This window comes from Polynucleobacter wuianus (assembly GCF_001659725.1).
GTDB lineage: Bacteria > Pseudomonadota > Gammaproteobacteria > Burkholderiales > Burkholderiaceae > Polynucleobacter > Polynucleobacter wuianus.
Window position 1 is genome coordinate 967,441 of record NZ_CP015922.1, and the last position, 55,922, is coordinate 1,023,362.

General features: G+C 45.0%; 59 protein-coding genes and 4 tRNA genes (1 of these 63 running past the window's edge). 27 read left to right on the forward strand and 36 right to left on the reverse strand.

The window, feature by feature from the left end:
• The 7 genes in view from A8O14_RS05065 to A8O14_RS05095 are tightly spaced (at most 32 nt apart) and all read left to right on the forward strand, a layout consistent with a single transcriptional unit that may run on beyond the window.
• Positions 1–674, forward strand: the 3' portion of a protein-coding gene (locus tag A8O14_RS05065) for an amino acid ABC transporter permease (protein ID WP_068948527.1). The gene continues 109 nt to the left of window position 1, outside the view; 674 of the gene's 783 nt are visible here — the last part of the coding sequence; its start codon lies beyond the left edge, outside the window; it ends in the stop codon at positions 672–674.
• A gap of 29 nt (positions 675–703) precedes the next feature.
• Positions 704–1,375 carry an amino acid ABC transporter permease gene (locus A8O14_RS05070; protein ID WP_068948528.1) on the forward strand — a complete coding sequence of 224 codons (672 nt, stop codon included), beginning with the start codon at positions 704–706 and terminating at the stop codon, positions 1,373–1,375.
• A 32-nt stretch (positions 1,376–1,407) separates the two neighbouring features.
• Positions 1,408–2,142 (forward strand): amino acid ABC transporter ATP-binding protein, encoded by a 735-nt coding sequence (locus A8O14_RS05075; RefSeq protein WP_068948529.1) that lies wholly within the window; start codon positions 1,408–1,410, stop codon positions 2,140–2,142.
• A 5-nt stretch (positions 2,143–2,147) separates the two neighbouring features.
• Positions 2,148–2,534 (forward strand): hypothetical protein, encoded by a 387-nt coding sequence (locus tag A8O14_RS05080; protein ID WP_068948530.1) that lies wholly within the window; start codon positions 2,148–2,150, stop codon positions 2,532–2,534.
• A 24-nt stretch (positions 2,535–2,558) separates the two neighbouring features.
• Positions 2,559–3,242 carry a DUF3313 family protein gene (locus tag A8O14_RS05085; protein ID WP_068948531.1) on the forward strand — a complete coding sequence of 228 codons (684 nt, stop codon included), beginning with the start codon at positions 2,559–2,561 and terminating at the stop codon, positions 3,240–3,242.
• A 9-nt stretch (positions 3,243–3,251) separates the two neighbouring features.
• Positions 3,252–3,509 carry an EF-hand domain-containing protein gene (locus tag A8O14_RS05090; RefSeq protein WP_068948532.1) on the forward strand — a complete coding sequence of 86 codons (258 nt, stop codon included), beginning with the start codon at positions 3,252–3,254 and terminating at the stop codon, positions 3,507–3,509.
• A gap of 11 nt (positions 3,510–3,520) precedes the next feature.
• On the forward strand, positions 3,521–4,414 hold the full coding sequence (locus A8O14_RS05095) for an alpha/beta fold hydrolase (protein ID WP_068948533.1): 894 nt from the start codon (positions 3,521–3,523) through the stop codon (positions 4,412–4,414).
• A gap of 6 nt (positions 4,415–4,420) precedes the next feature.
• Here the strand turns inward: A8O14_RS05095 and ppk2 are convergent, their stop codons facing one another.
• Positions 4,421–5,203: a polyphosphate kinase 2 gene (ppk2, locus tag A8O14_RS05100; protein ID WP_068948534.1), complete on the reverse strand. Its 783-nt coding sequence runs from the start codon at positions 5,201–5,203 to the stop codon at positions 4,421–4,423.
• A gap of 2 nt (positions 5,204–5,205) precedes the next feature.
• The gene (locus tag A8O14_RS05105) at positions 5,206–5,466 is read right to left on the reverse strand and encodes a serine/threonine protein kinase (RefSeq protein WP_068948535.1); all 261 of its coding nucleotides are present in this window, start codon (positions 5,464–5,466) and stop codon (positions 5,206–5,208) included.
• Positions 5,467–5,597: 131 nt separating this feature from the next.
• On the opposite strand from A8O14_RS05105, the gene A8O14_RS05110 reads away from it, so the two are divergent.
• The gene (locus A8O14_RS05110; RefSeq protein WP_068948536.1) at positions 5,598–6,779 is read left to right on the forward strand and encodes an MFS transporter; all 1,182 of its coding nucleotides are present in this window, start codon (positions 5,598–5,600) and stop codon (positions 6,777–6,779) included.
• Between the two features lie 39 nt (positions 6,780–6,818).
• Here the strand turns inward: A8O14_RS05110 and A8O14_RS05115 are convergent, their stop codons facing one another.
• The 4 genes from A8O14_RS05115 to wrbA form a co-directional block, all read right to left on the reverse strand.
• Positions 6,819–7,004: a hypothetical protein gene (locus A8O14_RS05115; RefSeq protein WP_015420997.1), complete on the reverse strand. Its 186-nt coding sequence runs from the start codon at positions 7,002–7,004 to the stop codon at positions 6,819–6,821.
• A 97-nt stretch (positions 7,005–7,101) separates the two neighbouring features.
• Entirely contained in the window at positions 7,102–8,517 is a 1,416-nt protein-coding gene (locus A8O14_RS05120) for an FAD-binding oxidoreductase (protein WP_068948537.1), read from the reverse strand.
• A 2-nt stretch (positions 8,518–8,519) separates the two neighbouring features.
• Positions 8,520–8,909, reverse strand: a complete 390-nt coding sequence (locus A8O14_RS05125) for a DUF2069 domain-containing protein (protein ID WP_068948538.1) — start codon at positions 8,907–8,909, stop codon at positions 8,520–8,522.
• A 5-nt stretch (positions 8,910–8,914) separates the two neighbouring features.
• Complete coding sequence (gene wrbA / locus A8O14_RS05130; RefSeq protein WP_068948539.1) at positions 8,915–9,517, reverse strand: NAD(P)H:quinone oxidoreductase; 603 nt, start codon at positions 9,515–9,517, stop codon at positions 8,915–8,917.
• A gap of 22 nt (positions 9,518–9,539) precedes the next feature.
• Between wrbA and A8O14_RS05135 the strand changes: the two genes are divergently transcribed.
• The 4 genes from A8O14_RS05135 (at position 9,540) to A8O14_RS05150 (ending at position 13,257) form a co-directional block, all read left to right on the forward strand.
• The gene (locus A8O14_RS05135) at positions 9,540–10,388 is read left to right on the forward strand and encodes a YhjD/YihY/BrkB family envelope integrity protein (protein WP_068948540.1); all 849 of its coding nucleotides are present in this window, start codon (positions 9,540–9,542) and stop codon (positions 10,386–10,388) included.
• A gap of 77 nt (positions 10,389–10,465) precedes the next feature.
• Positions 10,466–10,921, forward strand: coding sequence for a CBS domain-containing protein (locus A8O14_RS05140; RefSeq protein ID WP_068948541.1), 456 nt, complete (start codon positions 10,466–10,468; stop codon positions 10,919–10,921).
• 43 nt (positions 10,922–10,964) lie between these two features.
• Positions 10,965–12,080 carry a chorismate synthase gene (aroC, locus tag A8O14_RS05145; protein WP_068948542.1) on the forward strand — a complete coding sequence of 372 codons (1,116 nt, stop codon included), beginning with the start codon at positions 10,965–10,967 and terminating at the stop codon, positions 12,078–12,080.
• Between the two features lie 13 nt (positions 12,081–12,093).
• Complete coding sequence (locus A8O14_RS05150; protein ID WP_068948543.1) at positions 12,094–13,257, forward strand: MFS transporter; 1,164 nt, start codon at positions 12,094–12,096, stop codon at positions 13,255–13,257.
• 10 nt (positions 13,258–13,267) lie between these two features.
• Here A8O14_RS05150 and A8O14_RS05155 read toward each other — a convergent pair whose 3' ends face one another.
• The 5 genes from A8O14_RS05155 to A8O14_RS05175 are packed head-to-tail and all read right to left on the reverse strand — an operon-like array spanning position 13,268 to position 16,890.
• Positions 13,268–14,059: a peptidylprolyl isomerase gene (locus tag A8O14_RS05155; RefSeq protein ID WP_068948544.1), complete on the reverse strand. Its 792-nt coding sequence runs from the start codon at positions 14,057–14,059 to the stop codon at positions 13,268–13,270.
• Between the two features lie 46 nt (positions 14,060–14,105).
• On the reverse strand, positions 14,106–14,390 hold the full coding sequence (locus tag A8O14_RS05160; protein ID WP_068948545.1) for a BolA family protein: 285 nt from the start codon (positions 14,388–14,390) through the stop codon (positions 14,106–14,108).
• A complete protein-coding gene (locus tag A8O14_RS05165; protein ID WP_068948546.1) occupies positions 14,387–14,935 on the reverse strand; it encodes a septation protein A in 549 nt (182 codons plus the stop codon). The genes A8O14_RS05160 and A8O14_RS05165 overlap by 4 nt, the downstream gene beginning before the upstream one ends.
• A gap of 44 nt (positions 14,936–14,979) precedes the next feature.
• A complete protein-coding gene (msrB, locus tag A8O14_RS05170) occupies positions 14,980–15,390 on the reverse strand; it encodes a peptide-methionine (R)-S-oxide reductase MsrB (protein WP_068948547.1) in 411 nt (136 codons plus the stop codon).
• A gap of 33 nt (positions 15,391–15,423) precedes the next feature.
• On the reverse strand, positions 15,424–16,890 hold the full coding sequence (locus A8O14_RS05175) for a protein adenylyltransferase SelO (protein ID WP_068948548.1): 1,467 nt from the start codon (positions 16,888–16,890) through the stop codon (positions 15,424–15,426).
• Between the two features lie 54 nt (positions 16,891–16,944).
• Here A8O14_RS05175 and A8O14_RS05180 point away from each other — a divergent pair, with 54 nt between their 5' ends.
• Positions 16,945–17,427 carry a PaaI family thioesterase gene (locus A8O14_RS05180; protein ID WP_068948549.1) on the forward strand — a complete coding sequence of 161 codons (483 nt, stop codon included), beginning with the start codon at positions 16,945–16,947 and terminating at the stop codon, positions 17,425–17,427.
• A 15-nt stretch (positions 17,428–17,442) separates the two neighbouring features.
• On the opposite strand, the gene A8O14_RS05185 is transcribed toward A8O14_RS05180, so the two are convergent.
• Complete coding sequence (locus tag A8O14_RS05185) at positions 17,443–18,300, reverse strand: NRDE family protein (protein ID WP_068948550.1); 858 nt, start codon at positions 18,298–18,300, stop codon at positions 17,443–17,445.
• A gap of 23 nt (positions 18,301–18,323) precedes the next feature.
• Positions 18,324–19,319 (reverse strand): CAF17-like 4Fe-4S cluster assembly/insertion protein YgfZ, encoded by a 996-nt coding sequence (gene ygfZ / locus A8O14_RS05190; RefSeq protein ID WP_082913105.1) that lies wholly within the window; start codon positions 19,317–19,319, stop codon positions 18,324–18,326.
• Between the two features lie 110 nt (positions 19,320–19,429).
• Between ygfZ and mltG the strand changes: the two genes are divergently transcribed.
• The 6 genes from mltG to A8O14_RS05220 all read left to right on the forward strand — a co-directional run bounded on the left by mltG (position 19,430) and on the right by A8O14_RS05220 (position 24,326).
• Positions 19,430–20,407: an endolytic transglycosylase MltG gene (gene mltG, locus A8O14_RS05195; protein ID WP_228385113.1), complete on the forward strand. Its 978-nt coding sequence runs from the start codon at positions 19,430–19,432 to the stop codon at positions 20,405–20,407.
• A gap of 1 nt (position 20,408) precedes the next feature.
• Positions 20,409–21,047, forward strand: coding sequence for a dTMP kinase (gene tmk / locus A8O14_RS05200; protein WP_068948552.1), 639 nt, complete (start codon positions 20,409–20,411; stop codon positions 21,045–21,047).
• The gene (locus tag A8O14_RS05205) at positions 21,048–22,190 is read left to right on the forward strand and encodes a DNA polymerase III subunit delta' (protein WP_068948553.1); all 1,143 of its coding nucleotides are present in this window, start codon (positions 21,048–21,050) and stop codon (positions 22,188–22,190) included.
• Positions 22,191–22,229: 39 nt separating this feature from the next.
• Positions 22,230–23,021: a TatD family hydrolase gene (locus A8O14_RS05210; RefSeq protein WP_068948554.1), complete on the forward strand. Its 792-nt coding sequence runs from the start codon at positions 22,230–22,232 to the stop codon at positions 23,019–23,021.
• A complete protein-coding gene (locus A8O14_RS05215) occupies positions 23,021–23,728 on the forward strand; it encodes an ankyrin repeat domain-containing protein (protein ID WP_082913106.1) in 708 nt (235 codons plus the stop codon). The genes A8O14_RS05210 and A8O14_RS05215 overlap by 1 nt, the downstream gene beginning before the upstream one ends.
• Before the next feature lie 70 nt (positions 23,729–23,798).
• A complete protein-coding gene (locus A8O14_RS05220; protein WP_068948555.1) occupies positions 23,799–24,326 on the forward strand; it encodes an ion channel in 528 nt (175 codons plus the stop codon).
• 5 nt (positions 24,327–24,331) lie between these two features.
• Here A8O14_RS05220 and A8O14_RS05225 read toward each other — a convergent pair whose 3' ends face one another.
• The 5 genes from A8O14_RS05225 to hyi form a co-directional block, all read right to left on the reverse strand.
• Positions 24,332–25,300: a DUF3108 domain-containing protein gene (locus A8O14_RS05225; protein WP_216861535.1), complete on the reverse strand. Its 969-nt coding sequence runs from the start codon at positions 25,298–25,300 to the stop codon at positions 24,332–24,334.
• A 26-nt stretch (positions 25,301–25,326) separates the two neighbouring features.
• Positions 25,327–25,896, reverse strand: coding sequence for an HNH endonuclease (locus A8O14_RS05230; RefSeq protein WP_370623008.1), 570 nt, complete (start codon positions 25,894–25,896; stop codon positions 25,327–25,329).
• Positions 25,897–25,982: 86 nt separating this feature from the next.
• Entirely contained in the window at positions 25,983–26,573 is a 591-nt protein-coding gene (locus tag A8O14_RS05235; protein ID WP_071608674.1) for a YqiA/YcfP family alpha/beta fold hydrolase, read from the reverse strand.
• A gap of 12 nt (positions 26,574–26,585) precedes the next feature.
• The gene (glxR, locus tag A8O14_RS05240; RefSeq protein WP_068948558.1) at positions 26,586–27,485 is read right to left on the reverse strand and encodes a 2-hydroxy-3-oxopropionate reductase; all 900 of its coding nucleotides are present in this window, start codon (positions 27,483–27,485) and stop codon (positions 26,586–26,588) included.
• Positions 27,486–27,524: 39 nt separating this feature from the next.
• On the reverse strand, positions 27,525–28,304 hold the full coding sequence (hyi, locus tag A8O14_RS05245; protein WP_068948559.1) for a hydroxypyruvate isomerase: 780 nt from the start codon (positions 28,302–28,304) through the stop codon (positions 27,525–27,527).
• 150 nt (positions 28,305–28,454) lie between these two features.
• On the opposite strand from hyi, the gene A8O14_RS05250 reads away from it, so the two are divergent.
• Both A8O14_RS05250 and A8O14_RS05255 read left to right on the forward strand, forming a co-directional pair.
• Positions 28,455–29,054 carry a hypothetical protein gene (locus A8O14_RS05250; protein ID WP_068948560.1) on the forward strand — a complete coding sequence of 200 codons (600 nt, stop codon included), beginning with the start codon at positions 28,455–28,457 and terminating at the stop codon, positions 29,052–29,054.
• A gap of 9 nt (positions 29,055–29,063) precedes the next feature.
• The gene (locus A8O14_RS05255; protein WP_068948561.1) at positions 29,064–29,894 is read left to right on the forward strand and encodes a M48 family metallopeptidase; all 831 of its coding nucleotides are present in this window, start codon (positions 29,064–29,066) and stop codon (positions 29,892–29,894) included.
• Positions 29,895–29,912: 18 nt separating this feature from the next.
• Here A8O14_RS05255 and A8O14_RS05260 read toward each other — a convergent pair whose 3' ends face one another.
• Entirely contained in the window at positions 29,913–30,380 is a 468-nt protein-coding gene (locus tag A8O14_RS05260; protein ID WP_068948562.1) for a DUF4118 domain-containing protein, read from the reverse strand.
• Positions 30,381–30,449: 69 nt separating this feature from the next.
• Here A8O14_RS05260 and A8O14_RS05265 point away from each other — a divergent pair, with 69 nt between their 5' ends.
• Positions 30,450–31,298: an alpha/beta hydrolase gene (locus A8O14_RS05265; RefSeq protein ID WP_068948563.1), complete on the forward strand. Its 849-nt coding sequence runs from the start codon at positions 30,450–30,452 to the stop codon at positions 31,296–31,298.
• Between the two features lie 49 nt (positions 31,299–31,347).
• Here the strand turns inward: A8O14_RS05265 and A8O14_RS05270 are convergent.
• The 4 genes from A8O14_RS05270 to gltX all read right to left on the reverse strand — a co-directional run bounded on the left by A8O14_RS05270 (position 31,348) and on the right by gltX (position 33,128).
• A tRNA-Asp gene (locus A8O14_RS05270) sits at positions 31,348–31,424 on the reverse strand.
• 41 nt (positions 31,425–31,465) lie between these two features.
• Positions 31,466–31,541 (reverse strand) — tRNA-Glu (locus tag A8O14_RS05275).
• 35 nt (positions 31,542–31,576) lie between these two features.
• Positions 31,577–31,652: transfer RNA gene (locus tag A8O14_RS05280), tRNA-Ala, on the reverse strand.
• Between the two features lie 78 nt (positions 31,653–31,730).
• The gene (gene gltX / locus A8O14_RS05285; RefSeq protein WP_068948564.1) at positions 31,731–33,128 is read right to left on the reverse strand and encodes a glutamate--tRNA ligase; all 1,398 of its coding nucleotides are present in this window, start codon (positions 33,126–33,128) and stop codon (positions 31,731–31,733) included.
• Between the two features lie 64 nt (positions 33,129–33,192).
• On the opposite strand from gltX, the gene hslO reads away from it, so the two are divergent.
• On the forward strand, positions 33,193–34,158 hold the full coding sequence (gene hslO / locus A8O14_RS05290) for an Hsp33 family molecular chaperone HslO (RefSeq protein ID WP_068948565.1): 966 nt from the start codon (positions 33,193–33,195) through the stop codon (positions 34,156–34,158).
• Between the two features lie 2 nt (positions 34,159–34,160).
• On the opposite strand, the gene ftsB is transcribed toward hslO, so the two are convergent.
• From ftsB to A8O14_RS05310, 4 genes are read right to left on the reverse strand one after another with little or no spacing between them, the layout of a single operon-like run.
• Entirely contained in the window at positions 34,161–34,466 is a 306-nt protein-coding gene (gene ftsB, locus A8O14_RS05295; RefSeq protein WP_068948566.1) for a cell division protein FtsB, read from the reverse strand.
• 14 nt (positions 34,467–34,480) lie between these two features.
• Entirely contained in the window at positions 34,481–35,767 is a 1,287-nt protein-coding gene (gene eno / locus A8O14_RS05300) for a phosphopyruvate hydratase (RefSeq protein WP_068948567.1), read from the reverse strand.
• 48 nt (positions 35,768–35,815) lie between these two features.
• Complete coding sequence (kdsA, locus tag A8O14_RS05305) at positions 35,816–36,679, reverse strand: 3-deoxy-8-phosphooctulonate synthase (RefSeq protein ID WP_068948568.1); 864 nt, start codon at positions 36,677–36,679, stop codon at positions 35,816–35,818.
• Positions 36,680–36,688: 9 nt separating this feature from the next.
• Entirely contained in the window at positions 36,689–38,350 is a 1,662-nt protein-coding gene (locus A8O14_RS05310; RefSeq protein WP_068948569.1) for a CTP synthase, read from the reverse strand.
• An 85-nt stretch (positions 38,351–38,435) separates the two neighbouring features.
• Here A8O14_RS05310 and A8O14_RS05315 point away from each other — a divergent pair, with 85 nt between their 5' ends.
• The 3 genes from A8O14_RS05315 (at position 38,436) to acnB (ending at position 41,829) form a co-directional block, all read left to right on the forward strand.
• Complete coding sequence (locus tag A8O14_RS05315) at positions 38,436–38,882, forward strand: DUF2147 domain-containing protein (protein ID WP_068948570.1); 447 nt, start codon at positions 38,436–38,438, stop codon at positions 38,880–38,882.
• A 4-nt stretch (positions 38,883–38,886) separates the two neighbouring features.
• Positions 38,887–39,075 (forward strand): superinfection immunity protein, encoded by a 189-nt coding sequence (locus A8O14_RS05320; protein ID WP_068949727.1) that lies wholly within the window; start codon positions 38,887–38,889, stop codon positions 39,073–39,075.
• Between the two features lie 168 nt (positions 39,076–39,243).
• A complete protein-coding gene (acnB, locus tag A8O14_RS05325) occupies positions 39,244–41,829 on the forward strand; it encodes a bifunctional aconitate hydratase 2/2-methylisocitrate dehydratase (RefSeq protein WP_068948571.1) in 2,586 nt (861 codons plus the stop codon).
• A gap of 76 nt (positions 41,830–41,905) precedes the next feature.
• Here the strand turns inward: acnB and A8O14_RS05330 are convergent, their stop codons facing one another.
• From A8O14_RS05330 to A8O14_RS05340, 3 genes are read right to left on the reverse strand one after another with little or no spacing between them, the layout of a single operon-like run.
• Positions 41,906–42,673, reverse strand: a complete 768-nt coding sequence (locus tag A8O14_RS05330; RefSeq protein WP_228385114.1) for a spermine/spermidine synthase domain-containing protein — start codon at positions 42,671–42,673, stop codon at positions 41,906–41,908.
• Entirely contained in the window at positions 42,673–46,719 is a 4,047-nt protein-coding gene (gene purL / locus A8O14_RS05335) for a phosphoribosylformylglycinamidine synthase (RefSeq protein WP_068948572.1), read from the reverse strand. Before purL ends, A8O14_RS05330 begins: the two co-directional genes overlap by 1 nt.
• Positions 46,720–46,740: 21 nt before the next feature.
• Positions 46,741–47,415 (reverse strand): ABC transporter ATP-binding protein, encoded by a 675-nt coding sequence (locus tag A8O14_RS05340; RefSeq protein ID WP_068948573.1) that lies wholly within the window; start codon positions 47,413–47,415, stop codon positions 46,741–46,743.
• A gap of 68 nt (positions 47,416–47,483) precedes the next feature.
• Between A8O14_RS05340 and A8O14_RS05345 the strand changes: the two genes are divergently transcribed.
• Positions 47,484–48,077, forward strand: a complete 594-nt coding sequence (locus A8O14_RS05345) for an arylesterase (RefSeq protein ID WP_228385115.1) — start codon at positions 47,484–47,486, stop codon at positions 48,075–48,077.
• Between the two features lie 2 nt (positions 48,078–48,079).
• Here A8O14_RS05345 and A8O14_RS05350 read toward each other — a convergent pair whose 3' ends face one another.
• The 6 genes from A8O14_RS05350 to tig form a co-directional block, all read right to left on the reverse strand.
• Complete coding sequence (locus A8O14_RS05350) at positions 48,080–49,543, reverse strand: peptidylprolyl isomerase (RefSeq protein WP_068948575.1); 1,464 nt, start codon at positions 49,541–49,543, stop codon at positions 48,080–48,082.
• Between the two features lie 121 nt (positions 49,544–49,664).
• A tRNA-Val gene (locus A8O14_RS05355) sits at positions 49,665–49,740 on the reverse strand.
• Positions 49,741–49,856: 116 nt separating this feature from the next.
• A complete protein-coding gene (lon, locus tag A8O14_RS05360; RefSeq protein ID WP_068948576.1) occupies positions 49,857–52,289 on the reverse strand; it encodes an endopeptidase La in 2,433 nt (810 codons plus the stop codon).
• Positions 52,290–52,479: 190 nt separating this feature from the next.
• The gene (gene clpX / locus A8O14_RS05365) at positions 52,480–53,838 is read right to left on the reverse strand and encodes an ATP-dependent Clp protease ATP-binding subunit ClpX (RefSeq protein WP_068948577.1); all 1,359 of its coding nucleotides are present in this window, start codon (positions 53,836–53,838) and stop codon (positions 52,480–52,482) included.
• 31 nt (positions 53,839–53,869) lie between these two features.
• On the reverse strand, positions 53,870–54,499 hold the full coding sequence (clpP, locus tag A8O14_RS05370) for an ATP-dependent Clp endopeptidase proteolytic subunit ClpP (protein WP_068948578.1): 630 nt from the start codon (positions 54,497–54,499) through the stop codon (positions 53,870–53,872).
• Positions 54,500–54,529: 30 nt separating this feature from the next.
• Positions 54,530–55,867: a trigger factor gene (tig, locus tag A8O14_RS05375; protein ID WP_068948579.1), complete on the reverse strand. Its 1,338-nt coding sequence runs from the start codon at positions 55,865–55,867 to the stop codon at positions 54,530–54,532.
• Positions 55,868–55,922: the final 55 nt, after the last annotated feature.

Here is a 55,922-nt window from a genome sequence, read left to right on the forward strand (position 1 = left end):
GGCTTATGAAAGCCTGGGGCTGGACCCTGGCTGTGGCAGGGCTCGGTTTGCTGATTGCTTTAACGCTTGGCGCTGTCATGGGTACCTTGCGAACATTGCCTCCCGAGACTGCGCTTAATCGTTTTCTGGTGCGTTTTTCTACCGCCTGGGTTGAGCTCTTTAGAAATATTCCGATCTTGGTACAAGTTTTTCTTTGGTATCACGTCATCCCCGCATTCATTCCACCATTAAAGGCCTTTCCATCCTATTTATTGGTCAGTATTGCACTGGGCTTCTTCACCTCGGCGCGGATTGCTGAACAGGTGAGGGCAGGTATTCAATCATTACCTTCTGGTCAAAAAGCTGCAGCAACAGCATTGGGCTTAACGACTTTTCAGAGCTATCGTTACATTATCTTACCAATGGCATTGCGTATCGTCATCCCACCCCTGACATCAGAGAGCATGAACCTCATTAAGAATTCATCCGTAGCATTTGCGGTATCTGTTCCAGAGCTCACATTATTTGCGATGCAAGCACAAGAAGAAACCTCTCACGGTGTTGAGATATACCTCGCAGTGACATTACTTTATGCATTATCTGCATTTGCGATCAATCGGGTGATGGCACATATTGAAAAGCGTTCCCGCATTCCCGGATTCATTGTTGCCAATACAGAAGCGGCGGCTCACTAAATGAATCGAATTAATCATTTCATGGTGACATCATGCTGAGCCTAGACCTCAGTTTTTATAACTGGGAACTCTTCACCAACTACATCATGAAGGGCATGTTGTTTAGTGTGCAGCTGACGGTGATTGCTACCGTTGGTGGAATCCTGTTTGGTACTTTCTTGGCCTTGATGCGTTTGTCAGGCAAGCCAAGCCTGGCCTATCCAGCAACGATTTACGTCAACACCATGCGCTCCATTCCCTTGGTCATGGTAATTCTCTGGTTCTTCTTATTAATTCCGATGTTGATTGGTCGCCCGATAGGTGCAGACTTATCAGCAACGATTACCTTTATTGCATTTGAAGGCGCATTCTTCTCTGAGATTGTGCGAGCTGGTATTCAGTCAGTGCCAAAAGGTCAGGGCTATGCAGCCCAGGCATTAGGTATGACATACGGTCAGAACATGCGCTTTATTGTCTTGCCGCAAGCCTTTAGAAACATGATTCCGGTCTTTATGACGCAGACCATCATCTTGTTTCAAGATACCTCCTTGGTTTATGCAATCGGCGCCTATGACTTACTAAAGGGCTTTGAAATTGCCGGTAAGAACTATGGTCGCCCAATGGAGACCTATATCTTGGCTGCTTTTACGTATTTCATTATTTGCTTCTCGCTTTCAAAAATCGTGAGAAAAGTCCAATCCAAAGTAGCAATCATTCGCTAATTCTTTTTAATGCACACTATTTCTAAATCATCATGATTGAACTTCAAAACGTTTCGAAGTGGTACGGCGACTTTCAGGTCCTTACTGATTGCAGCACCTCTATTCAAAAAGGCGAGGTCGTTGTAATTTGTGGGCCGTCTGGTTCTGGTAAATCAACGCTGATCAAGACGATTAACGCTCTAGAACCATTTCAGGCTGGTGAGATCATTGTTGATGGCATTCGTTTGCATGACTCCAAAACTAATCTTCCTAAGTTAAGAGCAAGGGTAGGGATGGTATTCCAACACTTTGAACTCTTTCCGCATCTGAGCATTACTGAGAACCTCACTTTGGCTCAAATGAAGGTGCTTGGCCGTTCGGCTGATGAGGCCAAGACCCACGGCCTTAAATATTTAGAGCGTGTTGGTTTGATTACTCATAAGGATAAGTTTCCGGGCCAACTGTCAGGCGGTCAACAGCAGCGCGTGGCGATTGCACGAGCTTTGAGTATGGATCCGATTGTGATGCTCTTTGATGAGCCAACCTCTGCGCTCGACCCAGAAATGGTGGGTGAAGTATTGGATGTCATGGTTAAACTGGCCAATGAAGGCATGACCATGTGCTGCGTGACCCATGAAATGGGATTTGCACGCAAGGTGAGTAACCGTGTCATTTTCATGGATCAAGGTCGCATTCTCGAGGACTGCAGCAAAGATGAATTCTTCGGCAATCCAGATGCTAGATCGCATCGTGCTAAAGATTTTCTCTCAAAGATTTTGGCTCACTAAAACTTATGCGCTCAAATACCAGGCTATACATTGTTACGATACTTGGTAGCTTGATGCTCTCAGCCTGTACGGTCACTAAATTAGAGGCTAGACTTGAAGCAAATCCGCAATGTAAGGATGTAATCAATCCAAAGACTGGTGCTGTAATGCCATGTCCAGGAACGGATAAATCGTTTTATCGTTCAGTGGGTTTAGAGCCAGCCAAACCAGCTCCAGCCGCTGTCTCTACTGGTACCGCAGTCTTAGCTGTAGATGCTCCAGTCAATCCAAATTCATCCACGCCATCATCGGCAGCAAAGACATCATCAGTTACAACTTCACCTCAAACCGATTGCAAACCTCAGCTTCATAAAAAAACCGGTGGCATGTTGCCATGTCCATCACCAGACTAATGTGCATCACTTAAAGAAGGCATCATGCGTAAATTCCATTTTGTAGCAGCATCACTATCAGCAGCTGTTCTGCTGGCCGCTTGTAGTAACACACCAAAGCTTGCTTCTGAGCCAATGCCAAGATCTGGCTTTTTGCCAAATTACTCTGTGTTGGTGCCAATGGCCACCAGTCAATCCGATGTTCGCATTTGGAGATACCGTGTTTCAGGTGTTAATCCTTCCGCGTATACAGCGGTAATATTGGATCCCATTTACCTAAATCAGAGTGCGACAAAAGAGGTCAGTGCTGAGGCGATTTCTCAAGCGCAAATCACCTTGCAAGACTCAATGGTGGCAGCAGTCAATTCTCGTGGAAATATTCGTATTGTGAATGCCCCTGGACCTGGTGTTGCTCGCATTACCGTTGGTATCACCGGTGCTGAAAGTCAGGCCGATAGTCTTCAGCCCTGGAACTTCACCCCAATTGGTTTGGCAGCCAATGCTGCAGCTTATGCAGGAGGCGTAAATTCAAAAACTCCAGCTTTGTTGGTCGAAAGCAAAATTACCGATAGTCAATCTAAGGAGTTATTAGGAGAGGGTTTAGTCACTATTCAAGGTGAATCGTTTAGAACAGGTTCTGGTTCAGTGAATTCATTTATTGAAATGGCCAAAAAAGTGGTTCTCGTAGCAATGGAAACTTCTACCAACCCAACTCCTACCGGACGATAAGGATTGAACATGAAAGTAATCTTTACACTCTTAGTTTTGACAGTTGCAATATTGTTGACGCCAATCTCGGCTATCGCTGACGATGCCACCAAGAATCAAGAGATTGCTCAGCGCTTTGCTAAATGCGATGCCAATCATGACGGCAAGCTAACTAAAGCTGAGGCTAAAGGGTGCATGCCACGCATCTATGATCATTTCAGCTACATTGATTCTGGCAATAAGGGATATTTGACGGTAGCTGAAATTCAAGCAGTTGCTGATCGTTAAGCAAGACAAATATGGCAGTTCCTTTACCGGGCTTTGAGCAAATACTCATCACTGTTACATCAGATGATGGTCCGATTGAAATTGCATGCCAGGTGGGCGGCACTGGTCCAGCATTACTCCTTTTGCATGGATTTCCTCAAACTAAAGCTATATGGCATCAGGTTGCCCCAGCACTAGCCAAGCACTACACAGTGGTTACTGCAGATTTACGAGGTTACGGCGCATCATCCAAGCCTCATGGCAAGCCTGACCATACAACATACTCAAAACGCGCTATGGCAGCCGACCAAGTTGCGCTCATGAAAGCTTTAGGTCATGAACAATTTTTTCTCTTGGGGCATGATCGTGGTGGACGAGTTTCACATCGCATGGCGATGGACCACCCAGGTAGCATTCAGAAGTTGATGGTCTTAGATATTTCTCCAACACTGTGCATGTATGAAAACACAACCATGGAGTTTGCAAAAGGTTACTGGCATTGGTTCTTTTTAATTCAGCCAGAACCAGTCCCGGAAACCATGATTGGTGCCAATCCTGAATACTGGTTAAAGAATCATATGGGTCGACATGCGGGGACTGGGATATTCACCCCTGATCGCTGGTTGGAATATTTAGCAGGCGCTAGTAATCCGCAGAGTATGCATGCGATGTGTGAAGATTATCGTGCGGCGGCTACGATTGATTTAGTTCATGATCGGGCTGATCGCGAAGCTGGGAAGATTCTCCAAATGCCACTACACGTTCTTTGGGGTGAGCATGGGCTGGTGAATAAGTGCTTTAAACCTTTAGACGACTGGAAAAAGGTAGCAAATGAGGTCTCCGGCAAATCTGTGCCATGCGGTCATTACATCCCCGAAGAGATGCCGGAACTAGTAGTTGCTGAGGCTATGCAATTCTTTTCTTAAGATCGCTTAAGGCGCTACCTTTGGCAGCTTTTTACCAAGCGGAGGGCATGGCATCACAATTTCTGCATCTATCTTCAAAAGCTTTTTATCTTTATTTGGATAGCTGATTCTGCTTAACAAATCTCGAATCAGATTAAGGTGGGTCAGTTTTTTGTTATTAGCATGAACTACTGTCCAGGGCGCATCGGCAGAGCTCGTTTTTTTCAGCATGAGGTCTCTAGCTACACTATAAGCTTTCCATTGTTTTTGAGCCTGCTCATCTATTGGACTAATTTTCCATTGTTTTAATGGGTCAGTTTTTCTGCTCTCCAAGCGCTTTGCTTGTTCCTTTTTATCAATATCTAAATAGTATTTAATAATTTGAATTCCAGAGCTGACCAATAAGCCCTCAAACTCATTTACCGAATCCATAAATAGCTTGTACTGAAGGTCTGTGCAAAACCCCATCACCCTCTCAACTCCAGCTCGGTTGTACCAGCTACGATTGAAGAGAATGATTTCACCAGAGGAGGGGAGTTCAGCTACATAACGTTGAAAGTACCACTCTCCAGATTCGCGCGTAGTAGGTATGCCAAGAGCAACAACGTGGGTTTCGCGTGGACTTAGGTGTTCGGTTATGCACTTAATAGTGCCATCCTTACCCGCAGTATCACGCCCCTCCAAAATAATGAGAAGTTTTGACCCGCTAGAGATAATTTGACGTTGGACCTTTACTAACTCTATTTGCAAAAGTCTTAGCTCTGCCTCGTAATTAGAATCCTGAAATTCTAATTTTTGGACCTTTGCCATACTCAAGATTGCGATTCAGCGGCGGGATTTGGCGTAGACGGTTTTTTCTTCACCACAGGTTTTTTTCTAGGAACTTTCTTTGTAGGCGCCTTCTTGACGGTTTCTTTCTTAACTACCTTTTTCTTGGCCCCAATTTTTTTAGTAGCCTCTTTCTCTTCTAGCTTATCAAGGGCTTTGGCAAGCTTGTCGATTAACTTCTCGCGGTCGGACTCTAGCTTGTCGAGTTTTTTCATTAACTGCTTTACTAATTTCTTTTGACTCATGTCTTTTCCTGTGTCTTTTCTTTAAATATGTGAACAAGTTGATCCTACGATGTATCGCCGACGGATTCAAGCAATTGTGACAAAGCAAGGCTATTTTCTTTATCTTGAAATTGATGCTAAATTGATTCGTCATGTTTAAAACACTCTTTTCACTTCCAAGGACTGTTTGGTTGATCGGGCTTATTAGCTTCGTTAATGACTCCGCTAGTGAAATGCTGTATCCCTTGATGCCCTTGTACTTAGCCTCAGTCTTGATGGTTGGGCCTAAAGCACTTGGCATCATTGAAGGGGTAGCAGAAGCCACTTCAAGCCTCTTTAAGCTCGTATCGGGGGTGATAGTGGATAGAACCAAGAAAACTAAACCATGGATTGTCTTTGGCTACATGTTGGCCGGGCTAGGAAGACCCCTCATTGCTTTGGCTAATTCATGGTTACTTGTTTTAATGATTCGATTTACTGATAGATTGGGGAAGGGTCTTAGAAGTTCGCCACGCGATGCACTTCTTGCTGAAAGTGTCTCCGCCAATCAAAGAGGCATTACTTTTGGCCTACATCGCTCAATGGATAATGCTGGCGCAGTTGTAGGTCCCATTTTGGCAGCCCTCTTAATTTCACAAGATGTACCTATTCGTGAAATCTTCTTTTGGGCGATTATTCCGGGCGTGCTTACTGTTGCTCTTGCGCTTTGTTTGAAAGAGCCTAAGCGGGATGCCAGCAAAACTCCCTCTAAATTTACTTGGTCGATGAAGGGTCTCCCCCCTGAATTCAAACGCTATATCTTAGTTGTCGCTCTTTTCGCTTTGAGTAATTCATCTGACATGTTTTTATTGCTTAGGGCCAGGGAGCTTGGAGTTTCGCAAGAACATATTCCGCTACTTTGGGCGACGATCTCCTTAATTACAACTATTTTTGGAACACCGCTGTCAGCCCTTTCAGATCGATTTAGTCGTAGAAACTTTATTGCAATAGCCTGGGCTGCATATGCACTGATTTACGCAGGAATGGGCTATACAAGCCTTACGGTTTCTTGGCTTTTTGGATTATTTGCACTCTATGGATTATTTAAAGCTGCAACTGAGGGGGTTGAGAAGGCATTGGTTGCTGATTTAGCGCCAAGTGGATTAACTGGAACTGCTTTTGGATGGTTCAATTTGAGCTCAGGAATAATGTTGCTTCCTGCCTCATTGATATTTGGGTGGCTATACGAAATTAGTGGCCCAACGGCAGCGTTCCTTTTCTCTGGAGCTTGTGCCGCTGTTGCGGTCATTCTGCTAGTTTTTTGGGTATATAGGCCCCAAAAACAAAAAACCTAAATAAATCAAATATTTAGGTTTTATTATTAATGTAAAAGTTTATTCTGGATGGAAGTTGTTGCTTGCCATAAAGCTGATGGTGCGCTCAAAACCAAGAATGCGGATATAGCGCCAAGCAATATCGCGGTATTTGCTATCTAGGTAGCCAATAGCGACTTCAGGCGTCCTTTTGGACAAGTCGATCTGTTGAATTGCACGGGCCCAACGTTTGAGTCTTGTTGACATATTTGTCACCTCCATGGGCATACAACGCCTCACAAAGAGCTCGAGATGACAGGAATAACTAAAATTTTTCTAAAAAGAGGAAAAAATATGAAATTTCCTAAATCGAGACCACTTTGTGGGGATTGAGGATATTTTGGGGGTCTAGAGCCCTTTTTAAGGTTTTCATGAGCTCATGGGCAACTTCACCCTTGTGCGCTCTTAAACCCTCCAATTTAAGCTGTCCAACGCCGTGTTCAGCAGAAATAGAACCTTGGCAACGTTCAACCTGGGCATAAACCAGTTCATGAATAGGCTTTTCGTTTGTCAGGTTAAAAGCTTTATGGTCGACACCTATAGGAGGGGCAATGTTGTAGTGCAGGTTGCCATCACCTAAGTGGCCAAAATTGATGATTCGAACGCCGGGAAATTTAGCCCTTACTAAGGCATCAGTTTCCTCGATGAAGCTCTCTAGGGCTGAAAGAGGGATAGTGATGTCATGTTTGAGGTTGGCGCCTTCCTCAGCCTGCGCGAGGGTAATGTGCTCACGCATATGCCAAAAAGTATTCGCTTGAGCTAGATTATTGGCAATCACCGCATCCGTAATCAAGCTCGCTTCAAATGCCTCCTCCAGAATTGTTTCTAGAAGTTGTCTCACGTGCGCTTCACTTTCATGATCGGATAATTCAATCAAGACGGTGTAGGGCGGATTACCTTTTAAGGGATTCGCCATCTGCGGGAAATGCTTTTCATTGAGATCCAAGGATTCTTGAGTCATCATCTCAAAGCCTGTGAGCAATGAAGTGGCGCGCTTCTGAAATAAGTTTAGTAGCGTAATGGTTGAGACTACGCTGTCTGCAGCGACTAAGGTAGTCCATTGAGAAATCGGTAGTGGATATAGCTTCATGACGGCAGCCGTAATGATTCCTAGGGTGCCCTCAGAGCCAATAAAAAGGTCGCGTAAGTCGTACCCAGTATTGTCCTTACGTAGACCCTTTAAACCATTCCAAATCTCGCCTTTGGCTGTTACCACCTCCAGCCCAAGACAGAGATCGCGGGTATTGCCATAGCGCAATACATTGGTTCCCCCAGCATTGGTAGCCAAGTTACCACCGATCATGCAGCTACCCTCAGCACCAAGACTTAATGGAAATAAGAAGTCTTGTGCAGCAGCTTTTTCTTGGATGGCTTGCAAAATGCAACCGGCTTCAACAGTGATGGTTTGGTTGGCAACATCAATTTCACGGATGGTATTCATCCGCTTGAGATTGAGAACAATCTGCTTCCCGCTGGAGTCAGGCGTGGCGCCACCACAAAATCCGGTATGGCCACCTTGAGGAACTACTGCAACTTGATTGATCGCACATAGTCTAATTATCTGGGCTACTTCTTGAGCTGTTCTTGGCAAGACAACCGCTAGTGCTTTACCGGTATAGCGCTTGCGCCAATCAGTAAGGTAAGGGTTCTTATCTTGATCCTCAGTCAGAATGTATTTCTGATCAAGAACTTGATGTAGTTGCTCTAGAAAAATTTGCATTACTAATCAGCTTGTAGCTTTTGCTTAGCCAAGGCTTTAGCTTCTTTTTTAATCGGCTTGAGATAAATCAATAAGCAAATAAAACCGATTGTTGCCAAAATCGTCTCCAGCAGCGCCATCCAAAAGTTAGCACCGGTTTCTAAAATGCGTACTAGGCCTTCGGTGATATAAAGCAATATCAGCATCGAAGCCCACTGCATGGTGTAGACCTTGCCTTTCCAGATGCCTGGAATAGCAAACAACAAAGGCACGCCCTTCAGAATTAGCCATGAACCGCCAGGACGCAGTGGTGAGATAAACCATTCCCAAGCAATACAGAGTATAAAAAGATCAATAAAAGCCGCTGTTACCAGCAGTTGATAAGGATTTTTTTCTAGAATCTTTTGGTACATATTGTTTACGCTTTCATCAGCTTGAGAGCGGTTTCTGCCAAGCGTTTACCTTGGGCCTTTGCTAAGCGTTGCTCTTCTGCGCTAATGGAGGCTCGCCCATCGGCATGAGCAAGATGGGTGACACCATAAGGGCTACCACCAGTAGCAGATGACATTAAATCAGGCTCGCTATAAGGCAAACCAATAATCATCATGCCGTGATGAAGTAATGGAATCATCATGGTAAGCAGGGTACTTTCTTGACCGCCATGCATGCTGCCCGTACTGGTAAATACGCATGCAGGTTTGCCGATCAAGGCGCCACTTAACCATTGAGATGAACTGCCGTCCCAAAAATATTTCATTGGAGCGGCCATATTGCCAAACCGAGTGGGGGAGCCTAATGCCAAGCCGATGCATTCCTGTAGATCAGAATACTCAACATACGGGGCGCCTTCAGCAGGAACCGCTGGTTCGCTAGATTCACAGACCGTAGATACTGCAGGAACAGTTCTGAGACGGGCATTGACTCCTGAAACACTCTCAATCCCCTCGGCAATCAGGCGAGCCAAATCCCTGGTTGCACCATAACGGGAGTAGTACAAAACTAAAATATCGTGTTGGCTCATATTCTTCTCTTATGATAAGGCGATGCGCTTATTTCGTAACCCCCAATTATGGCTCTCTCTGGCTAAAGAGATCTGGGAGGGCAATCGTGACCAAAAACTGAACCAAATAGCAGCCAGCTTGGCGTACACGACGATTTTGTCGCTAGTTCCGATGGTCACCATTGCAACTATCTTAATAGGTTACCTACCCAGAGTCATTCAGGTGAAGAACGCCTTCAAAACATGGCTTTTAGAGACCTATATGCCTGGGGGCATCAACCAGCAAGTTTTTATTTATTTAGATCAATTTTCTGCTCAAGCCAGAGGATTAACCCTTTTAGGTTTGGCTGGTTTGTTTGTTACTGCCGTCATGACCTTGGCTGTGATTGAGGGTGCTTTCAATCAAATTTTTAAAGTGCAAGAAAGAAGGCCTCTACATAAAAAGATTGCAATCTATGGTTCGGCAACGATCTTGGGGCCAATTCTGCTGGGTATAGGAATTTATCTTAGTGGCGTACTGTTCAGCGCTTCAGAAGGATGGACCGAAGCCATTTCCTTTGGATTTAGTGTGATTGCAACAGTTGCGCCAATCTTGCTGGCTATTGTTGTCTATACCGTCGTTTACAAAATCCTGCCGTATTCACAAATTCTATGGAAGGATGCTTTTTTTGGTGCGTTCTTTGCAGCCATGAGTTTCGAGCTGATGAAGTTTGGCTACGCGATCTTTCTAACCCACACCGCCTTCTACAAGACCGTTTACGGTGCCTTTGCTATTTTCCCCTTAGCCCTTTTATGGATCTACCTTACGTGGTGGATTACCTTGGCAGGAGCAGTCCTTGTGGCCAACCTTCCCAGCATTAGAAGTGGCGTCATTAGGGTTATTCGTTACTAAAACCTGCCTCTAAACCCTTGATTCAAGGGTTGCTTGGGTCTATATTGAAGCTATAAATTCATTGCTTTGGAGACCAAATGAAAGTTCGTGACATTTTGCGCGTGAAGGGCAGCACATTATTTACGGTTGCCCCTGAGACTGCATTGCAGACTGCCGTATTAGTGATGAGCGAACATGACATTGGTTCTCTGGTGGTAATGGAATACGACAAGCTCGTTGGCATTCTCACTTTCCGCGAGGTGATTTCCGCATTAGCTAAGCACCATGGAAAATTGGATGGCTTGCAAGTTCGCTCTGTGATGAACCAAAAACCACTTACATGCAATATGGAAACTGAAATTGATGAAGTGCGTCGCATGATGCTCGTCGACCACGCTCGCTATCTCCCAGTTGTTGATCAAAAGATGTTGATGGGCGTGATCTCTTTTTACGACGTTGCTAAATCCGTTGTTGAAGCACAAGATTTTGAGAACACCATGCTCAAGGCCTACATTCGAGATTGGCCTGAAGATGCAGAAAAGACTGCAAATTAAGCGTTTCTAGCCCAATATTCCTGACAAATGACATAATGTCGATATGTCAGGAAATACTTTAGGCCTTCTTTTTACTGTTACCACTTTTGGTGAATCTCATGGTCCGGCAATCGGAGCTGTGGTCGATGGCTGCCCTCCAGGCATGCTCCTCAGTGAAGCTGACCTACAAACTGACCTGGATCGTCGTAAACCAGGTACCTCTCGTCACGTTACCCAACGCAAAGAAGAAGACAAAGTTGAGATTTTGTCCGGCGTTTTTGAGGGCAAGACTACTGGTGCGCCAATTGGTCTGTTAATTCGCAATACTGATCAACGTAGCCAAGACTACGGTGATATTCTCCAAACTTTCCGCCCTGGTCATGCGGATTACGCTTATCACCATAAATATGGTTTGCGTGATCCTCGTGGTGGTGGTCGTTCTTCTGCACGCCTAACCGCACCGGTTGTGGCTGCAGCAGCTATCGCCAAAAAATGGCTCAATCAACAATATGGCACTGAGTTTTATGGCTATATGAGCCAGCTTGGTGAAATTGAGATTCCATTTGTGGATGCATCTCAGATTGAACAAAATCCATTCTTTGCGGCGAATGCGCAAATCATTCCGCAATTAGAAAGTTATATGGATGAACTGCGTAAAGCAGGGGATTCTTGTGGCGCTAAGATTGAAGTTCGCGCACGTAATGTTCCGATTGGTCTTGGCGAGCCGCTATTTGACAAGTTAGATGCAGATATTGCGCATGCCATGATGGGTATTAACGCGGTTAAAGGTGTTGAGATTGGCGCTGGCTTTAAATCCGTTGCTCAACGTGGCAGTGAGCATGGTGATGAGCTTTTTTCGGATGGCTTTGCAACAAATAATGCTGGTGGCACTCTGGGTGGCATTAGTACTGGTCAAGATCTTCGTGTTTCCATTGCAATCAAGCCTACGTCCAGCATCATGAGTCCGAAGCAATCAATTGATCTTGATGGCAAGCCGATTACCGTACAAACCAAGGGTCGCCACGATCCTTGTGTTGGTATTCGTGCAACTCCAATTGCAGAGGCAATGTTGGCTTTGGTGTTGATGGATCATGCACTGCGCCACCGAGCACAATGTGCCGATGTGAAAGTGGACGTTGCGCCAATTCCAGCAGCTCGTCCAGGTTCAAAACGCGACTAATTAGAAGATCTAGATGACGCCTGTGCTTCGCTGGGCCTTCGGGTCCTTTTTCTTTTTATATTTTGCATATGTTGGCTTAGTTTCTCCATACGCAAGTCTGTTCTTTTTAGAACGCGGCTTTAATGTCATTGAGATTGCAGTACTCATGTCCATGCTGCAAATTACCCGCATTGTCGGACCCTTTAGCTGGGGTTGGTTATCAGACTATTTATCTAACCGCATTGGCATCATCAGGGTGTGCGCTTGCCTAGCTGCATTAGTATTTTTATGCATCTTCTTCTTGCATAGCTACATCAGCTTTTTCATTTGGATGTTTGTATTGCACACCATCCTGAGTAGTCAAATGCCTCTAGGCGAGACTGCAACTATCCATGCCTTATACAAGGATAATTCTTTTGATAAACGCTACGGTCGCTTAAGGCTATGGGGTTCTATAGGCTTTATTACGATGGTGCTAGTTGCTGGTGAACTATTTCAGCGCAAAGGAATTGAGCTTTATCCCTATGTAGGCGTGGTTGTTTTATCAGCATTGGCCCTGATTACTTTTTGCTTGCATGAGCCAAGGATGGAACGACGCAAAATGGTTAAGGGCGAATTACTTGTTGTCCTATTCAATCCAGATGTGCGTTGGTTTTTAGTATCTGGCTTTTTCATGATCTTTGCGCATGCCTCCTTATATGTGTTCTATTCACTCTATTTGGCTGACCTGGGCTATAACAAGTTTCAGATCGGACTCTTTTGGGCTCTAGGAGTAGCTGCGGAAGTTCTGTTCTTTTACTTCCAAAATAAAGTGCTAAGCCGATTAGATGCCGAAGTAGTGCTACAAGGCGCCTTTGGCATCGGCGTGATTCGGTTTATTTTGATTGCATTCTTACCGATTACATCTGTATTGATTGTGGCGCAACTCATGCACGCCGCAACGTTTGCCGCGCATCACAGTGCAGCCACTAAATTATTGCAACGTTGGTTTACTGGGCCCCTGCAGGCGAGGGGGCAAGCCATCATGGCCACAGTGTCTTATGGCTTAGGCGGAACTATTGGTGGTTTATGTGCTGGTTGGATCTGGGATCTATCGCAACCAAGAGATGTTTTTGTGATGTCCGCATTTGCTTGCGGACTGGCAGGTATGGCGATTCAAAAGATGAGGCCTCGCCGCTACCCAGCCAGAAAAGATTAATTCACTACGATTACTGAATTTTTGCTTTAGCGCGCAACTTTTGCATCATCTCTGAAAACTTTGCCTTTTGCCAATTTTGATCAGAAGCAATCATTTGTTTTAGTTGGGCTTTAAGCTCTTCAAAGCTAGGCGCTTTCATATCACGAGAATCTATCATCTTGATAACATGCCAACCAAACTGAGACTTCACCGGTTTATCAGTGACTTGACCTGGCTTGAGTTGCACCATCGCCTTAGAAAACTCAGGCACCAACGACTTTTCAGTGACCCAGCCCAAGTCACCACCGCTTGGGGCAGAGCCGGGATCTTTGGATTTGGCTTTAGCAATCTCTTCAAAATTACCACCAGCCTTCAATTGAGCAATGATAGCTTTAGCATCAGCCTCCTTCTCAACCAGAATATGCTCAACATGGTATTCCTTGCCGGTGTATTGGGCTTTAACAGACTCATAGGCTGCTTTTAGCTCGGCTTCAGTAACGCCTTCTTTTTCAACATAATCTTCAAAAACAGCGGCGACCAAAATGCCCACACGGGATTGCTCTAACTGTTCACGTACAGATTCTTTTTGAATCACGCCACGCTTATCGGCTTCTTGAAGGATCAGTTCTTTAGTAACAAGCATCTCGCGAGCTTGATCCCGCACTTGAGGGTTATCAGGCTGACCTGATTTTTGAACGAGCTTATCCAGTTGTGTTTTAGGAATGGCTTTGCCATTCACAATCACTGCGTTTTGTGCAAAGCATGGCGCTGAAATGAGAGTAGCAGCAACGCTCACGGAAATAAGAAGACGGGTTTTTAACATGATGACAATCGATTAAAAGTAATGAACATCTAGAGTGTAAAGCAGGCTATAAGCCGGCCTCCTCGGGGGTTAGGGCGGAAATCGTTAAAGCATGAATTTCTTTAGGAATATGGCGGTTTAGAGCAGCATAAATTGCTCGATGACGGGCTACAGAGTTCATCCCCTCAAACTCCGGGGCAACAATGCTCAACTTAAAGTGGCCGCCACCACTTGCTGCGCCCGCATGACCGGCGTGAAGGTGGCTTTCATCCTCAATCAAGAGTTTTTTGATGGCAAAGGCCTTGGCCAAGTCTTCTTGAAATAGCGCAATACGCTCTTGATTGATGCTCATTCCTGCGGATGCTCCATGTGCCTAGACAACCAAATACCTTGAATGATCACAAATGCAATCAACAATCCTGTGCTACCGAAGAGCTTGAAGTTGACCCAGGTCTCTTCAGAATACTCGAAGGCGATATAAAGATTGAGGGCGCCCATGAAGAAAAAGAATCCAGACCAAGCAAGATTGAGCTGACGCCACACAGAGTGTGAATGCTCAGCTTTGAGGGTAACTTGTTTGCCCATTAGAACCTGAATCCAGTTTTTATTAAAAAACTGCGCGCTGATAACTAGAGCACCAGAGAAAAGCCAGTAAAGTGCGGTTGGCTTTAACTGAATAAATGTTTTGTCATGCAAGAAGATAGTAAGGCTTCCGAAGACCACGATCATCACTAGACTCACCCATTGCATGGCATCAATCTTGCGGTGACGGTAATACACCCATAAGATTTGGCCAATAGTCGCAACCATAGCTACGATAGTCGCCGTGTAGATATCGCCAAGCTTGAAGGCAATAAAGAACAGGATGATGGGGAAGAGATCAAATAAAAATTTCATAAGCGGATTATCCAACTATTTCTCATGGGAACAGCTAGTGTCAATCAATCCTTTTGGTTTAGCTGGGCATTGCTACTAGGCTCAAAGCTCAGTGAGGCAGAGTTGATGCAGTAGCGCAATCCAGTTGGCATTGGTCCATCATCAAATACATGACCTAAGTGAGCATCGCAATTGGCGCAGCGCACTTCAGTACGAATCATTCCATGTGAAGTATCTTTAATTTCTTTGATAGTGGACTCATTTTCTGGGGCGTTATAACTTGGCCAACCACAGCCCGCATCGAATTTGGTCTCAGATAAGAAAAGGGGGGTTCCGCAGCAAACGCAAGAGTACCGGCCTTTATCCCAGTGATCCCAGAACTTACCGGTAAAAGGGCGTTCAGTTGCTGCTTCTCGAGTTACGCGGTATTCAATATCAGTGAGTATTTGTTTGTATTCTTGATCTGTTTTTTTCATATTTACTCCACGGTATATATTTTGACTCAACCCTCAAGAAGAGCAACTGACCTCTACCTTTTCTAAATCTGGTGGAGGAGGCATTGCATATCGCTCATGTGCTGATTGCTCATCATAGGGCTTACTTAGTATTTCAAGAAGAGTGGTAATTTCTGAAAAATCATGATGCTTGGCTTTGTCAATGGCAACTTGTGCTAAATGATTGCGCAAAATGTATTTAGGATTAATCAAGTCCATGGCTATTTTCCTGGGATGATCTTGGCTAGACTCTGCTTTAAGCCGAGTGAGGTAGTCTGTGAACCATTGATCAATCCCATTACGGTCCACAAAATGATCTCGCAGACTAATCTGCTGAACAACTTGATCTTGGCGGACACCGCTCAGTTGTCTAAAAAAGTAGGTGAAATCGACCTTAGAATCGTGCATTGCTTGCAATAAGCGCTCAATCAATCGAATATCACCTTCTTGTTCGGTTGTAAAACCTAGCTTTTGCCTAAAAAGAGATTGCCATGCTTGGGCATAGGTCACTGGAAAAGTCTCTAATACTTCGCGCAATAACGACTGTGCTTTCTGCTCATCATGGGTTGGCTCTAATAGTGGCAAAAAGCCACTGGCAAGACAAGCCATATTCCAGTGCATGATTTGTGGCTGGCGATGATATGCATATCGACCGCCTTGATCGCTGTGATTGCAAATATGGTCAATCTCAAACTGGTCTAAGAATCCAAAGGGACCATAGTCCATCGTTAAACCCAATGCGCTGATATTGTCGCTATTGAGAACTCCATGACAAAAGCCAACGGCTTGCCATTGAGCTACTAACATGGCATTGCGCTCACAAATGCGTTTGAATAATTCTAAATAGGGCTCAGTATTAGTCTGGCACTCTGGGTAATGATCCTTGATTAATAAGTCCGCCAGCTCCTTGAGACGAACAACATTTTGCAAGGAGGCGTAATGTTCAAAGTGACCAATGCGTAAAAAACTAGGCGCTAGGCGTGTACAAACAGCGGCAGTTTCCATAGTTTCTCGCCTAACGGGAAGCTCGGAGCCAACAATGGCGAGTGCTCGTGTCGTTGGAATACCCAATGCGTGCATTGCTTCACTGCATAAGAACTCTCGTATGGAAGAGCGCAGGACGGCACGACCATCACCCATGCGGGAATACATCGTTTTTCCTGCACCTTTTAATTGCAGCTCTTGACCATTCATCTCACCAAGCAGAATGGCTCTGCCATCACCTAATTGACCTGCCCACACACCAAATTGATGGCCGCTGTATGCAGTGGAAATTGGCCTGGGGAATTGCTGATAAGTGGTAGCCAAGGAATTTCCCGCCAAGACTTCTAACCATGAAGAGTCGGATGGCAATCCAGCATTATTGAGCTCTAATCCAATGAGCTTTGCAGCAGCAGGAGAAAATGCCACCCAATAAGGATTAGGAATTGGACTGGGATGAGTTATCTGACAGGCGTCATCGCCGCTTAAGGTAAAGGCCATCAGGCTATTCTAGGTGTATTCCCAAAATGGTGCTGAAGCCTCTAAAATCAACTTATGAACAAACAAGTCCAAATTAATCCTCAAACTCAACTGGCTAATTTAGGTGAGGAATTAAATGTTCCTTTTCTAAAACTCTTAGGCGTTCGCTTCCTGAGCGCCGAAATGGGTAAAGGGGAAATTCTTCTCGCAATCAAGCCTGAACATACCAATACTTGGGCGGTTGCACATGGCGGTGTTTTGTTGACTTTGATGGACGTAGCAATGGCTGTAGCCGCTCGTTCTGGTGATCCCAGTGACCGCAGCGTAGTCACGATTGAATTAAAAAACAACTTTATGCAGGCTGCTAATGGCGTATTGCGCGTGAAGGCGGATACTGTCCGCAGAACAGCGACGATGGCATTTTGTGAAGCCAAGCTCTATAACGATCAAGGTGAAATATGTTGCATGGCGACAGGAACCTTTCAGTTCATTAAGCGCCTACCGACCCGTGATACAAAAGGTGAACGCGTCGTGAACGAAGACCTTCGTTCGGACTAACTGAGAATAACTGTTTTAAACCGACAGGTTTGATCCAGGCGCAGTACTTAGAGCACCAGTAATGACGTCGTGTCCAACAGTACCACCTGCATCAAAGCGTCGCTCCACCATTTCAAACTGACCATCTTTACGCACTCTGAGCACTGTGCTGGAGCGGGTACCGTAAGAGGGGGTCTTAATAAAAGCAGGGGAGAGCGCTTTTTCCCATTCTTTACTGACACCAGTACTTGGTAATTCATGATCGCTCGCATGGTGGGTATCGGCCAAAACTTTGAGATATTGGTCCGCGCTCTTCAGTTGCCCATGATCCATTGCCAATACTTGTGCAAAGGCCGCCACGCGATGATTTACCTTGGGCCAGGGGGTATCTAGCATGGCATTGGATAGCCCATACACTCCTGGTGATAGGGGCTGATTTGGAAACACTTTGCGGGGGCGGATGTTTTGACCCATCAAGATTCGATTGCTCACCCAATGCATTTCTGCATTTGCGGGATCGCTGAGGTCCGCCATTAACAAATTAAAGCCGTTGTAGTGAGAGAAGCGCTTCGAGTTTACTTCTACAAATGAAGCGGGCTTATCTTGGCTTGTTAAATACAACAAAGACAATTCACCACGAGTTCTGGCGTCAGGATTTTTTTCGCTTGGAGCGCGAACGTTTGTAAGGGCGGCAAACTTTCCTGTTTTAGTAAAGCCTAACCAAGTGCCAGGACTACCCAAAACATCTGCGCGATCTCTGCCAGCTAAGACATGGGGGTGCTCTGGCCAATAAGCGAGACCTTCGGTATCACGCTCATAAAACTCATCGCGATTAGCCGCAACGACTAAGGAATAGTCTGGATGCGAATTCCAAGCGAAGAGAATGAGGCACATAAAGGAAGCTGGTCAGCCTATATTTAGATTTCGATTAAAGGGTAGGGCAATGTATCTATTTTTAACACAGGTCCTTGAGCACTTCCTAGGCGAATTTCACCCTGTTCAAGTGCCTCCAGTTTGCACTCAACCTGTAAGTCCAGCCGATTCAACTCTTGAGTGCATGGGGCCGATAAAACCACCATTCCAGCTGGCTGACTTGGGTCTAGGCTATGAAATAACTCGGTTCCTGGACCAAAGGCGCCTTGATCAGCAGCGCTATCGGTATGAGCCAAAAAAAGGCGTCTTTTAATCACGCCGCGATATTGACTGCGAGCGACAATTTCTTGGCCTGGATAACATCCTTTTTTGAAATCAACTCCAGCAACAGATTCAAAATTTATCATTTGCGGAACAAACTGTTCTTGCGTTGCCAGCACGATTCGAGGAATGGCGCTGAGGACTTCTAAATCATTCCATGTATTGATCAATGAGTGATCTTCAGTGGGCATTACGTTCTCTTGAGCAACCAAGATGCGACCAAAAGATTGGCTGTTTACCAATACATCAGGTAAGCGCAATCCAATCGCAGAATTATTTATTTCAAATTTTGTAATATCACTGTTTGCAGAAAAATATCCTGAGATGGTCATTTGATCAGACACATCCCTTACCTTGACCTTAGATCGCAAGACAAACATCGCTATTCGTTTGGCAATACTTGCTGCAATATCTTTAGAGATAAACAAAGCAAAGCGATCATCTGATGATTCACTTACTGGAGCCAAGGTGATCCACGCACTTGCGAGTAGTCTTCCTTTGGGACTGCAATATCCAACCAGTCTGGTGGCTGCATAGGTTTCTGCGATTTGGGGCGAAATGGTGCGACGCAGCCCTAAAACTGAATTCGTGAGTTGATTCTGCAAGAAGCTTGCGGCATCGGGCCCCTCTACCAATATCAATCCCCATTGTGGCAGGAGGCATCGCCCAGAGGAGGGGATTTGGTCTTGAATTTGTGTATTTTGGCTAATGTTGGTCATCTCCCTTTTATCATAGCCTGATGCGCAGAAAAAATCAGGGGAGATCCTTTTTTAAGAAGAAAAAGACAGGGCGTCTTAGTCTGAGAGGCTTTGCGTTTGGATTCATAGGAATGCTGGCGTTCATTTATGGCTGCCTATTTTTGTGGCCAGTTGTACCGAGCCTAGCCAACATTCAAGATGTACCAGCTTATAAAGTCAAAATTGCGCCTCAATCGAGTTTGGCTAGTATTGCTCAACAATTGCAGGATCAAGGCATATCCGTTTACACACTTGCATTTCAAGTAAGTGCCAAAGCATTATTTGTTGGCTCAAAGTTAAAACCGGGGACCTATCAATTACCTATTAGGGCTAGTTTAGGAAAAATATTGTTACAGATGGCACGCGGTGATCGCGTAAGGGAAAGTATTGCCATTATTCCCGGCATGACGATTTGGCAACTTCGGTCATTAGTCGATTCCCATCCTGCATTAGTGCATCAAACCAAAGGGTTGAATTCAAAAGCATTACTGCAAAGCTTGAATCTGAGCTTTCCCAATGATGAGGGCCTTTTTTTTCCAGACACCTATGTTTTTGATCCAGGCGAGTCAGATGTCAATATCTATCGGCGCGCCTCCCTGGCCATGCAAAAGCAGCTCAACCTAGCTTGGGAGCAAAAGCCCTCTAATTCACCACTCAAAACCCCCTATGAGCTGCTCATTTTGTCCTCAATTATTGAAAAAGAGACTGGCAAATCGAGTGACCGAGGCTTTGTTGCCGCAGTTTTTATAAATCGCCTCAATAAAGGCATGATGTTGCAAACGGATCCGACGGTTATTTATGGGATAGGACCTCGGTTTGATGGTAATTTGCGCAAGGCAGATCTTCGTAAAGATAGTCCCTACAATACCTATATGCGCAAAGGTTTACCTCCCACACCCATAGCAATGCCCAGCAAAGAATCTCTTTTGGCAACGGTTCATCCCGCCCAAAGCAAGGCTCTTTATTTTGTTGCTAAAGGAGACGGCAGCAGTCACTTTTCTGAAACCCTCAACGAGCATGAATCTGCCGTTGATCGCTATCAACGAAAATTAGCTCCAAAATCAAATTAATATGACATCAACATTTCCGGGATATTTCGTCAGCTTTGAAGGTATAGACGGTGCAGGCAAAAGCACTCATATCGAGTCGTTTTGCAAGCTCATGCAAAAACGTTTTCCAGATCGTGAAGTAGTTGTAACACGAGAACCTGGTGGAACACCATTGGGCGAACAGCTACGTGGCTTGTTATTGGATGCTCCCATGAATCTGGAAACAGAAGCTTTGCTCATGTTCGCCGCACGCCGAGAGCATATTGCCCAAGTGATTGAACCTGCATTGCTTGCAGGAAAGATCGTGATTTCAGATCGCTTTACCGATGCAAGCTTTGCGTATCAAGGTGGTGGCCGTGGTCTGAGTATCGAGAAATTAAATGATTTGGAGAGATGGGTTCAAGGCCGTCCGGATGGATCTTTATTGCAACCCAACTTAACAATCCTTTTTGATTTGCCTGGCGAAATAGCAGAAGCACGTCGCTCAAAGGTTCGTGCACCGGATAAATTTGAAAAAATGGATTTACATTTTTTTGAAAAAGTTCGTCAAGAATACTTGCGGCGTGCTAAAGAAGATTCGAAGCGTTTTCATCTAGTGGATGCGACTAAAACCCCAGAAGTTATCTGGGAAGAATTGCAATCCTTAAATATTCATCTATAAATGTCTGACCTCATGTTTCCCATGGAGCAAGACAGCCAGGTAGCGCCGTGGCTGAAACCTCTTTGGGATAGTCTGAACTTTGGCAAGTTACCCAATGCCATTTTGTTGCATGGCCAGTCTGGTATTGGTAAGTTCTCATTTGCTGTGGAACTCGCTAAGGCATTGCTATGCGAGGCGGGTAATAGCTCTAAGCCTTGCAATCAATGCGAAGCTTGCCATTGGTTTAATACTGGCAATCATCCAGACTTTATTGCATTAGTGCCAGAGACGCATCGTAAACTTTTGCCGCAAGCAGATTTTGAATCTGAAGACACGCCAAAACGTGGCAAGGCCTCAAAAGATGATTCTGATGCTGAGCCGAGTGAGAAAAAAGAAAAGAAGAATATTTCCATCGAGGAAACTAGAAGTGCAATTGAGAGCCTCTCCATAGGCTCGCACCGTGGTGGTAACCGCGTTATCTTGATTTACCCGTTAGAGCTACTGCGTTCTGATTCAGCCAATACCCTACTGAAATCACTGGAAGAGCCGCCAGCAAATACGATCTTTATCCTGTTGGCTGATCGCGTCGATCGTGTCTTGCCAACTATCCGCTCACGTTGCCGCTTATTGACGGCCCCCAGGCCGGATCGCAACCAAGGATTGGCTTGGCTAAAGTCTCAAGTGCTCACTATCCCAGGCCTCAAAACCAATGATGCGGATATTGATACGATTTATGACGAGCAGGGTGGAGCACCTTATGCCGTTCTTGAATCCATCATTGCTCGTCACAACAAGGATGAGAAGGATGAGCTAACGATTGCCATTGCAGCTTCTCGGCTGTTGCTGCAATCCATGGCGCAGGGTGGTCGAATTCCTTGGCTTGAGACAGCTGAAAAGATCCATAAAGCCCAGTTTTCATTTTTGCTGGCAACAATGCAACGTTGGGTCTCCGATATACAAGTCGTTTCACAAGGTGGGCATGCGCGTTATTACCCTAAACACCTCTCTACACTACAAGGTCTATCTCATGCCGCCAGAGTCCCTAAGCTTTTGGCTTTTTGGAAGGCCTTAGTGCAAGCCCGTCGCTCAGAAAACCATCCACTAGCTAATCGTATCCAGATTGAGGCTTTGCTATCCCAATATCAGCAAGTATTCGAGGGGTAGCGGCAGGTTTCTTTAGACAAGGCAGACTAAAATAGAGTCATGTTTATTGACTCACACTGCCATCTCGATTTTCCAGAATTTCAAGCGCGCCTTCCTGAAGTGCTGGCTAATATGAAATCAGCGCAAGTCAGCCATGCGCTTTGTGTATCTGTTGATATTCCAGATTTTCCAAATGTCCTCAAGCTTGCCCAGGAGCATCCCCATCTTTATGCTTCAGTTGGCGTGCACCCGGACTATGAAGATACGCCTGAACCCACTCTGGAATTTTTAGTTGATACCGCCAAAAAGCACTCCAAGATCGTTGCGATTGGCGAAACAGGACTTGACTATTACCGCATGGGTGATCGAAGTTATGAATCCATGGAATGGCAAAGGGAGCGATTTAGAACTCATATTCGGGCAGCCCTTGAGTCTAAAAAGCCTCTTATTATTCATACCCGCTCCGCATCCGAGGACACAATCAAAATCCTGAAGGAGGAGGGTGCAGAGGGTATCGGCGGGGTAATGCACTGCTTTACCGAAAGCCTGGATGTTGCGCGCAAGGCTATGGATCTAGGCTTTTACATATCATTCTCTGGCATAGTGACTTTTAAGAGCGCCAAGGACCTTCAGGAGACTTGTAAGCAGGTTCCCTTAGATCGTATGCTGATTGAGACGGATTCACCTTATTTGGCTCCAATTCCATATCGCGGCAAAACCAATGAACCAGCCTGGGTATCTAAAGTAGGTGAATTTATCGCCAGCCTTAAAGGCGTTTCCGTTGAAGAGTTGGCAAACAGTACTTCAAGTAATTTTTATCAATGTTTTCAAATAGATAGAACAGTTAATTAATGTTAAATAATATTATCAAAACCACCGCATTTATTGCTGTTTTAGGACTTTCATCACCCGTTTTTGCTCAAACTGAGACCCAAATCAATGATTTCACCAAGGCGGCTAAGTTTGATGATTTATCTGAAGTAAAAGCTTTGTTGGCTGCAGGTGTAAGCCCAAATACAGTGGATTCCAAAGGCGATCCTATGTTGCTTATAGCAATAAGAGATAAATCCACCAAAGTGACGGAATATTTGCTCAAGGACAAAAAAATTGATGTCGATTTGTCTAATAAGTACGGTGAAACGCCGTTAATGATGGCTTCTATAGACGGCGATCTGCCTGTTGTGAAGACTTTAGTTCAGCAAAATAAGGCCAAACTTGACCATATCGGATGGACACCGTTGCATTACGCATGCGCCAAAGGACAACTACAGGTTGCCCAATTTTTAGTTAGCAGTGGCGCGGATGTGAATTCCCGCAGCCCAAACGGCACCACGCCGTTGATGATGGCTGCTCAAGCTGGTAACGAGGAGCTTATTAAGTTCCTATTGGATAACGGTGCAGATATCCGCATGCGTAATTCTCATGGCTTTTCAGTGATTGAGGTTGCAGAGATCTATCAAAAGCCATGGATAGCAGAGGCTTTGTCATCACGCTGGCAAAAGCTATACAAACAGCCTTATCCAGGGCCACAGAAGTACACATCAAACAAATCTTCCTAATTACTATTTGCGTATAATCATTATTATGTCAAATAAGATATTTCTGTAAGAACCACTAACAACAATAGCCATGATTAGCCTATTTCAGAATGCCGACCTCCCCAGCTTTGCAACCCTGTTGAATGAGATCAATACAGACATGGGCAATAGTCAGATTTGGGTAATGGTTGTATCTGCGTGTCTCATGTTGGCTGTTCATGCTGTTGCAGTTCTCGGTATTGCAGGAGCATTTCACTGGATCGATGAAGTCATGACTAGGCGGAAGATCTTTGGGGCAAGCTTTCTGTCTTATTTCATAGCTATTTTGTTGGTTATCGCCATTCATTTATCTGAAATCGTAGTTTGGGCCTATATTTGTGTTGCCCTAAAGGTATTTCCAACCAACCCCCAGACCTTTTACTTTGCTGGAGAAATGTATACAACCGTTGGTTATGGCGATTACAACTTGGCAGAAAAATGGCGCATTCTGCCCATCATCATCTCTTTTTCTGGGATCTTTGCTGTTTCTATGTCGGGAGCAGCCTTGTATACCATGATGGGCGCCTTATTGGGACACAACAATCAGAACCAAAATCCCCGATCTGGTAGTGGCTTTTAAGACTCTTAGGGCCTTAAATCTACTGGCACTGGGTTCTTCTGCCTAAAAACCAGCTCCAATACCCGACCATTGGCCTCCAGTGACCGAATTCTACCTGGTAGCCACTCGAGGTCTTTTGCTAGCCAAATATCGACCTGGCGCTTGTATGGATCATTCTCTCTTTGCATTAATGCGTAATGACGATTTACCGTCTTGCCTAGATTAGCAATGTCCTCGTTTAATGCCTCACCATAACTCTTAAATTGCCAATTTTCGAGAGTGTTGTAGTCAACCACAGGAATTTGACGGATGCTACCGGATTCATCCATCTTGCTATCGCCATTTAAGAGCGATGCTAATTGAAACATCAAGCTAAAGCGATCCTGAGTTCCCGGAACAATTGCAGGCGTAAATTCTGGCTTTTCGGAGAAGTACATCTGCCCTCCTCCCTTTTCATCTCGATCAAAACGTGAGTACCTTGGCGCCCTAGTGCCGCGCTGAGACCAATAAATAATGGGGGCAAGGCCATATGAATCAACCGTACCTCGAGACTCAAAAATAAATGGGCCTACGAATGCATATGGAATATTGATGTACAAACGATAGGAGTTACCGTCAGCAATCCAATCAATTTCAGCCGTTTGATACTTTTGGCCATCAACATAAGCGTCGTAATAAAGAATGCCTGATTGGGGTAATTTGAATGCAACCCCTGCTTGATCAAAAGATCCGCCCTGTTCACCGGGAACAGGGTTTTGATTAAAACCTTTTGAGCTTGGATCATCAAGCGTCCTCTTCTTTGGTGCCTTAGCCATCTGAATTTTTTTAGGGGGCTCAACTTTAATTTCTGTTCTGATAATGAGATCTTCTGAAATCTCAGGCGGGCTGCCAAAGGGAAAAAATGGAATTCCAAAAAAGAGGATTAAGTGCCCCAGCAAAGAAAGCAGCAAGGCAATGAAAATAATCCGCAACGACTGGGTGCGGATTTTGGGCATGAAACTTAATTGCACGGGAGTTCGATTCAGGAAAAGCCCTCAAGCAATCGACTATTTTTTGGCAAGTTGGCAGCCAAAAAGTCCATCTGATCAGCCAAGATGTTGCGTCCTCTCAAGATCATATCCTCATAAAGGCTTGGCATATAGGGTGTGTAAAGCAAACCCATACCAGCTTGTTCGGGTGTGCGGTTACCTTTACGCTGATTACAAGGGCGGCAAGAGATGACCAAATTCATCCATGAATATTTTCCACCTCTACTATTAGGAATAATGTGCTCGGCTTCCGCTTGGTTCTCATGGATAGTGTCACCACAATAGGCGCATAAACCGCGGTCACGTTTAAAGAGCTTGTGTTTTGTAATGACAGGCACAACATCAAAAAGATTGATTTTGGATGTACCTTTTACCGCAATGATGGAGTGAAGCTCGATAACTGACTGAAGCCCACTTGAGCGCGAGATACCGCCACGCATTTTCATAATTGGATCACCGAGCGTCCAAAGCACACTGCTATCAGCGTAATGTTTGGTTGCTTCCTCTGCGTTCACCCAACCCTGGGGAATTCCACCTGCGTCTAATTTCAAGATGCTCAGCACAAACTCTCCTTTCTAGACTGATCTAACAGTAGCTACAGTCGTTTAGATCATCTTACAGAATAAGTGCTAGGCAATCAATAAAGGGCCTATTTGCTGGATATGAAATCTAAGACTTGTGGGAGGTGGTCTGCATAATCGGCGATTCCATGATCGCTACCCTCTAGCACTAACTGCTTTGCACCAGGGTAAAAATCAACCATCTCATGCCAATCTAGTAGTTCGTCACCCTTAGCGGCAATTAGAAAATAGCGAGCAGGATTGGTAATTATCTCCACTTGAAGAGCTCTCAATTCGTCAATGTATTCAGGACGAAAATCAAATGGCTCATCGCTGTCATAAGCAGTCATCATGCCAACATGGGGAGCAAGCTCACGTGCTGCTCGTACAGCAGGGTTTAATACCACTGCTTTGCAAGCATATTTTTCAGCTAAGTAGTTGGTGTAAAAGCCGCCTAAGGATGATCCAATGACCGCCAAACAATCTGAGTTAGATTGATCAATATGTGCAGTTACCATATCCATGCTTTCTTTAGGCGAAGCAAGCAGTTGAGGGCAATACCATTCGATGGGATTTGCAGCGCTTGATAATGCTTTGATAGCCTCACCAGTCATTACCGCTTTGCTAGATCTTGGCGAAGAACGAAAGCCGTGTAGGTATACAAGAAGGGTTGAAGACATAAGTGTTTGACCTTAAACCTTCATCCCTATTTCAAAGTTGGCCATTTTTTCTAGAGCGCGCACCATTGCTGAGTGATCCCAAGCCTTCCCGCCATGAGCTGAACATGAATTGAATAATTCTTGGGCAGTTGCAGTATTCGGTAGTGATACGCCTAATGCACGAGCGCTATTGAGAGCGAGGTTTAAATCTTTTTGATGTAGTTCAATCCGGAACCCTGGATCAAACGTTCGCTTGACCATGCGCTCACCGTGCACCTCAAGAATCTTAGATCCTGCAAAGCCACCCATCAAAGCTTGACGAACCTTGGCTGGATCGGCACCAGCCTTAGATGCAAATAATAGTGCCTCTGCTACAGCTTCAATATTCAAAGCAACAATAATTTGGTTGGCAACTTTAGCGGTTTGGCCATCGCCATTAGCGCCAACTAAATTAATATTTTTGCCCATCAAATCAAAAACAGGCTTCACCCTATTAAAAATGCTCTCGTCACCACCCACCATAATCGAAAGCGTAGCATTTTTAGCGCCAACTTCACCACCGGATACTGGCGCATCTAAGTAATCGCAACTAAGGGCATTTATCTTCTTGGCAAATTCTTTAGTGGCGATTGGAGAAATAGAGCTCATGTCTACAACGATCTTACCCTTGCTTAAACCAGATGCAACGCCATTCTCACCAAATAAGACCTTATCAACATCTGGAGTATCAGGAACCATCGTAAAAATGATGTCTGCATTTTCAGCAACCTCTTTTGGGCTTTTGCATTGAGTTGCTTTTGAGCTTGCTAAATCTGTCGGTACTTTGCTGCGGGTATTGATAAAGACCTGATGACCTGCGTTGATCAGATGACTAGCCATTGGGGCGCCCATGATGCCTAAGCCAATGAATCCCAGTTTTAATTGATTGCTCATAGTGTCTCCGATTTGAAAATATTGATTTGTAAATATTATTTAGGAATTAAATTGCTTGATCCAGCCAAGTCCGGCTTCAGTAGTTGTAGCAGGCTTGTACTCGCAGCCAATCCAACCTTGGTACCCAATGCGGTCAAGAAATTTAAATAAATATGCGTAATTGATTTCCCCAGTACCTGGCTCATTTCGACCGGGATTATCGGCTAATTGAATGTGAGCAATTTTTGCGAAATGCTTTTCGATGGTATTCGCCAACTCGCCCTCCATACGTTGCGCATGATAGATATCATATTGAACGAATACATTATCTGCACCCACCTCAGAAAGAATATCAATCGCCTGCTGAGTGATATTCAAAAAGAATCCAGGAATATCAAAGGTATTAATGGGTTCAATTAATAAACGTAAATGGTTTTTTTTGAGTTCAGCTGCAGCGTAGCGCAAATTTTCAACAAAAGTAGCATGCGCTAATTTTTGATCAGCCCCTGTAGGAACTTTACCGGCTAGACAATTTAACTGATGAACGCCCAGCACCTTAGCGTACTCAATTGCCTTAGCAACTCCCGCACGAAATTCCTCCTTGCGGTCAGGAAGACATGCGATTCCACGCTCACCAGCGTCCCAGTCGCCAGCAGGCAAGTTATGCAAGACCAGTGAGAGTTGATTTTGATCTAACTTTTGCTTGATTTCATTAGCGGCAAATGGGTATGGGAAAAGAAATTCAACAGCCTTAAATCCAGCGGAGCTTGCCTTTTCAAAGCGATCCAAAAAAGGAACTTCATTGAATAGCATGGTTAAGTTGGCGGCAAATTTTGGCATCAGGAACCTTGTTTAGCGTAAAAATGATTGATGAATCTTAACAAAGATGTGAAATTCCTTCCTGAGTACAAAAACAAGCATTTCTAACCAGAAATGCAATAAAAATAAGCTAATATTGAAATTAGATACTTTTATCAATAAAGGAAAATCATGAATCTCAAATTAGCCCAAATCTTCTTGGCATCTTCAGTAGCACTGCTCTGCTCTTCCGCTGCGATTGCGCAACCAAGCCCTGCTGCAAGCAAGCCAATGGTGATTGATGCCGCAGCTGTTGATAATAGTTATCAGCTCTATGAAGGAAGCGTAGTAAAGGTTGATAAAAAGACGCGTACTATTTTCTTTAAAAACAAAGAAGGTGAATCTAAATTCGTAGCTGGACCAGAAATCAAGAATTTCGATCAAATTAAAAAAGGCGATCGTCTCAGCGTCACATATGAATTGGCAGTTGCAATTGAATTGATTAAAACTAAGAGTGATGGCATTCGCAGTAAGGTGGAGACAAATACTGTTACAAGCTCCAAGGCGAATGAAAAACCATCAGAAACGATTGCTAATAAAACAACTATCATCGCTGATATTGTAGAAGTTAATCGTGATAAGAAATTGGTTTCTGTAAAAGGACCAAGCGGAAAAATTACTACTGTCACTGTAAAAAATCCAGCGCTCTTGGCTGACGTTAATGTTGGCGAGCAAGTAAAAGTCATTTATTACGATGCAATGGCTGCCTCAATTACTACACCCAAAAAATAAGTTATTTCAATGCAGTTAAAGGTAGTTTGGTTTAAGCTTTTTCTAATTAGTCTATTAAGTACCCTCCTCCTGGCCTGTGCTAATACCACGCGGTCAGGGGCTGTAGGCGTAAACCGCTCTCAATTCCTGGTCGTTTCTGCTTCTGAGGTCGATCGACTTTCTGCTATTAGCTATAACGAGCAGAACCAAAAGGCCAAAGAAAAAAATATCCTAGTAACTTCGGGCCCTGAATACAGTCGCTTAAAGACAATCTCCAATCGCCTTATCTCCCAAACAGGAGTTTTTCGTGATGACACTCATCAATGGAATTGGCAATTGGTATTAATTGATGCACCCATTTTGAACGCAACTTGCGCACCTGGTGGCAAGATCACTTTTTATACTGGTTTAATTGAGCAGCTCAATCTAAGCGATGATGAGATTGCTGCCATCATGGGTCACGAAATCGCACATGCTTTACGCGAACATGGTCGTGAGCGCTTATCTCAGGCTATGGCACAAAGCGCAGTTGTTAATATCGCAATCGCAGCGGCTGGTAGCTATGGATCAGCCATCAGCGCAGCCAATCAGGCCTCACAGTACATATTGGTACTACCAAACTCACGGCAAAATGAAAGTGAAGCAGATGCAATAGGTATAGAACTTGCTGCTAGGGCTGGTTATAACCCACAAGCGGCGATAAGTGTTTGGCAAAAAATGAATAAAGCAACGCAAGGCAAAGGCACTTTAGAGTTTTTATCAACACACCCCTCTGGAGACACCCGGATTGAACAACTCTCAGAACTCATGCCGGTAGTGCAACCCCTCTATCTCGCTGCACCGAAAGCCAAGGCTAAATAGTCATTATTAACCTATGAATTAGTTAGGCTTGAGGGGGGGTGTTTTTTTAATAAGTTCCCGAATTTTGGCATCGCCTTCTACCATTAACTTAAATCGAGATTCGCTTACCAAAATAGCCATTTTGGCGTTGTACTGTTCGCGCCGAAGCCACTCTACCAAGAAGCAGACCAATATGGTATAGGTTGCATAAACAAACAATACAGAAATATCCCTTGAATCAATCACGGTAAATTGCCCAAATGGCGCCATAAAGAAATAGGATATTAATGGGATGCTGATAGCAACCGACAGCAGTGCGGGCCCAGTTCCAAAAAAGAAGGCGATCACAATCGTATTAATTTGGAAGAAAAAAAGCGGAAGCGCCTCCTCAATATGTGGTTGAAGACCCAGGCGAACACAAAAGGCAAAAAATACACCTATGCAAGCATTTAAATACCCAGCACCCTTATTGGGGCACCATCTATAGGCGTTGAGATTATGTTTCATAGATTTCTGACTCGGTGTATTCTTAGCATATAACTACTATTAAATACCAAATTTGAGACGTTGTGTGAAATGCCTTACAGAATTCCATCCGAAATTTTAAAAGAGAGCATTACCTTACTCCTGCCGGGTTTGAATGGCGGCGGTTTAGAGCTCGGCCAATTACCGAGTTTCTTAAATGCCAATGGCTATGAAACATGCATTCCAGAGATTAATGGCTATCTGTATGGCACCCCTGCCGATAGCTATGAAAATTGGATTAGCCAGGTTCATAACAAAATTGATGAGCTTAAAAATCATTACAAAACGATTAACTTAGCTGGAATTAGTATGGGCTCAACTCTAGCTCTTGCAGTTGCCAGCCAAAGGACGGATATCTCATCCATCGCCTTGCTCTCGCCTGTATTGCGCTATGACGGCTGGTCCGTCCCTTGGTATCGTTTTCTTTTAGATATTGCCTATAACTTTGGCATTAGAAATTGGGAATATTCAGAACGTGAACCATTTGGCATTAAGAATCCTGATTTGCGTAGACGGATTCGGGACAAGTTTAAGGCTCACGAGCTGTCTGAAGTAGGCGCCCCACTCATTACCGCAAGACATCTTCATGAAGCTAAGGGCTTGATGTCTTATGTAACTAAGAATTTGAATTCAATTACATCTAGGCTTCTCATTGTTCAATCTGTTGAGGATGACACTTGCACAATATGGTCTGCTGAGAAGATTCTTGCTAACGCAAAATCTGATTTACGAAGAGCGATTTGGCTCGGCAATAGCTACCACATTGTTACCATTGATAATGAGCGTGAAATCGTTTTGAATGAAGTATTACGTTTTCTTACTAAATCAGCCGGCGGCAATCTAGGCTCTGAAAATTACTATAGCGAGATGACCCCGAAACCGCTACGAACACGAGCCTGATAGAGATAAATAAAAAGCCTCCGATTTGGAGGCTTTTTATTTTGGAATTTGGCGGAACGGACGGGACTCGAACCCGCGACCCTCTGCGTGACAGGCAGATATTCTAACCAACTGAACTACCGCTCCAAATTACAACAAACAAAACATTTACAACAACCAAAAAAATTTGGCGTCCCCAGGGGGATTCGAACCCCCGTACTCACCGTGAAAGGGTGATGTCCTAGGCCTCTAGACGATGGGGACCTGGACTACTACTTAATGCCTTTGTCCTGCTTACTTGGTGGAGATAAGCGGGATCGAACCGCTGACCTCTTGCATGCCATGCAAGCGCTCTCCCAGCTGAGCTATACCCCCGAAATCCCGCAATAAAACCACAAGACACTCAAAACAATCCAAGATTTTAGCCTATTTTTGTGCAAGTGCGCAAATTGGCTATTGGACCACCTTGGAGAGCCTATTTACAGCCTCTTCTTTACCCAAAACAACCAGCACAGAATCGATGGCAGGAGTCTGAGTAGTCGCAAATAATGCATAGCGAACAGGCATTGCTAAGGCCGGCATTTTCAGTTGATGCTGAGCTAGAACTTGTTTAAATGCTGCACTATAAGCTTCCTTACTTGGGTCAGCCTTTTTGATTGCCTCAATCAAATCACTGAGGGCAGGAATAACTGTCGCAGGAATATTTGCAGTAATTTGTTCTGTAGTTAACTGAGGTGCTGGTAGGTAGAATAATTTAGATCCCTCCGCTATCTCAATAAGCGTGTTTGCACGGTCCTTTAACAAACCAACTACTTGAACAAAATTTGGACCTGATTCAGTATCAATTCCCAATTCATGAGCAAACGGTTTTGTTGCCTCTGCCAATTTCACCGAATCAGAATTTTGAATATATTGGTGGTTTAACCAAAGCAATTTCTCTGGATTATGTTGCGCAGGAGAACGGCCTAAGCTATCTAAGTCAAACCAATTCACAAATTGTTCTTTGGTAAATACCTCTGCATCACCATGTGACCAACCCAAGCGGGCCAAGTAATTCAAGATGGCTTCAGGTAGGTAACCTGCTTTTTGATAATCGCGCACACTCATGGCGCCATTGCGTTTACTCATCTTCTCACCAGAGTCATTTAAGACTGTTGGTAGATGGGCATAGACCGGGGGTGTACCACCCAGGGCTTTCATAATGTTAATTTGGCGTGGAGTATTGTTGACATGATCATCGCCACGAATGACGTGGGTAATCTTCATGTCCAAATCATCCACAACTACACAAAAGTTATAGGTCGGCGTGCCATCTGGTCTTGCAATGACTAAGTCATCCAACTCGTCATTGGAAATTTCAATTTGCCCTTTTACGGCATCTTCCCAAATAACTGAACCACCAATTGGATTCTTAAACCGAATAACTGGCAATACTCCTTCAGGAATGGCTGGTAAGGTTTTGCCTTGTTCTGGTCTCCACATACCGTTATAACGGGGCTTTTCTTTATTGGCCATCTGCTGATCACGAAGTTTATTCAGTTCCTCCTCGCTCATATAACAGGGGTAGGCTAATCCAGACTCCAGCATTTGTTTGATCACCTCACGATAGCGATCAATGCGCTGCATTTGGTAGATGGGTCCCTCATCAATATCCATACCCAACCACGCCATACCCTCAATGATGACATCCACAGCCTCTTGTGTAGAGCGTTCTAAATCAGTGTCTTCTATGCGAAGTATGAAATCGCCTTTATTGTGGCGTGCAAAGGCCCATGGGTAGAGAGCGCTGCGAAGGTTTCCTAGATGAATAAAGCCCGTGGGACTAGGGGCGAAACGTGTACGAATATGCATAAACCGTATTATCTCAGGTCAGCCAAAATGACACCAAATTCAAAAAACGTGGATACTTTCATTTATGAATGAATTGCTTGTATTTATGTGTGATGGCGCCCCGGTCCGCGGGGAAATAGTCTCGATTGGAACAGCCTGGCAGGCCGTTTTAGAGCGTCGCAATGACCCTCCTGCTGTGCGACGCATTTTGGGTGATTTTGTTGGCGCAGCCACCCTTTTAAGTGCAAGCCTGAAATTTGATGGCACCCTCATCATTCAGGCTCAGAGTAAAGGTCCTGTGCAACTATTGGTGGTTGAATGCAAGTCCGACCTAACGATGCGTGCAACGGTCAAACTTTCAGTCGATGCCTGCGAGATTTCTGAAAACGCAAGTCTAGGTGAGTTATTAGACGCCAGCAACTCAGGCAGGCTCGTAATTACGCTGGACCCGGCAGATCGTGAGCCAGGCCAACCCCCTTATCAAGGGATTGTTGCCCTTCAGGAACAGCGTGGTGATGTAATCCAGCCCGTTACCAGCGCAGCTGAAGCTATTGCACTTTATATGCAAAACTCTGAGCAATTAGACACTCGCATTTGGCTGTCATCCAATGACAGCAATGTAGGTGGCTTATTGTTGCAACGTTTACCAAACTCTGGTGGTCATGCACACTTAGACCCTCAGGTAGCTGCAGAGGGATGGTCGCGCATTCAAACTCTTGGAGAAACGATTACTGATGAAGAATTGCTTACCCTTTCTCCGGAAACAATTTTGAGACGTCTATTTTTAGAAGAGTCAGCAAAAAATGGTGTACGTAGCTTCCCTGCCCGCCCAATACGCTTTTCTTGTCGCTGTTCGCGGACTAAAGTGGCAGATGTACTGCGTATGCTTGGCGAGGAAGAAGTAAAAAGCATTCTCGACGAACAAGGCGCCGTGGAAACTATCTGTGATTTTTGCGCCAAGACGTATCGCTTTGATGCTATTGACTGTCTGCAGGTTTTTAAGACCGATTTATTAAGTGATGCCACCAGGCCACCATCAGGCGGTCATTAAGTTCACTGTTTGGTAGCTTGTGCTGTTGCAGCCTTATCAGCGGGTAAGATTTGCACAAAGAACTCGCCGTCTTTAATGAGACCATGCTCAACTCGTGCACGTTCCTCAATAGCACGGGTGCCATCTTTTAAATCTTTAACATCACCCGCTAATTTCGCATTACGTAAAGCCAAGAGGCTATTTTTAGCCTCTTGTAGCTCGACTTGTTTTTCCATCTCGTATACCTTAAGCCACCCACCCTTACCCAACCAAAGTGGATACTGAATTGCAATCAGCAATACCAGCATGGAGTAGATGACGATACGCATAGAGGCTTAAATGCTTATCGCTTCAGATTATAGAAAACAGACTTACCTGGGTATGTCGCAACGTCACCCAAATCTTCTTCGATGCGCAAGAGTTGATTGTATTTAGCGATACGGTCAGAACGGGACAATGAACCTGTCTTTATTTGACCGGCATTTGTACCAACTGCGATATCGGCAATCGTACTGTCTTCTGTCTCACCGGAGCGATGCGAGATCACCGCAGTGTAGTTTGCGCGCTTGGCCATTTCAATGGCAGCAAAGGTCTCGGTCAAGGTGCCGATCTGATTAATCTTAATCAGGATGGAATTAGCAATCCCTTTTTCAATCCCTTCTTTGAGAATACGAGTGTTGGTTACGAAAAGGTCATCACCAACCAATTGAATTTTCTTGCCGAGTTTCTTGGTAATGTCAGCCCAGCCATCCCAATCACTTTCATGCATACCATCCTCAATCGACACGATTGGGAACTGGTCAGCGAGGTTGCCGAGGTAGTCTGAAAATTCACTTGAAGATAATTGAAGGCCTTCGCCAGATAAATGGTATTTACCGTCTTTATAAAACTCGCTTGCGGCACAATCCAGAGCCAGAAGAACATCCTCACCAGCTTGATACCCAGCGCCTTCAATGGCCTTCATGATGGTTTGCAAGCATTCCTGATTACTCTTGAAATTAGGTGCAAAGCCACCTTCATCACCTACAGTAGTTGGCATACCTTGGGCGCCAATAATCTTTTTGAGTTCATGGAAAATTTCAGCACCACAACGCAACGCGTCACGGAAGTTTTCAGCACCTACTGGCATTACCATGAATTCTTGAATGTCTAAGCTGTTATTCGCATGGGCACCACCATTGACGATATTCATCATTGGGACTGGCAACTGCATGCCACCTGAGCCACCAAAATAACGATACAAAGGTAGGCCCGCCTCTTCAGCGGCGGCTCTAGCAACTGCCATGGATACAGCTAAAGTGGCATTAGCCCCCAAACGTGCTTTGTTATGGGTGCCATCTAGATCGATCAATGTCTTATCTAAGAAGGCTTGCTCACTAGCATCTAGACCTAGAATAGTTTCGGCGATCTCAACATTAATGTTCTGAACCGCTTTGAGAACGCCTTTACCTAAATAACGAGACTTGTCTCCATCGCGCAATTCGATTGCTTCACGAGAACCTGTAGAGGCACCAGATGGGACTGCTGCACGACCCATAACACCTGATTCAAGTAATACATCGCACTCAACCGTTGGGTTACCGCGTGAATCTAAAATTTCTCTACCGATGATGTCAACAATGGCGCTCATGCACCTTCTCCTTAAAACAATATGAAATGGGCTTGTTAATAAACTAAATTACTTAAAACTATTCTCTAAAAATGGACCAGTCGACTTCACGACCGTATCGATTGCCACCAGGGACTCTAATAACTCCTTCATTCGATTCAGAGGTACAGCATTAGGCCCATCAGACAGCGCATTCGCGGGATCAGGATGGGTCTCCATAAAGAGGCCGCTAATACCTACAGCCACTGCGGCTCGAGCCAATACAGGTACAAACTCGCGTTGACCGCCGCTTGAATTGCCTTGTCCGCCAGGCAACTGCACTGAATGTGTGGCATCAAACACTACTGGGGCATTCGATTCACGTAAGATTGCAAGGCTGCGCATATCGGAAACTAAATTGTTGTAACCAAATGAGGCGCCACGCTCACAAACCATAAATTGGTCTGGAAGATTTTTTTCAGCAGCAGCTACTCTTGCCTTCTCGATCACATTGAGCATCTCATGCGGAGAAAGAAACTGACCTTTTTTAAAGTTGACTGGCTTACCACTTTGCGCGCAGGCACGAATGAAATCAGTTTGTCTGCATAAAAAAGCGGGGGTTTGCAAAACGTCTACCACGCTTGCTACGGCTGTAATTTCACTAATATCATGCACGTCCGTTAGAACGGGAACGCCAACTTGCTTCTTAACCTTGGCTAAGATTTCTAGACCCTTTTCCATGCCAAGTCCGCGAAAGGATGTGCCTGATGAGCGATTGGCTTTATCGAAGGAAGACTTATAAATAAAGGGGATCTTTAGTGCACTTGTGAGCTCTTTAAGTTCACCAGCAATATCAATGGCGGATTGCTCAGATTCGATAACGCAGGGACCAGCAATCAGAAAAAACCGTTGATCTAAGCCAACATTAAAACCACAAAGCTTAAATGTGCTCATCGTTTCCTCTTAAGCAACTTGTTTTAATGCAGCATCTTGATGAGCAAGCGCAGCATTGATAAAGGCTGAGAACAATGGGTGACCATCGCGCGGAGTAGACGTGAATTCCGGGTGAAATTGCACTCCAAAGAACCAGGGATGCATAGCCTCAGGTAATTCCATCATTTCAGGCAAAGATTCATTCGGCGTTCTTGCGGAAATAATCAGACCAGACTGCTCAAGCTTAGGCACATAAATATTATTGACTTCATAACGATGGCGATGACGTTCATTGACTTCAGCGCCATAAATGCGATGCGCGAGTGTATTTGCTTTGACTGGACAACGTTGTGAACCTAAGCGCATCGTGCCACCAAGATCCGATTCATTGGTGCGCTTCTCTACACGACCTTCTCTATCAAGCCATTCGGTAATCAAAGCTACAACTGGACTCTCAGTTTCTGGATCAAATTCGGTGCTGTTAGCTTTTGCAATATCGGCTACATGTCGAGCAAATTCAATTACAGCTAACTGCATGCCTAAGCAAATACCTAAATAAGGCACATGGTTTTCACGAGCATAACGAATTGCTGCAATCTTTCCTTCAGTGCCGCGCTTACCAAATCCGCCTGGAACCAAAATGGCATCAAGCTTTTTAAGGCACTCAATCCCATCTTTTTCAATCACTTCAGAATCGATGTAATTGATGTTTACCTTAGTATGGGTATGAATGCCTGCATGACGTAATGCTTCAATTAATGACTTATAGGATTCGGTGAGTTCAACATACTTACCAACCATGCCAATGGTGACCTCATGTTTTGGATTGGCTAACTCATAAACCAACTTCGCCCAAACTGAAAGATCGGCAGGCTTGGCATTAATTTGCAACTCTCGGCAAATCAAATCATCCATGCCTTGTGCATGCAGCATTTCAGGAATCTTATAAATCGTATCAACATCCCAAACTGAGATGACAGCCTCTTCGCGGACGTTGGAGAAGAGGGAGATTTTTGCTCGTTCATCATCAGGGATTGGTCTGTCAGCACGACATAGCAATACCGTTGGCATGATGCCAATCTCACGTAACTTTTGAACTGAGTGTTGTGTAGGCTTGGTTTTTAACTCGCCAGCGCTACTGATAAAGGGCACCAAAGTTAGATGTACAAAGGCGCAGCTATGCATCGGTAAGCGCAAGCTCATCTGCCGTGCAGCTTCCAAAAATGGAAGGGATTCGATATCGCCTACCGTGCCACCAATTTCACAAATAGCAATATCGGCTTTACCGTCATGGCTTGCTTTTGCACCACGCTCTACAAATGCTTGAATCTCATTTGTAATATGCGGAATTACTTGAACGGTTTTTCCGAGGTATTCACCACGGCGTTCTTTGCTGATGACTGACTCGTAAATCTGACCAGTGGTGAAGTTATTGCTCTTACGCATCTTTGCCGAGACAAAGCGCTCGTAGTGACCTAAATCCAAATCGGTTTCAGCTCCATCCTCGGTCACAAAAACTTCACCGTGCTGGAGTGGGCTCATGGTGCCCGGGTCCACGTTGATATAGGGGTCTAATTTTAGGAGGGTGACTTTCAGGCCGCGGGATTCGAGAATCGCGGCAAGCGAGGCAGCTGCGATTCCTTTCCCTAAAGAAGAAACCACACCACCAGTGACAAAAACGTATTTGGTCATCGCTTAAGCTCTGTTGGAAAAAGTAATTATAACGATAGCCAAGGGTATTTATAGAAAATGAAAAAAGGTAATATTGCTTAAATCTATGAAAAAACAACCATTTTTCCTTATTTTCGCGGCTCTTCTGAGCTGCGCATCCGCCCTTGTTTCTGCCCAGTCTCTGGATTCTATTGTTGGGAATTGGAAATCATTTGACGACGATACCAATGCTCCTGCCGCAATCGTACAAATTACCGAGAAAAACGGTATTTTTTCAGGGGTGATCACCAAATTACTGGATCCAAACGCTCCTCTTGTTTGTGAAAAATGTACAGACGCCAGAAAAGGAAAGTCCGTTGTAGGCATGGAGATCCTGTCTGGTCTAAAAAGGACTGGAGATGCCTATTCTGGCGGACAAATCCTCGATCCAGATGATGGTGAAATCTACAGGGCAGAGATGAAGCTTAAAGATCAGGGATCTAAATTGGATCTCAGAGCCTATATTGGCATCCCCCTTCTGGGAAGGACTCAAACCTGGGTACGTGAAAGGTAAGACCATGCGCCTATTCTTCGCTGTTTTAATCACCCTACTCTCCCTCTTCTATTTCCTGCCTTTTGCCATTGCATTTCATAAAAAAAGGGCAAATACTGGCGCAATATTTGCTTTAAATCTGTTTTTAGGATGGTCTCTAATTGGCTGGGTTGTGGCACTTGTCTGGTCCCTTAAAGAAGAAAGTGTCGTTTAAGCCCAAATTAGATGTTTGAAGCCGCCTCACTGCTGCTAATAATGCTTAGGGTTTAAACTCTTATATAAGAGTTAAATAAGACTTAAATTAGTAACTATAATTGAGCAAATCGGGTGAAAATGCCCTTTTGGCCTTTCTATTGATCACTTTTACCTCATAGGAAACACAATGTTAGAAGCCTATAACGCCCAAGTAGCTGAACGAGCTGCCCTCGGCATTCCAGCACTCCCATTAACTAAAGATCAAACCGCTGAATTAGTAAAGTTACTAAAAAACCCGCCAGCAGGAAAAGAGGCGGAGTTAGTGGAGCTAATTACCAATCGTGTACCAGCAGGTGTTGATGAAGCGGCGAAGGTGAAAGCGGAGTTTTTAGATGCAGTTGCTAAAGGCACCGATAAATCTCCACTGATTTCTCGAGTAAAGGCTACTGAGTTACTGGGAACCATGCTTGGTGGTTACAACATCAAGCCATTAGTTGAATTGCTCACTGATGCTGAATGCGGCACTGTGGCTGCAGAAGCACTCAAGAAAACACTCTTGATGTTCGACTACTTCAATGATGTTCACGAGCTTGCTGAAAAAGGCAATGCCAATGCTAAAGCAGTCATGAAGAGTTGGGCAGACGCAGAATGGTTTACTAGCCGCCCTGCCGTTCCAGAAGCCATGAAGCTCACTGTATTCAAAGTAACTGGTGAAACCAATACTGACGATCTCTCACCCGCACCTGATGCATGGAGTCGTCCAGATATTCCATTGCATGCAACGATCATGCTCAAGAACCCACGTCCTGGTATTGAGCCAGATGAGTCTGGCGTTCGCGGTCCAATGAAACAAATTGCAGCGCTCCAGAAAAAGGGCAATCAAATTGCTTACGTAGGTGACGTTGTAGGTACTGGTTCATCACGCAAGTCTGCTACTAACTCTGTGCTCTGGTGGACTGGTCAAGATATTCCTTTTGTACCAAATAAGCGTTTTGGGGGCGTCTGTCTTGGTGGCAACATCGCCCCAATCTTCTTTAACACCATGGAAGATTCTGGTGCACTACCGATCGAATTAGATGTATCCCAAATGAATATGGGCGATGAGATTGAGTTGCGTCCATACGAAGGCAAAGTATTCAAAAATGGTCAAGTGATTACTACTTTCTCACTCAAATCACCCGTAATTTTGGATGAAGTACGTGCTGGCGGTCGTATTCCGTTGATCGTTGGTCGCGGCTTAACAGCTAAAGCTCGTGCGGCACTGGGTTTGCCAGCCTCTACAGAGTTCCGTCTACCGGTAAGCCCACCTGACAATAAAAAAGGTTTCAGCTTGGCACAGAAGATTGTTGGACGCGCATGCGGCTTGCCAGAAGGTCAAGGAGTACGCCCTGGCACTTACTGCGAGCCACGCATGACAACAGTTGGCTCACAAGACACCACTGGTCCAATGACTCGTGATGAATTGAAAGACTTGGCTTGCCTAGGTTTCTCATCCGATTTGGTAATGCAGTCCTTTTGCCACACTTCTGCCTATCCAAAACCAGTTGATATCCGCACTCAACACGAATTACCACCATTCATGACGAATCGTGGCGGTGTTGCATTACGTCCAGGTGATGGCGTGATCCATAGTTGGTTAAATCGCTTGTTACTCCCAGACACCTGTGGCACTGGTGGCGATAGCCATACACGTTTCCCAATCGGCATTTCATTCCCAGCAGGTTCAGGCTTAGTTGCTTTTGCGGCTGCCACTGGGGTTATGCCGTTGGATATGCCCGAGTCTGTTTTGGTTCGCTTCAAAGGCAAGATGCAGCCTGGTATTACCTTGCGTGACCTGGTAAATGCAATTCCTCTGTATGCCATCAAAAAAGGATTGTTGACTGTTGAGAAACAAGGCAAGAAGAATATATTCTCTGGCCGCATCCTTGAAATCGAGGGCTTGCCTGATCTTAAAGTTGAACAAGCATTTGAGTTATCTGATGCATCTGCAGAGCGTTCTGCTGGTGGTTGTACTGTTCACTTGAACAAAGAGCCAATTATCGAATACATGCAATCCAATATCACTTTGATGAAGTGGATGATTGCCAATGGTTATGAAGATAAGCGTACTCTTGGCCGCCGCATCAAAGCCATGGAAGCTTGGATTGCAAACCCACAATTGCTCAAAGCAGATCCTAATGCTGACTACGCTGAGATCATTGAAATCAACATCGATGAAATCAAAGAACCTATCCTCGCCTGCCCTAATGACCCAGATGATGTGAAAGTATTGTCTGAGGTTGCCGGCGATAAGATTGACGAAGTATTTATTGGCTCATGCATGACTAACATCGGTCACTTCCGTGCAGCTGGTCAGGTATTGCAAGGCAAGAAAGATATGCCAACTCGCTTATGGGTCGCCCCTCCAACCAAGATGGATGCAATGGTCTTGATGGAAGAAGGCTACTACGGCATTTTGGGTGCAGCAGGTGCACGTATGGAAAGCCCAGGCTGCTCATTGTGCATGGGTAACCAAGCGCAGATTCGCAAAGGTTCGACTGCCGTATCAACCTCTACTCGTAACTTCCCCAACCGCTTAGGTATTGATACCCGTGTTTACCTCGCCTCTGCTGAGTTAGCTTCTGTAGCAGCCCTCTTGGGTCGCTTGCCAACCCCTGCTGAGTATTTGGAGCAAGTTAAAGCTCTCGATGCGAAATCTGGTGAAGTGTATAGATACATGAGCTTTGATAAGCTAAAGTCATTTAGCGATGTAGCTGACACAGTCACTGTGTAATTTACTCAACCCAAAAATGGGTTAGGTTATTAAAAGGCGATCTTCTGATCGCCTTTTTCTTTTGTATTTCGAAATATTAAATCGAAAGTCTATTCTCTTGTCTTGCGTTCTCTCGACTGATACCTGAAACCCATTTATTGGTTGGAAGGCCTGTTTTTTCTAAAATCAGTTTTGCGCGCTTTGATACTTCTTTCCATTCGGCTTCTAGCTTGGGACCCTTAAATGCGATTGCCACTACATTGCAATCGTGTGACTCCGGAAACAATAAAACGCGATTATCAAAAGCCTCGCAGATATTTTTAAGGTTGATATCAAAACTCTCGTGACGAGAAAACAGATTAACCGTCATGACACCAGGCGCCTTGAGAATGTTGTAGCAGCCCTCGTAGAACTCTAGAGAACTCGCAGCGGGTCCGTCGCAGATCGCGTCATACAGATCTACCTGTACGGCATCAAACCGACCCTTATTCTTACTTGATTTTACAAAAGCTTTGGCATCAGTCTGAAGAGTTTCAAGTCTACGATCATCATCGGGAGTAAAGAACATTGATCTAGCCGCTACTATTACTGCAGGATTTAGCTCAACCACTGTAGTTTTCACCGCGGGGCAATAACGATGCTGAAACTTCGTTAGAGCGCCAGTGCCTAATCCTAGTTGAGCAATCTTCATTCCCGGCTTGGTCTCCAAGAAAAGAAGCCAGGCCATCATTTGCTGGTTGTATTCGAGATAGATTTCATCGGGGTCACGAATGCGCATAGCCCCCTGAATTAACTCACTTCCAAAATGCAGATAGCGAATGCCACCACTCTCGGAAAAAGTTACCGGCTCCATTGCAAACGACATTAATTAGCCCAGCGACGTGCGTTTCTAAAAAGGCGTAGCCATGGGCTTGCTCCATCTGGAGTATCAAGCCACTCAGGTGGACACCAGCTCATTTGCGCGGCGCGGAACACCCGTTCTGGATGCGGCATCATGACGGTAAATCGACCATCAGGAGTAGTTACGCCAGTCAAACCGTTTGGTGAACCATTGGGGTTCATTGGATAAATTTCAGTTGGATTACCTTGATGATCAACAAAGCGAAGGGTTGCTAAGCCTTGCTTAGTAATTTGGTCCAGGTTGCCCTGTTGGCTAAAGTTTGCAAAGCCTTCACCATGTGCGATTGCAATTGGTAATTGACTACCTTCCATGCCTTGCGTAAAGATTGATGGTGAAGCAATGACCTCTGCCATCACCAAGCGTGCTTCATACTGCTCTGATTGGTTACGAGTAAATTTAGGCCAAGCTTCAGCTCCCGGAATAATTCCAGCAAGGTTGCTCATCATTTGACAACCGTTGCATACGCCCAAGGCAAAACTGTCTTGACGAGTAAAGAAGCTGGAAAATTGATCCCGCAATTGCTGATTGAACAGAATTGTTTTGGCCCAACCCTCACCTGCACCTAGAACATCGCCATAACTAAAGCCACCGCAGGCAATCAGTCCACGGAAGTCGTCTAACTTGGCTTTTCCGCTTAATAGGTCAGACATATGCACGTCATAACTATCAAATCCTGCCCAATTCACTGCATAGGCCATTTCAACATGAGAGTTCACTCCTTGCTCTCGCAGGATGGCTACTTTTGGACGTGCGCCTTTGGAAATAAATGGCGCAGCGATATCTTCAGCAATATCAAAAGTCAATTTAGGTGACATTCCTGGATCAGACAAGTTATCCAGTAAAGCAAATTCTGAATCAGCACAAGCTGGGTTGTCTCTTAAGCGAGCAATTTGATAGCTTGTATTTGTCCACATCTTTTGCAGCACTTCGCGTGGCTCTGCAAAAATATTCTTAGCGTCACGCCAGATCTCAATGCGGCCATTGTTATTGGGTTTCCCAATAACATGGCTAAATGCACTAAGACCTAATTTACGCAAAATGGCAAAGACAGCATCACGATCTTCCTTGCGGACTTGAATTACTGCGCCAAGCTCTTCATTGAATAAAGCACGCATGGTCTGCTCGTGACGACGCCCAGATACTTGCTGAGCCCAGTTCTTGGCATCACCATAATCTGGCTCTTGTCCTGGATCGGTTGCAATCATATCAACGTTGATCGAAATGCCAACATGGGATGCAAAAGCCATTTCAGCTACGCAAGCTAATAAACCACCATCAGAACGATCGTGATAAGCCAATAATTTATTTTCTTTGCGAAGCTCAATAATGGCAGTAGCCATTGCCTTAAGGTCTTCTGGATTATCAAGATCTGGAGCGGCTTTACCAGATTGATTAAGAACCTGAGCCAAGATACTACCAGCCATACGACTCTTGCCACGGCCTAAATCAATCAGGATTAATTCCGTTTCTAAGACTGAGCCATCTTGATTTTTTAGCTTTAATAATGGTGTTGCAGTCTTGCGAACATCTTGTACGGAAGCAAATGCAGAAATAATCAATGAAACGGGTGCGACCACTTTTTTCGCATCACTTCCATCGTGCCATTCTGTAGCCATTGATAAAGAGTCTTTACCAACGGGAATGGAGATTCCTAGTGCTGGACATAGTTCCATGCCAACGGCTTTAACCGAGTCATATAACTTTGCATCTTCGCCTGGCGCACCACAAGCAGCCATCCAGTTTGCCGAAAGTTTGACATCCTCTAGACGGCGTATATCTGCAGCCAACAAATTGGTAAGCGCCTCACCAACAGCCATGCGCGCTGCAGCGGGAGCATCAATCACAGCCAATGGGGTTCTCTCACCCATGGTCATGACTTCACCGCGGTATCCCCTGTAATCCATCAAGGTGACTGCACAGTCAGCAACAGGGACTTGCCATGGTCCGACAAATTGATCACGAGCATTTAAGCCGCCAACAGTTCTATCGCCAATAGTGATTAAGAAAGATTTGCTTGCTACAGTCGGTTGCTGTAGAACCCACGCAATCGACTGAGCTAAATCAGCATCGGTAACATCAAGCTCTTCAAACTCTTGTGCAACGCGCTTTACATCGCGATGCATTCGCGGTGGCTTTCCTAACAATACTTCCATCGGCATATCAATCGGTAATGCCGCGTCAGCTCCATCCGCTTGCTTTGAATCGACTAGTTGCAATTGGCGCTCGGCAGTAGCCTCACCGACAACTGCAAATGGGCAACGCTCACGTTCACAGAAGGATTTGAATAAATCTAAGTTTTTAGCTTCAATTGCCAATACATAGCGCTCTTGAGATTCGTTACACCAAATCTCTGCTGGGCTCATACCGCTTTCTTCTAGAGGAACGCTGCGAAGCTTGAACTTGGCGCCTAAGCCTGCACCATCAGCCAGCTCTGGGAATGCGTTCGATAAGCCGCCCGCACCAACATCATGAATTGAGACGATTGGGTTGTTATCACCAAGCGCGCGGCAGGCATTAATGACTTCTTGCGCACGACGCTCCATCTCTGGATTGCCACGTTGTACTGAATCAAAGTCGAGATCTGCGGTATTGGTGCCGGTTGCTACAGAGCTACCAGTTGCACCTCCCATGCCAATGCGCATGCCTGGACCGCCAAGCTGAATCAATAAATGGCCAGCTTGGATGGCTTTCTTTTCTGTATGAATGGAATCGATACTGCCGATGCCACCTGCAATCATGATGGGTTTGTGATATCCGCGGCGCGTGCCATCTAAGGTCTGCTCAAATACGCGGAAATATCCACCCAAAATAGGACGACCGAATTCATTATTGAAAGCTGCACCACCCAATGGACCATCAATCATGATCTGCAATGGTTTAGCAATGCGTTCTGGCTTGCCGTACTGCTCGCTCTCCCAGGGAAGATCAGTTCCCGGAATATTCAGATTGGAAACTGAGAAGCCCGTTAAGCCAGCCTTTGGTCGGCCACCAATTCCGGTTGCACCTTCATCACGAATCTCGCCTCCGGCGCCTGTTGAAGCACCTGGAAATGGAGCAATCGCTGTCGGGTGATTATGCGTCTCCACCTTCATCAAGGTATGAACAAGACGTGTATCTTTTTCGTAACGATGATCATTGCCCTGAGGAACCCAAGTTTCTGCTTCGCAGCCAACCATTACCGCTGAGTTATCGGAGTAGGCAACGATTGTGCCTTCAGGCTGTAACTGATGAGTATTACGGATCATTGCAAACAGTGAGCGCTCTTGATCATCACCATCAATGGTCCAGCTTGAATTAAAAATCTTGTGACGGCAATGTTCGCTATTAGCTTGCGCAAACATAATGAGTTCGACATCACTGGGATTACGTTTCAAGCGAATAAAGTTTTCAGTTAAGTAGCTAACCTCATCATCAGAGAGTGCTAAGCCTAGCTCTTGATTAGCTTTATCTAAGGCAGCTCTACCCTCTGTGAGAACAGGAATACGCGTTAAAGGACGATCATCTAAAGTTTGATAGAGAGCATTTGCAGCATCAACCGAATCAATCACTGCTTCAGTCATTCGATCATGAATCGCTGTCAAGACCAATTGCTCTTGCTCGGGACTTAAAGGCTTTTTACTCTTCCAAGCGAACTGAACGCCACGTTCAATTCTTAATACGTTTAAGCCACATTGTTGTGCAATATCTGTCGCCTTACTCGCCCATGGTGAAACCGTTCCTAGACGTGGAATAACGATCGCGCCTTGGAGATTTGCAGAGCTACTCTTTCCTAACGCAAACCAAGATTTACCTTGGCTAATTTTTGAGGCAAAAGGTTGTCCATAGGTTAGCAAGCTGGCTAGAACTTGTTGATCTTGCTCGCTTTGCTGCTCATGAGACCAAATGAAGTGCAAATACTGCGCTTCAATTGATTCGAGCTCAATTCCTTGTGCTGCCAAGGAGGCTAAAAGTCGCTGTTGACGGAACGGGGAAAGCGCATCAGCGCCGGGCAAAAAGTGGAAAAAAGACATCCCTAGATTATAAGGTTTTGCCTACGCCAGCTGACCGCCCTGAAGGTGCAGTTGGCGCTGGCACCGACTGGCCAAGGCGGGATCATGGGTGACCAATACTAGAGTGGATTGGTTGGCCTGATTTAGCTCAAAAAGCAGCCTTATCACTCGCTCCCCACTCGCCTCATCAAGGCTGCCGGTAGGCTCATCCGCAAACAAAATATCTGGTCGGGTAATGAAGGCGCGTGCAAGAGCAACCCGCTGCTGCTCGCCTCCAGATAAAGTTTTCGGAAAATGGTTGAGTCGGTCCTGTAACCCAACTCTTTCTAACCAGGATATCGCCTCTTCTTTAGCTTCATTTCGGCCAATCATCTGGGCCGGCAAAAGCACATTTTCCAGTGCGGTGAGATGTGAAAGCAACTGGAAGGACTGAAATACGAAGCCTACATGCGCGGCTCGAAGCTTTGCCCTACCATCCTCGTTTAACTGATTGAGGTCCTGCTCCATTAGTGAAACATTCCCGGAGCTTGGCAGATCCAGTCCAGCCAAGAGGCCGAGTAATGTACTTTTGCCAGATCCTGAGGCCCCAGTGATAGCCACACTTTCACCTTGAGCAATGTCAAAACAAATGTCGTGCAAAATGCTTATTACACCGTCGCTAGATAAGACTTCTTTACCTAGGTGATTGGCGCTTAATACTTTTGCTGGAATACTCATAGATGAATCAAGGCTGGCTGACCTGCTGGATTAAAAAATTAATATCGATAGGCTTATTTTGCCTGTTAATGCCCATTGTCACAGCTTCCCATGCAAACCCAGTCATCTTGGTCATGGGAGACAGCCTCTCAGCTGAATATGGTCTTCCCAGAGGGTCGGGCTGGGTAAAGTTACTTGAAGTCCAGCTAGAGAAACAAGCCAGTCCATGGAAGGTCTTTAATGCCAGTATCAGCGGCGAGACTAGCTCTGGCGGTCTTACTCGTCTTCCCGCCCTGTTGGAATCCAAAAAACCTAGGATTGTTTTATTGGAGCTTGGTGCCAATGATGCCTTGCGCGGCCTCTCGATAGAACAAACTCAAAATAATCTACAAAAGATGATTGCATTGAGTAAACAGTCTGGTGCAAAAGTACTGCTAATGGGGATGCAAATACCGCCAAATTATGGACAGCAATACACTAAACAATTTAAAGATCTTTATCCTAAGCTTGCAAGTCAGGAAGGTATTGAGCTGTTACCATTCTTCATGGCTGGGGTAGCAAGTAATAAAGATTTATTTCAAAGTGACAACATTCACCCAAATGTCACAGCGCAATCCATTCTCTTTAAAAACGTATGGGGCGCTATGGCCCCATATCAATCGTTACTTCAACAACCCCAGTAATATTAGGTTCCTGAGTTATTCGATGGCGGCTTTAAAGGATTAATGACCTTTACGCCAGCAGCATCGCGCCAGTAAGACATGAATCCGGCAAATTCAGATTGGGCGGCGAGCGCCTGAATCTGTTGGGCTTGCGCCTTGTGCACCTTGGCATCAACGCCCGTAGGCTGACGCACCTGATCAACACGATACAAAGTTGCGCCAACACCAGGATTGCTTACAGATACCACTGCAGGAAATTTATCTGGATTAATGGACATCACATCATCTAAAGCTGATCCAACTAAATTGGCCGGCTTATTACGTGATACCCAAATTGGAGCGGCGAAACCACTTGCGCTCTTAGGATCTTTTTCTAAAGCAGCATAGCGCTCTGCGGCAGCCGCTATTGCCAATTTCTCAGCTGCGCGTTGACTGACTTGACGCTTTACTTCAGCTGCAACATCTTTAAAAGGTAAGACTTGTGCTGGGTGGAAAGTAACCACACGAGCTGAAACAAAAACACCAGGGGCTGTCTGTACCGCTTCAATATTGCGTTTGTTTTTTAAGGCCTCATCGCCAAACAAGGATTGAACAACCTTAGGATTAGCAAGCGGGTGATCTCGAGATACGCCTAAAGGCCCAGATCGAGTTAAACCCTTTTGGGTTTGAACGGAGAGTTTTAACTTATCTGCAGCAGGCTTAAGACTGTCTGATTGGTCATAGGTCATATTGACAAATTGATCTGCCTTTTCGCTAAAAGCTTTTGCATCTTCTTTGGGGTCAGCCTTCAGAACGATGTACTCCACGTCCACATATTCAGGACTCTCAAATAGCTTAGCATTTGCGTTATAGAAGGCCTGTAGCTCCTCAGGACTTGGATTTACTTTCGACAAATAATCTTTTGCATTAAAAGACAAAGCCTGAACCTGGCGCTCTGTCTCATAAAGTGTAGAGACAATTTCAGATAATTTCGGTGTACCAATTTCAGTGCGCGCCACTGAATTTACTAACTGACCAATCTTGAGATCAAAAGCCTGGCTAGCATAGAACTGCTCTTCATTTAAACCATTACTCGCAAGTAATTGCTTAAAGCGAACATCATCAAAGCTACCATCTTGTCGATATAAAGCACGAATTTGCGGAATGCCTTGTAAACTCTGAATTAAAGCTTCTTTACCCACTTGCAGGCGAAGATTAACAACAGCAAATCCTAAAATTCTTTGTTGCAATAACTCATTTAAGATAGCCTGTCTAAATTGCAGACTTTGAGCAATTTGTAAATTACCGCCAACGCGCTCAGCTTGACGTTTTGCCGCGTTATCCACTTCTTGAGCTGTAATCGGCTTGCCATTCACCTTGATAAGATCGGTCTCTTTATCCATAAAGCCGGAATAACTGGATATACCAAACATAACAAATGACGGAACAATGAACAACATCAGCACGAGCTGAAGTAATTTTTGATGCTTACGGACGGTATCAAACATGAATAAGTTCGCTAGTAATTATTAGTAATAACGCGTTTAAATAAACGGGAATCATACGAGTTTACTAGGGAGAAAGAGATTTCAGGTGAAAGCCATGAATAGGCTTGAGACTGTGAATATTTGGTGGGCGCTGAGAGGCTCGAACTCCCGACATTCTGCGTGTAAGGCAGACGCTCTACCAACTGAGCTAAGCGCCCCAAAATATTACAGCTGGAATTGTAACCTAAACGGGGATTTCTAGACTAAAACCCGCTAAAACCACCAGAATATGTATGGTGGTTTTAGCGAATATCCGCTTTCTAGCAAGAACAATTTAATGCTTGAGCACATCTCCAGAGGAAACGCTTTCCTTGGCTTTGCTAGCCTCGGAAGCCTTCTTGGCTAACTCCTCGGGTGTTGGGTCAGGCAAAGCCTCTGGCATGCGTTCTAATGCCAGTTCAAGAACCTTATCAATCCAACGAACTGGAACAATCTCAATCGCATTCTTGACGTTATCAGGAATATCAATCAGATCCTTCACGTTTTCTTCCGGGATCAGAGCCAACTTGATACCGCCACGATGTGCTGCCAATAACTTCTCTTTTAAGCCGCCGATTGGAAGCACTTCACCGCGCAAAGTAATTTCGCCAGTCATTGCCACATCTGCGCGAATAGGAATGCCTGTAAAGACTGAAACTAATGCGGTTGTAATAGCGATACCAGCTGATGGACCATCTTTTGGTGTCGCGCCATCCGGGAAGTGAATGTGAATATCCTTCTTCTCAAATGCCTCATCGGAAATACCAAGGCGTTTGGCTCTGGAGCGAACAACTGTCCGAGCAGCTTCAACAGATTCTTTCATCACATCGCCGATTGAGCCGGTACGGGTAATGATACCCTTGCCAGGCATCGTCGCAGCTTCAATCGTCAGAAGATCGCCACCCACTTCAGTCCAAGCTAATCCAGTGACCTGACCAACTTGATTCTCTTTACCGGCTAGGCCAAAGTCAAACATACGAACCGATAAGAACTTCTCTAAATTGTCGGCGTTGACAACCACTGGCGCGGCCTCTTTCTTTAAGAGAAGAAGCTTAACTACCTTACGGCAAATCTTGCTAACCTCTCTTTCCAGAGAGCGCACACCAGCCTCACGGGTGTAGTAGCGAATCATGTTACGAACAGCGCTTTCTTCAATCTTGAGCTCATCCTTTTTCAAACCATTATTTTTGATTTGCTTTGGAATTAGGTAGTTGACAGCGATGCTGGTCTTCTCATCTTCCGTATAACCTGCCAAACGAATGATCTCCAGACGATCTAATAAAGGACCAGGAATGTTTAATGAGTTCGATGTCGCAACAAACATCACATCGGATAAATCAAAATCTACCTCTACATAGTGATCCTGGAAGGTGTGGTTCTGCTCTGGATCCAAAACCTCCAGTAAGGCACTCGCAGGATCACCACGGAAATCCATGCCCATCTTGTCAACTTCATCCAAGAGAAATAATGGATTGCGAACGCCTACTTTAGTTAAGCTGGTCAAAATCTTGCCAGGCATAGAGCCAATATAGGTTCGGCGATGACCGCGAATCTCAGACTCATCACGGACACCACCCAAGGCCATGCGAACAAACTTTCGATTAGTTGCTCGCGCGATAGATTGACCCAAAGAGGTCTTACCAACACCGGGAGGGCCAACCAAACAAAGAATTGGAGCCTTTACACGATCAACGCGCTGTTGTACTGCGAGGTACTCCAAAATACGTTCTTTGACTTTATCTAGGCCATAGTGATCTTCGTCCAATACTTTTTCGGCATTGGTGAGGTCATTATTAATTTTAGTTTTTTTCTTCCAAGGCAGATTTACCAAGGTATCGATGAAGTTTCGAATCACTGTAGCCTCAGCTGACATCGGAGACATCAACTTGAGCTTCTTCAATTCCGATTCTGCTTTTTTCAGAGCTTCCTTAGGCATACGCGCAGCTTTAATACGCTTCTCGAGCTCTTCGAGATCAGCGCCCTCTTCACCTTCGCCTAGTTCTTTTTGAATCGCTTTTACTTGCTCATTTAAGTAGTACTCACGCTGACTCTTCTCCATCTGGCGCTTCACACGACCACGAATCCGTTTTTCCACTTGTAAGATATCGATCTCACTTTCGAGATCAGCCAATAAACTCTCAAGACGTTGCACTACATCGGTCATCTCAAGCAAGCGCTGTTTCTGCTCTAGCTTGACAGGCAAGTGCGCGCAGATCGTATCAGCCAAACGACTTGGGTCATCAATCCCGCCAAGGGACGACAGAATTTCTTGAGGAACTTTTTTATTTAGTTTTACGTACTGATCAAACTGAGCCATGATGGCGCGACGCAGTGCTTCGGTTTCATGAGCGTCAATCGCATTTAATGCAGTAGGCGTAGCCTCGCAATTGAAGTAACCAAGACTATCCTCAATCTGACTAACTTCTGCGCGTTGCACACCCTCAACAAGGACCTTAACGGTACCGTCAGGAAGTTTGAGCATTTGCAAAATATTGGCAATGCAACCGACCTCATAGAGATCCTCAATTCCAGGCTCATCTTTTGCAGCGGTCTTTTGGGCAACCAATAGGACGTTCTTACCAGTTTCCATTGCAGCTTCAAGCGCCTTGATGGACTTTGGGCGACCCACAAACAGGGGGATCACCATATGAGGGAAGACAACTACATCCCGCAATGGGAGTAACGGTAGTTGAATGGGTTCAGAGGGTAGTAATAAGTGGCCAGGCATAGGGCAATTCCTCCAAAGTAATCAATCCTCAAGCGTCTTTATCTAGTGGGATTCTGTTGAATAAACACTAGATACAGACATTATTCTTGAGTAGCATACTACCTATATGGGTAGCACTTTGGGAATTTCAAGGGTGAGAAGTGCTAAAAAGGGGCAAATATGCCCCAAAAATAGCGAAAACCCTAAGAATTTAGGCTTTTTTGCTCAAATCCGACTGTTCAAGATCATGCTTGTAAACCAGCAAGGGCTTGCCACCGTCAGCAATGCTCGATTCATCGATCACAACCTTCTGAACATTCTTTAGGGATGGCAAGTCATACATGACATCCATTAAAGAGCCCTCAAGGATGGACCGAAGACCACGAGCACCAGTTTTGCGAGCGATTGCCTTTTTGGCTATAGCTGAGAGCGCTTCACGGCGCACTTCAAGTTCGGAGCCTTCCATAGTCAGAAGTGCCTGGTATTGCTTAACAAGTGCATTTTTAGGCTCAGTAAGAATCTGAATCAAAGCCTCTTCGTCAAGCTGCGCTAATGTTGCCACTACAGGCAGACGACCAATCAACTCCGGTATCAAACCAAACTTAATCAAATCTTCTGGCTCAACTTCAATTAGCAAATCGCTCACCCCGCGATCATCTTTGCCTGGAACAACCGCATTAAAACCAATTCCAGTTTTTGCAGTGCGTTGTTGAATGACTTTTTCTAAGCCATCAAAAGCGCCACCGCAAATAAATAGGATGTTTGTAGTATCGACCTGCAAGAAATCTTGATTGGGGTGCTTACGACCGCCCTGTGGAGGAACAGAGGCCATCGTGCCCTCAACAAGCTTGAGCAAAGCCTGCTGAACACCTTCACCCGATACGTCACGTGTGATTGATGGGTTATCAGACTTACGAGAAATCTTATCGATCTCATCGATGTAAACAATACCGCGCTGCGCTTTTTCTACGTTGTAATCGCAAGCTTGTAAAAGCTTTTGAATAATGTTTTCTACATCTTCACCAACATAGCCAGCTTCAGTCAAAGTGGTTGCGTCAGCCATAACAAATGGCACATCCAGCATGCGGGCTAATGTTTGCGCTAACAAGGTTTTACCGGAGCCTGTTGGACCAATCAATAAGATATTGCTTTTAGCTAACTCAACGCCATCAACAATCGCCTTAGCAGGAGCCTTGGATTCTTTTTTATCCAAAACCTCTACGGGCTTGCCGTCTTTATCTAACTTTTCTTTTTTAGGTTTAGGCAAATACTGCAAACGCTTGTAATGGTTGTAAACGGCTACTGCCAGGGTTTTCTTGGCATGATTCTGACCAATTACATATTGATCAAGGTTTTCACGGATCTGATGTGGTGTTGGTAATGAATTATCACCCTCTTCCTTGGGAAGCTTGGCGATCTCTTCTTGAATAATGTCAGTGCAAAGATCAATGCACTCATCACAAATAAATACGGATGGGCCAGCAATTAGTTTTTTTACTTCATGCTGACTCTTGCCGCAGAATGAGCAATACAGAACTTTATCGCTTGAATTGGTGTTGGTATCGCTCAATGTATTTGCTCAAAGAATATTAAATGTGTGCTTAAGGACGCTTTTCGATTACTTTGTCGATCAAACCATAATCCTTGGCTTGTTCAGCTGACATGAAGTTATCACGATCAGTGTCTTTTGCAATGGTTTCAATGGACTGGCCTGTACGATCAGCCAAAATTTTATTCAGACGCTCACGTAAATACAAAATCTCACGAGCCTGAATTTCGATATCAGAAGCCTGACCGCGTGCACCGCCTAAGGGCTGGTGAATCATGACACGAGAATTTGGTAATGCATAACGCTTATCTTTTTCACCGGCACATAACAGGAATGCGCCCATGCTAGCAGCCATACCCATACATAAAGTACTGACGTGTGGTTTGATGAATTGCATCGTGTCATAAATCGCCAAACCAGCAGATACAGAGCCACCTGGGGAATTGATATACAACGAAATATCTTTATCTGGGTTTTCGCTTTCAAGGAACAACAGCTGAGCAATTACCAAGTTTGCGGTTTGGTCATTTACTTCACCAACCAAAAAAACTACCCGCTCTCTTAGAAGACGAGAATAAATATCGTAGGCACGCTCACCACGTCCAGAGGTCTCAATGACCATCGGAACCAAGCCCAATCCTTTAGGTTCTAAGTCTTCAGATTGAAAATGGTTCTGGTTCATATTGAGGCCTTTATTGGTGAATGGTTGAACTTAGTTTAGCTTGCTTAACTCTTCGAAGCTGATCGCCTTATCGTTAACCTTAGCAAGGGATGTGAAATGCTTGATCACATTGTCTTCTAGCACTAAGTTTTCGATATCTTTAAGGCGGCTTGGGTTGCTGTAGAACCAACGAACCACTTCTTTGGGATCTTCATAAGTAGCGGCTTGCTCATCAATTTCAGCTTTAATTTGATCGGCTGTAGCAGCGAGGTTGTTTTGCTTAACTAAGTCACCCAAGATCAGGCCAAGACGTACACGCTTGGTTGCTTGCTCAGCAAAGATTTCTACTGGAATTGGTGCATCTTTAGCATTTGGAACACCGCGTTGCACGAGGTCCTGACGAGCACCCTCAACCAAGCGTTCTTGCTCGGAAGCAACCAATGACTTTGGTACATCGAGTTCACATAATTCATTAAGCTTATCCATCACTTCGCTCTTTAACAAAGTGGTGATGCGACGCTTTACTTCGCGATCTAAATTTTGTTTTACTTCTTCACGCATCTTCGCAACGCCACCTTCAGTAACACCTAAGGAGAGTGCAAATGCTTCGTCAACAACAGGCAAATGTGCCCAGTTAACAGACTTCACAGTGATTGTGAATTCAGCGGTTTTACCGGCGACATCTTTACCGTGGTAATCCGCTGGGAAGCTTAATGGGAATGACTTGCTTTCGCCAGCCTTCAGGCCCAAGGTAGCGGTTTCAAATTCTGGGAGCATACGACCTTCACCTAGAACGTATTCAAAGTTCTCAGCTTTACCGCCAGCAAACTCAACGCCATCAATCTTGCCAACGAAGTCGATAACTACTTGATCGCCGTTTTGAGCAGCTGTATTGGCGCCGCCATCACCATGAGGACCGGCTTCGCCGCGTGGGTGGTAATGAACCTGCTGCTTACGCAACACATCAAGTGCGCGGTCAATCTCAGCTTCGCCAATGTCAGTTGTGTACTTCGTTACTTCAGCTTTACTAAAATCACCAATCTTGACTTCAGGTAGCACTTCAAAGAATGCATCAAATACTATCGTGTCAGCATCCAGCTCACTCTTAGGCTCGAGACGTGGTTGGCCGGCTAACTTAACACCCTCTTTTTGGCTTTGCTCATAGAAGAGTTCAGAAGCTTTATCAAACTGGAGTTCGAAATCTACCTGCATGCCATATTGCTTTTCAACAATATTCTTAGGCACTTTGCCTGGACGGAAGCCGGCCATTTTCATGGTCTTACCAACTTTAGCCAAACGAGCTTCACGCGCTTTTGCCAAATCGGCACGAGCGAATTCCAAAGTCATTTTGCGGTCTAACGAACCTAAATTTTCTATCTGCACAGCCATTCTCGTCTCTTAATTGAAATCTGGAAATGTGAAGTCCAAGCCAAGTAGCAATCTT

Excerpts from the sequence above, each read along its gene's own strand:
- A8O14_RS05075 (WP_068948529.1), top strand. The coding sequence starts at position 1,408 with ATGATTGAACTTCAAAACGTTTCGAAGTGGTACGGCGACTTTCAGGTC.
- A8O14_RS05080 (WP_068948530.1), top strand. The coding sequence starts at position 2,148 with ATGCGCTCAAATACCAGGCTATACATTGTTACGATACTTGGTAGCTTG.
- A8O14_RS05085 (WP_068948531.1), top strand. The coding sequence starts at position 2,559 with ATGCGTAAATTCCATTTTGTAGCAGCATCACTATCAGCAGCTGTTCTG.
- A8O14_RS05090 (WP_068948532.1), top strand. The coding sequence starts at position 3,252 with ATGAAAGTAATCTTTACACTCTTAGTTTTGACAGTTGCAATATTGTTG.
- A8O14_RS05095 (WP_068948533.1), top strand. The coding sequence starts at position 3,521 with ATGGCAGTTCCTTTACCGGGCTTTGAGCAAATACTCATCACTGTTACA.
- ppk2 (WP_068948534.1), bottom strand. The coding sequence starts at position 5,203 with ATGGCAAAGGTCCAAAAATTAGAATTTCAGGATTCTAATTACGAGGCA.
- A8O14_RS05105 (WP_068948535.1), bottom strand. The coding sequence starts at position 5,466 with ATGAGTCAAAAGAAATTAGTAAAGCAGTTAATGAAAAAACTCGACAAG.
- A8O14_RS05110 (WP_068948536.1), top strand. The coding sequence starts at position 5,598 with ATGTTTAAAACACTCTTTTCACTTCCAAGGACTGTTTGGTTGATCGGG.
- A8O14_RS05115 (WP_015420997.1), bottom strand. The coding sequence starts at position 7,004 with ATGTCAACAAGACTCAAACGTTGGGCCCGTGCAATTCAACAGATCGAC.
- A8O14_RS05120 (WP_068948537.1), bottom strand. The coding sequence starts at position 8,517 with ATGCAAATTTTTCTAGAGCAACTACATCAAGTTCTTGATCAGAAATAC.
- A8O14_RS05125 (WP_068948538.1), bottom strand. The coding sequence starts at position 8,909 with ATGTACCAAAAGATTCTAGAAAAAAATCCTTATCAACTGCTGGTAACA.
- wrbA (WP_068948539.1), bottom strand. The coding sequence starts at position 9,517 with ATGAGCCAACACGATATTTTAGTTTTGTACTACTCCCGTTATGGTGCA.
- A8O14_RS05135 (WP_068948540.1), top strand. The coding sequence starts at position 9,540 with ATGCGCTTATTTCGTAACCCCCAATTATGGCTCTCTCTGGCTAAAGAG.
- A8O14_RS05140 (WP_068948541.1), top strand. The coding sequence starts at position 10,466 with ATGAAAGTTCGTGACATTTTGCGCGTGAAGGGCAGCACATTATTTACG.
- aroC (WP_068948542.1), top strand. The coding sequence starts at position 10,965 with ATGTCAGGAAATACTTTAGGCCTTCTTTTTACTGTTACCACTTTTGGT.
- A8O14_RS05150 (WP_068948543.1), top strand. The coding sequence starts at position 12,094 with ATGACGCCTGTGCTTCGCTGGGCCTTCGGGTCCTTTTTCTTTTTATAT.
- A8O14_RS05155 (WP_068948544.1), bottom strand. The coding sequence starts at position 14,059 with ATGTTAAAAACCCGTCTTCTTATTTCCGTGAGCGTTGCTGCTACTCTC.
- A8O14_RS05160 (WP_068948545.1), bottom strand. The coding sequence starts at position 14,390 with ATGAGCATCAATCAAGAGCGTATTGCGCTATTTCAAGAAGACTTGGCC.
- A8O14_RS05165 (WP_068948546.1), bottom strand. The coding sequence starts at position 14,935 with ATGAAATTTTTATTTGATCTCTTCCCCATCATCCTGTTCTTTATTGCC.
- msrB (WP_068948547.1), bottom strand. The coding sequence starts at position 15,390 with ATGAAAAAAACAGATCAAGAATACAAACAAATACTCACTGATATTGAA.
- A8O14_RS05175 (WP_068948548.1), bottom strand. The coding sequence starts at position 16,890 with ATGGCCTTTACCTTAAGCGGCGATGACGCCTGTCAGATAACTCATCCC.
- A8O14_RS05180 (WP_068948549.1), top strand. The coding sequence starts at position 16,945 with ATGAACAAACAAGTCCAAATTAATCCTCAAACTCAACTGGCTAATTTA.
- A8O14_RS05185 (WP_068948550.1), bottom strand. The coding sequence starts at position 18,300 with ATGTGCCTCATTCTCTTCGCTTGGAATTCGCATCCAGACTATTCCTTA.
- ygfZ (WP_082913105.1), bottom strand. The coding sequence starts at position 19,319 with ATGACCAACATTAGCCAAAATACACAAATTCAAGACCAAATCCCCTCC.
- mltG (WP_228385113.1), top strand. The coding sequence starts at position 19,430 with ATGCTGGCGTTCATTTATGGCTGCCTATTTTTGTGGCCAGTTGTACCG.
- tmk (WP_068948552.1), top strand. The coding sequence starts at position 20,409 with ATGACATCAACATTTCCGGGATATTTCGTCAGCTTTGAAGGTATAGAC.
- A8O14_RS05205 (WP_068948553.1), top strand. The coding sequence starts at position 21,048 with ATGTCTGACCTCATGTTTCCCATGGAGCAAGACAGCCAGGTAGCGCCG.
- A8O14_RS05210 (WP_068948554.1), top strand. The coding sequence starts at position 22,230 with ATGTTTATTGACTCACACTGCCATCTCGATTTTCCAGAATTTCAAGCG.
- A8O14_RS05215 (WP_082913106.1), top strand. The coding sequence starts at position 23,021 with ATGTTAAATAATATTATCAAAACCACCGCATTTATTGCTGTTTTAGGA.
- A8O14_RS05220 (WP_068948555.1), top strand. The coding sequence starts at position 23,799 with ATGATTAGCCTATTTCAGAATGCCGACCTCCCCAGCTTTGCAACCCTG.
- A8O14_RS05225 (WP_216861535.1), bottom strand. The coding sequence starts at position 25,300 with ATGCCCAAAATCCGCACCCAGTCGTTGCGGATTATTTTCATTGCCTTG.
- A8O14_RS05235 (WP_071608674.1), bottom strand. The coding sequence starts at position 26,573 with ATGTCTTCAACCCTTCTTGTATACCTACACGGCTTTCGTTCTTCGCCA.
- glxR (WP_068948558.1), bottom strand. The coding sequence starts at position 27,485 with ATGAGCAATCAATTAAAACTGGGATTCATTGGCTTAGGCATCATGGGC.
- hyi (WP_068948559.1), bottom strand. The coding sequence starts at position 28,304 with ATGCCAAAATTTGCCGCCAACTTAACCATGCTATTCAATGAAGTTCCT.
- A8O14_RS05250 (WP_068948560.1), top strand. The coding sequence starts at position 28,455 with ATGAATCTCAAATTAGCCCAAATCTTCTTGGCATCTTCAGTAGCACTG.
- A8O14_RS05255 (WP_068948561.1), top strand. The coding sequence starts at position 29,064 with ATGCAGTTAAAGGTAGTTTGGTTTAAGCTTTTTCTAATTAGTCTATTA.
- A8O14_RS05260 (WP_068948562.1), bottom strand. The coding sequence starts at position 30,380 with ATGAAACATAATCTCAACGCCTATAGATGGTGCCCCAATAAGGGTGCT.
- A8O14_RS05265 (WP_068948563.1), top strand. The coding sequence starts at position 30,450 with ATGCCTTACAGAATTCCATCCGAAATTTTAAAAGAGAGCATTACCTTA.
- gltX (WP_068948564.1), bottom strand. The coding sequence starts at position 33,128 with ATGCATATTCGTACACGTTTCGCCCCTAGTCCCACGGGCTTTATTCAT.
- hslO (WP_068948565.1), top strand. The coding sequence starts at position 33,193 with ATGAATGAATTGCTTGTATTTATGTGTGATGGCGCCCCGGTCCGCGGG.
- ftsB (WP_068948566.1), bottom strand. The coding sequence starts at position 34,466 with ATGCGTATCGTCATCTACTCCATGCTGGTATTGCTGATTGCAATTCAG.
- eno (WP_068948567.1), bottom strand. The coding sequence starts at position 35,767 with ATGAGCGCCATTGTTGACATCATCGGTAGAGAAATTTTAGATTCACGC.
- kdsA (WP_068948568.1), bottom strand. The coding sequence starts at position 36,679 with ATGAGCACATTTAAGCTTTGTGGTTTTAATGTTGGCTTAGATCAACGG.
- A8O14_RS05310 (WP_068948569.1), bottom strand. The coding sequence starts at position 38,350 with ATGACCAAATACGTTTTTGTCACTGGTGGTGTGGTTTCTTCTTTAGGG.
- A8O14_RS05315 (WP_068948570.1), top strand. The coding sequence starts at position 38,436 with ATGAAAAAACAACCATTTTTCCTTATTTTCGCGGCTCTTCTGAGCTGC.
- A8O14_RS05320 (WP_068949727.1), top strand. The coding sequence starts at position 38,887 with ATGCGCCTATTCTTCGCTGTTTTAATCACCCTACTCTCCCTCTTCTAT.
- acnB (WP_068948571.1), top strand. The coding sequence starts at position 39,244 with ATGTTAGAAGCCTATAACGCCCAAGTAGCTGAACGAGCTGCCCTCGGC.
- A8O14_RS05330 (WP_228385114.1), bottom strand. The coding sequence starts at position 42,673 with ATGTCGTTTGCAATGGAGCCGGTAACTTTTTCCGAGAGTGGTGGCATT.
- purL (WP_068948572.1), bottom strand. The coding sequence starts at position 46,719 with ATGTCTTTTTTCCACTTTTTGCCCGGCGCTGATGCGCTTTCCCCGTTC.
- A8O14_RS05340 (WP_068948573.1), bottom strand. The coding sequence starts at position 47,415 with ATGAGTATTCCAGCAAAAGTATTAAGCGCCAATCACCTAGGTAAAGAA.
- A8O14_RS05345 (WP_228385115.1), top strand. The coding sequence starts at position 47,484 with ATGCCCATTGTCACAGCTTCCCATGCAAACCCAGTCATCTTGGTCATG.
- A8O14_RS05350 (WP_068948575.1), bottom strand. The coding sequence starts at position 49,543 with ATGTTTGATACCGTCCGTAAGCATCAAAAATTACTTCAGCTCGTGCTG.
- lon (WP_068948576.1), bottom strand. The coding sequence starts at position 52,289 with ATGCCTGGCCACTTATTACTACCCTCTGAACCCATTCAACTACCGTTA.
- clpP (WP_068948578.1), bottom strand. The coding sequence starts at position 54,499 with ATGAACCAGAACCATTTTCAATCTGAAGACTTAGAACCTAAAGGATTG.
- tig (WP_068948579.1), bottom strand. The coding sequence starts at position 55,867 with ATGGCTGTGCAGATAGAAAATTTAGGTTCGTTAGACCGCAAAATGACT.